36 protein-coding genes and 3 pseudogenes (2 of these 39 cut by a window edge) are annotated in these 57671 nt (G+C 58.0%); 23 read left to right on the top strand and 16 right to left on the bottom strand.

The window, feature by feature from the left end:
* Positions 1–542, top strand: a pseudogene (locus NKG95_RS02590) (glucose 1-dehydrogenase); it begins 233 nt to the left of the window's first position.
* Between the two features lie 109 nt (positions 543–651).
* Here NKG95_RS02590 and NKG95_RS02595 read toward each other — a convergent pair.
* The 4 genes and pseudogenes from NKG95_RS02595 to NKG95_RS02610 all read right to left on the bottom strand — a co-directional run bounded on the left by NKG95_RS02595 (position 652) and on the right by NKG95_RS02610 (position 6179).
* Positions 652–3182 (bottom strand): annotated as a pseudogene (locus tag NKG95_RS02595) (NAD-dependent epimerase/dehydratase family protein).
* A gap of 193 nt (positions 3183–3375) precedes the next feature.
* Complete coding sequence (locus tag NKG95_RS02600; protein ID WP_353039862.1) at positions 3376–4263, bottom strand: arginase family protein; 888 nt, start codon at positions 4261–4263, stop codon at positions 3376–3378.
* A 355-nt stretch (positions 4264–4618) separates the two neighbouring features.
* On the bottom strand, positions 4619–5119 hold the full coding sequence (locus NKG95_RS02605; RefSeq protein WP_023678569.1) for a DUF6496 domain-containing protein: 501 nt from the start codon (positions 5117–5119) through the stop codon (positions 4619–4621).
* 325 nt (positions 5120–5444) lie between these two features.
* Positions 5445–6179: a phosphoribosyltransferase gene (locus NKG95_RS02610; protein ID WP_353039863.1), complete on the bottom strand. Its 735-nt coding sequence runs from the start codon at positions 6177–6179 to the stop codon at positions 5445–5447.
* Positions 6180–6463: 284 nt separating this feature from the next.
* On the opposite strand from NKG95_RS02610, the gene NKG95_RS02615 reads away from it, so the two are divergent.
* Entirely contained in the window at positions 6464–6892 is a 429-nt protein-coding gene (locus tag NKG95_RS02615) for a CBS domain-containing protein (RefSeq protein ID WP_353039864.1), read from the top strand.
* An 86-nt stretch (positions 6893–6978) separates the two neighbouring features.
* On the opposite strand, the gene NKG95_RS02620 is transcribed toward NKG95_RS02615, so the two are convergent.
* Positions 6979–7458, bottom strand: coding sequence for an Hsp20/alpha crystallin family protein (locus tag NKG95_RS02620; protein WP_352847248.1), 480 nt, complete (start codon positions 7456–7458; stop codon positions 6979–6981).
* 266 nt (positions 7459–7724) lie between these two features.
* On the opposite strand from NKG95_RS02620, the gene NKG95_RS02625 reads away from it, so the two are divergent.
* Together NKG95_RS02625 and NKG95_RS02630 are read left to right on the top strand one after the other, a co-directional pair.
* Complete coding sequence (locus NKG95_RS02625; protein ID WP_353039866.1) at positions 7725–8162, top strand: DUF2267 domain-containing protein; 438 nt, start codon at positions 7725–7727, stop codon at positions 8160–8162.
* 48 nt (positions 8163–8210) lie between these two features.
* Entirely contained in the window at positions 8211–8681 is a 471-nt protein-coding gene (locus tag NKG95_RS02630) for a YbhB/YbcL family Raf kinase inhibitor-like protein (RefSeq protein WP_352847253.1), read from the top strand.
* Between the two features lie 39 nt (positions 8682–8720).
* Here the strand turns inward: NKG95_RS02630 and NKG95_RS02635 are convergent, their stop codons facing one another.
* Both NKG95_RS02635 and NKG95_RS02640 read right to left on the bottom strand, forming a co-directional pair.
* Positions 8721–10196, bottom strand: a complete 1476-nt coding sequence (locus NKG95_RS02635; RefSeq protein ID WP_353039867.1) for an FAD-dependent oxidoreductase — start codon at positions 10194–10196, stop codon at positions 8721–8723.
* Position 10197: 1 nt separating this feature from the next.
* Positions 10198–11247 (bottom strand): hypothetical protein, encoded by a 1050-nt coding sequence (locus NKG95_RS02640; protein WP_352860055.1) that lies wholly within the window; start codon positions 11245–11247, stop codon positions 10198–10200.
* A gap of 362 nt (positions 11248–11609) precedes the next feature.
* Between NKG95_RS02640 and NKG95_RS02645 the strand changes: the two genes are divergently transcribed.
* A complete protein-coding gene (locus tag NKG95_RS02645) occupies positions 11610–12473 on the top strand; it encodes an alpha/beta fold hydrolase (protein ID WP_352917702.1) in 864 nt (287 codons plus the stop codon).
* Between the two features lie 650 nt (positions 12474–13123).
* Here NKG95_RS02645 and NKG95_RS02650 read toward each other — a convergent pair.
* The 5 genes and pseudogenes from NKG95_RS02650 to NKG95_RS02670 all read right to left on the bottom strand — a co-directional run bounded on the left by NKG95_RS02650 (position 13124) and on the right by NKG95_RS02670 (position 20183).
* Positions 13124–13507: a glycosyltransferase family 9 protein gene (locus NKG95_RS02650; RefSeq protein WP_353039912.1), complete on the bottom strand. Its 384-nt coding sequence runs from the start codon at positions 13505–13507 to the stop codon at positions 13124–13126.
* Complete coding sequence (locus NKG95_RS02655) at positions 13467–14126, bottom strand: glycosyltransferase family 9 protein (RefSeq protein ID WP_353039913.1); 660 nt, start codon at positions 14124–14126, stop codon at positions 13467–13469. Before NKG95_RS02655 ends, NKG95_RS02650 begins: the two co-directional genes overlap by 41 nt.
* A 415-nt stretch (positions 14127–14541) precedes the next feature.
* A pseudogene (locus NKG95_RS02660) lies at positions 14542–17581 on the bottom strand (efflux RND transporter permease subunit); the annotation flags it as partial.
* Positions 17578–18651, bottom strand: a complete 1074-nt coding sequence (locus NKG95_RS02665; protein ID WP_353039868.1) for an efflux RND transporter periplasmic adaptor subunit — start codon at positions 18649–18651, stop codon at positions 17578–17580. The pseudogene NKG95_RS02660 and the gene NKG95_RS02665, both read right to left, overlap by 4 nt.
* Complete coding sequence (locus tag NKG95_RS02670; protein WP_353039869.1) at positions 18651–20183, bottom strand: efflux transporter outer membrane subunit; 1533 nt, start codon at positions 20181–20183, stop codon at positions 18651–18653. The genes NKG95_RS02665 and NKG95_RS02670 overlap by 1 nt, the downstream gene beginning before the upstream one ends.
* 320 nt (positions 20184–20503) lie before the next feature.
* Between NKG95_RS02670 and NKG95_RS02675 the strand changes: the two genes are divergently transcribed.
* From NKG95_RS02675 to lpxD, 11 genes are all read left to right on the top strand, one after another.
* On the top strand, positions 20504–21259 hold the full coding sequence (locus NKG95_RS02675) for a response regulator (RefSeq protein ID WP_353039870.1): 756 nt from the start codon (positions 20504–20506) through the stop codon (positions 21257–21259).
* Positions 21260–21300: 41 nt separating this feature from the next.
* Positions 21301–22671, top strand: a complete 1371-nt coding sequence (locus NKG95_RS02680) for a sensor histidine kinase (protein WP_353039871.1) — start codon at positions 21301–21303, stop codon at positions 22669–22671.
* 884 nt (positions 22672–23555) lie between these two features.
* Entirely contained in the window at positions 23556–24671 is a 1116-nt protein-coding gene (locus NKG95_RS02685; protein ID WP_352788865.1) for a porin, read from the top strand.
* A 354-nt stretch (positions 24672–25025) separates the two neighbouring features.
* Entirely contained in the window at positions 25026–25817 is a 792-nt protein-coding gene (locus NKG95_RS02690) for an antitoxin Xre/MbcA/ParS-like domain-containing protein (protein WP_352515605.1), read from the top strand.
* Between the two features lie 366 nt (positions 25818–26183).
* Positions 26184–27143, top strand: coding sequence for an aspartyl/asparaginyl beta-hydroxylase domain-containing protein (locus tag NKG95_RS02695; protein ID WP_353039872.1), 960 nt, complete (start codon positions 26184–26186; stop codon positions 27141–27143).
* 225 nt (positions 27144–27368) lie between these two features.
* Positions 27369–28235 carry a MipA/OmpV family protein gene (locus tag NKG95_RS02700; RefSeq protein ID WP_353039873.1) on the top strand — a complete coding sequence of 289 codons (867 nt, stop codon included), beginning with the start codon at positions 27369–27371 and terminating at the stop codon, positions 28233–28235.
* A gap of 231 nt (positions 28236–28466) precedes the next feature.
* A complete protein-coding gene (locus NKG95_RS02705) occupies positions 28467–28958 on the top strand; it encodes a class I SAM-dependent methyltransferase (protein ID WP_352494241.1) in 492 nt (163 codons plus the stop codon).
* A 177-nt stretch (positions 28959–29135) separates the two neighbouring features.
* Complete coding sequence (locus tag NKG95_RS02710) at positions 29136–30761, top strand: GMC family oxidoreductase (protein WP_353039874.1); 1626 nt, start codon at positions 29136–29138, stop codon at positions 30759–30761.
* Positions 30762–31220: 459 nt separating this feature from the next.
* Positions 31221–32393: a patatin-like phospholipase family protein gene (locus NKG95_RS02715; protein WP_352965759.1), complete on the top strand. Its 1173-nt coding sequence runs from the start codon at positions 31221–31223 to the stop codon at positions 32391–32393.
* Between the two features lie 156 nt (positions 32394–32549).
* Positions 32550–33317, top strand: a complete 768-nt coding sequence (locus NKG95_RS02720) for a DUF3313 domain-containing protein (protein WP_353039875.1) — start codon at positions 32550–32552, stop codon at positions 33315–33317.
* 134 nt (positions 33318–33451) lie between these two features.
* Positions 33452–34531, top strand: a complete 1080-nt coding sequence (gene lpxD / locus NKG95_RS02725) for a UDP-3-O-(3-hydroxymyristoyl)glucosamine N-acyltransferase (RefSeq protein WP_352855493.1) — start codon at positions 33452–33454, stop codon at positions 34529–34531.
* A gap of 754 nt (positions 34532–35285) precedes the next feature.
* On the opposite strand, the gene NKG95_RS02730 is transcribed toward lpxD, so the two are convergent.
* Together NKG95_RS02730 and NKG95_RS02735 are read right to left on the bottom strand one after the other, a co-directional pair.
* Positions 35286–36101 carry an ImmA/IrrE family metallo-endopeptidase gene (locus NKG95_RS02730; protein ID WP_353039876.1) on the bottom strand — a complete coding sequence of 272 codons (816 nt, stop codon included), beginning with the start codon at positions 36099–36101 and terminating at the stop codon, positions 35286–35288.
* Complete coding sequence (locus NKG95_RS02735) at positions 36082–36423, bottom strand: helix-turn-helix domain-containing protein (protein ID WP_353039877.1); 342 nt, start codon at positions 36421–36423, stop codon at positions 36082–36084. The genes NKG95_RS02730 and NKG95_RS02735 overlap by 20 nt, the downstream gene beginning before the upstream one ends.
* A 154-nt stretch (positions 36424–36577) precedes the next feature.
* Here NKG95_RS02735 and NKG95_RS02740 point away from each other — a divergent pair, with 154 nt between their 5' ends.
* Both NKG95_RS02740 and NKG95_RS02745 read left to right on the top strand, forming a co-directional pair.
* Complete coding sequence (locus NKG95_RS02740) at positions 36578–37885, top strand: site-specific DNA-methyltransferase (RefSeq protein WP_353039878.1); 1308 nt, start codon at positions 36578–36580, stop codon at positions 37883–37885.
* The gene (locus NKG95_RS02745) at positions 37882–38604 is read left to right on the top strand and encodes a DUF5681 domain-containing protein (RefSeq protein ID WP_353039879.1); all 723 of its coding nucleotides are present in this window, start codon (positions 37882–37884) and stop codon (positions 38602–38604) included. Before NKG95_RS02740 ends, NKG95_RS02745 begins: the two co-directional genes overlap by 4 nt.
* A 373-nt stretch (positions 38605–38977) precedes the next feature.
* Here the strand turns inward: NKG95_RS02745 and NKG95_RS02750 are convergent, their stop codons facing one another.
* The gene (locus NKG95_RS02750; protein ID WP_353039880.1) at positions 38978–39514 is read right to left on the bottom strand and encodes a hypothetical protein; all 537 of its coding nucleotides are present in this window, start codon (positions 39512–39514) and stop codon (positions 38978–38980) included.
* Between the two features lie 464 nt (positions 39515–39978).
* On the opposite strand from NKG95_RS02750, the gene NKG95_RS02755 reads away from it, so the two are divergent.
* The 3 genes from NKG95_RS02755 to NKG95_RS02765 all read left to right on the top strand — a co-directional run bounded on the left by NKG95_RS02755 (position 39979) and on the right by NKG95_RS02765 (position 55630).
* A complete protein-coding gene (locus tag NKG95_RS02755; RefSeq protein ID WP_353039881.1) occupies positions 39979–53151 on the top strand; it encodes an RHS repeat-associated core domain-containing protein in 13173 nt (4390 codons plus the stop codon).
* A gap of 33 nt (positions 53152–53184) precedes the next feature.
* Complete coding sequence (locus NKG95_RS02760) at positions 53185–55071, top strand: ABC transporter substrate-binding protein (protein ID WP_353039882.1); 1887 nt, start codon at positions 53185–53187, stop codon at positions 55069–55071.
* A gap of 64 nt (positions 55072–55135) precedes the next feature.
* A complete protein-coding gene (locus NKG95_RS02765; protein ID WP_353039883.1) occupies positions 55136–55630 on the top strand; it encodes a hypothetical protein in 495 nt (164 codons plus the stop codon).
* A 42-nt stretch (positions 55631–55672) separates the two neighbouring features.
* On the opposite strand, the gene NKG95_RS02770 is transcribed toward NKG95_RS02765, so the two are convergent.
* On the bottom strand, positions 55673–56947 hold the full coding sequence (locus tag NKG95_RS02770) for a substrate-binding domain-containing protein (RefSeq protein WP_353039884.1): 1275 nt from the start codon (positions 56945–56947) through the stop codon (positions 55673–55675).
* 151 nt (positions 56948–57098) lie between these two features.
* Between NKG95_RS02770 and NKG95_RS02775 the strand changes: the two genes are divergently transcribed.
* The gene (locus tag NKG95_RS02775; protein WP_353039885.1) at positions 57099–57527 is read left to right on the top strand and encodes a phospholipase effector Tle1 domain-containing protein; all 429 of its coding nucleotides are present in this window, start codon (positions 57099–57101) and stop codon (positions 57525–57527) included.
* 64 nt (positions 57528–57591) lie between these two features.
* Positions 57592–57671, top strand: the start of a protein-coding gene (locus NKG95_RS02780; protein ID WP_353039886.1) for a hypothetical protein. 220 nt of this gene lie beyond the right edge of the window; the window shows 80 of its 300 coding nt (coding positions 1–80); it begins with the start codon at positions 57592–57594; its stop codon lies beyond the right edge, outside the window.

Below are 57671 nucleotides of genomic sequence, written 5' to 3' on the forward strand. Positions count from 1 at the left end.
TGAAATCGGCAGGCTGGAAGCAGAGCGCGGCCCGATCGATATTCTCGTCAACAATGCCGGCATGCAGCACCGCGCGCCATTCGCCGATTTCCCGCTCGACATGTTCGACAGATTGATGCGGACAAACCTTTACAGTGCATTCTATGTCACCCGGCCGGTGGTCCGCTCGATGATGGCCCGCAAGACCGGATCCATAATCAACATATGTTCGGTGCAAAGCGAACTGGGGCGTTCCTCGATCGTGCCATACACGGCATCGAAGGGTGCGATGAAAATGCTGACCAAGGGGCTTGCCACCGAGCTTGGCCCACACGGCATCAGAGTCAATGGTATCGGCCCAGGCTACTTCCGGACAGAACTGAACGAGGCGCTGGTGCAAGACGCCGAATTCTCGCGCTGGCTGGTCGGGCGCACACCGCTGGCAAGGTGGGGCGAAGTCGACGAACTGGGCGGCGCCGCGATCTTCCTGGCTTCCGACGCATCGAGCTTCATGACGGGCCCAGATCATCTATGTCGACGGCGGCATGACCGGCTCGGTGTGAGCGCGGGCGTCGCGGTCGCCGTTGGGGCACGATCAGGGCGCCGCGCCGCCATCCTTTGGCTAGCTTCGGCGATCCCTCATCTCGACACGTCCAGCGCTGCTGAACATCCTTAGACGATGGCCCGGTCCCAACCGCCATAATGCGCGGCGCTGCGCGTGCCGCGCGGCAGGCTGAGCCCGACCAGCAGCGCTCCGATCGCCAGATTGGCTAGGCTCGCCGCCGCACCGCCGGCGAGGATAAAGGGAGAGAGGGCGATCCAGGCTCCAAGCGCGATGTTCAGAAAGCGGACGGCGCGCGCCACTTCGGCCATCGCCGTAACGGCGACCATGATGACCAGGCAGCCGGTGACATGGTCGCTGAAGTAGAGCGGCGGGCTTGTGCCGAAGGCGAGCGGCGTGATCATCAGCAGGGCGCCGGCGAGGGTGCTGGCGACTAGGGTCCATGGGAAGTTCACACCGCCGGTGACGAAGTCCCGCGCCACTTCCGACAGCGGCCGGTCGAGATCCGGCGCCGGCGTCTGGTCCTCCGAAAGTGCCGGGCCTCCGCACCAGAATGTGCGCCAGAACGGCTCTCCCGCCTGTTTCGCACGCCAAAGATACTGGCAGCTCGCCAGCACCTCGTCGACCGAATAGGGGATGAGCACGACGGTGACGGCAGCCTGGACGATGCAGAGCGTGCACAGCGCTCCGATGAGCGGCGGCTGGATGATGATGAAGCTGACGCTGACCACGCCGAGCGGGACGACCAGCAAGCCGAACAAAAGCACCATCCACGGTATCGTGCGCCAGCGGCGGCGGTCGCCGATCGCGCCGGCGAGGATGTCCAGCGCATAGGCAAAGGCGCCCAGCCCGGCATCGGCGATCGGAAAGCCCTTGGAGACCCAGGAGGTGACTACCGCCTCGCTGCCATTGCCGGCCGGCGTTTCGCCCGGGCCGAAGAACGGTTCCCAAAGGCCATCGATATGGCCAAGCTGATAGGCAGCGAGATAACGCGAGACGAACAGGCCGACAAAGGCGAGGCCGATTATGGGAATGCGCTGGGTGAAGAGCGAGGGCGAATAGCTCCAGCCGAGCGGCCGGTCGTCATCGGCGGCAAGGGCACGCCGGCTGATACCCGGCGTTGGCGGGACCATCACCGCGAACGCGACGATCAGCATGCCGGCCAGCGTGTCGGTCGCGTAGGCTCCGGCGCTGGTGGTCCAGAACAGGAGCGGCGCGAACATCACCCAAACCCCGATCGAGGCGGTGATCCATTGCAGTCCGTGCCAGCGCCGGCGCATGCCTACAAGCGCCAGCGACAGGATGGCGAGGCCGGATACGATCTCACTGATGCCGAGCCTGCCGTCGCGCGTCTCCGGCGAGGCGATCTCATGTCCGAGCGCCGGCGGAATCGGTGCTGAAGCGGGATCGAACAGGCCGAGCGTGAAGGGCGCCGCCACGAGCCACAGTCCGATGGCAACATTGGTCAGTGGCGCCCAGAGCGTTGCGGCCCGGTGGCGTTCGGTTTCCACCTCGACCTCGTCGTCCGAGCGCTCGAGCGGACGCCGCAGCCTTGCGGCGGCCTGGTCGAGCTCGGGCGCGGAAGCGGCGACCGCCGGCGGTTCAAGCTTGTTCTTCTTGTACCAGTCGGTGGGATCCGCCTTCAGCCGCCGGATCATTTCCGGCAAGGTAGCGGTCAGGCTGTGCCGCGGCTTCCAGCCAAGCAGCCGCCTGGCGCGGGAGATGTCGATCTCGTAGTGATCGTCGGCGTTCTCGATCATCCATGGCTTGATGTCGGTCTCCTGGTCGAAAACCTTCTCCTGCATCCAGGCGCCGAGCTTCGTCACCTCCTTGGGCAGGGACAGGTCCGCCAGATCTCGCCATGCAGGAGCCGCCCAATCTGCTTCTGCATCTCGTCGTAGGACGGCGTCTGCTCTTCGCCGATCAGCAGTACGGTCTCGTCGGGAAGCTCGCTGCGCCGGTCGACGGTGCGCACTACGGCGTCGACGAGGTCGTCCAGGTGCAGGTAAGGCTGTCCGGTGGTGATGTCGCCGGTGAAAAGATAGGCGGTCGGCATGCGCTCGAAAATGCGGGCGATCTGCTGGGCGATGAAGGCGGCGTGGCAATCCTCGTCATAGACACCCGCCAGTCGCAGGATCGCAACCTTGATGTCGCCGTGCTCCTTCAGGATCAGTGTCTCGGTCTCGGCCTTCGATCTCGGATAGGCCCAGGCCGGATCGATCGGCGATCGCTCGTTGATCTTGGCGCCCTTCGCCGGGCTCGGCGCATGCACCAGCAACGTGCTCGAAAACACGAACTGCTCCGTCTCGAGCCCCCTCAGCGCGTTCAGCAGCCGGCGCGTTCCCTCGACGGTCACCGCGCCGTATTTCGGATTATCCTCGCCGGTCGTGTCGTAATAGGCCGCGAGATGGATCACCGAGGCAATGCGGCCGCCACTCCGTTCGCGCACCTCGGCCAGCGCCTTCGCCGCGCTCGTATCCGAGGTAAGGTCGATCTCGATCGTCTCGACGCCGGGCAAGGACCGCCTGGCAACATCAAGGCCGATGATGTCGTGGCGCTCCGTCAGGCCGCGAGCGATGGCCTGGCCCAGAAACCCGCTGCTGCCTGTGATCAGGACGGTGGGACGGGTTTTGCCGGTCATGGCGAATCTCCTTGGCGGTAGCGAGATGAAAGGGGCCAAATGCTTTCAGTCGCACACTCGGAACCATGTTCGTTGAGAACGGTTCCCGATGAGGTGGCATCACGGAATGGATGCGCGCGGCGATCCGTCAGACCGACTGCATTCGCTCCGGCGGATTGCATTCGTGCACAAGTGCAGGACGACTGCCATTGGCCTACCGGTCGCGAAGTGCAGCAGTCAGAATGTCGATCAGCAGCTTGCCGCAGCGACGATCTGGATCGCGGTCGGGATCATAGATCGTCACCTCCATCCCAATCACGCGTGAATCATTGCACCATGTGCGAAGAGCTTCGACGGCTTCGTCGGGCAAGACACCGCCGGGTTCCGGCGTATCGACAGCCGACATGATCTCGCTGTCCAGCACGTCGACATCGAAGTGAACGAATACACCCTCGACGTCCTGCCCTGCGACCGCGTCAAGCGCTACGCGTGCAGCATCGGCGACGCCGCGCCGCCGCACTTCAGCCAAATCCATCCGGTGAACATCGGTGTCGAAGACGGCCTTGGACGTGTAAGTCGCGGGGTCCTGCACATCGCGATAGCCAAACGCGACTACATCGGCCTCACGGACCAAAGGAGTGTGCTCGCCGAAATCGGTCAGGAGCTTCGGTCCATGGCCGGTCACGAAGGCCAAATCCATGCCCGCGGCTCCCTTTGAGGGCGAGGTATCCGGCAATTTGAAATCCGTGTGCCCATCGAAGAAGATAAGGCCGTAGCGGCCACGACGCCGCAGCGCTAGCGCGGGGCCAAGCAACACGCTGCAATCGCCGCCGAGTATGAGCAGGAACCCTCCCGAGTTCAGCTCCTCGCCGACGGCTTCGGCAAGCGTCTCGGAATACTGGCGCAGCGCCTGGGCATTGCGCACGCCCGTCGCAGGGTCCACCTCAGGCCGATAGGGCGGAGCCCGAACCGTGCGCAACGGACCGGCGCCCAAACGGTTGGCGAGACCAAGCGATTGAAGTACCTCCGGCGCCTTCCATGCGCCGGGCTCCGGCTCACCCTCCTGCGGCATCAGCCCAAGATTAGAGGGCGCGCCGAGCAAAGCGATATGTCTCGCCTGAGGGGTGGTTCGTGGCATTGTCGTGCTGGCTACTGAGGACATGATCAGAGTTCTCCGCGTTGTGGGCAATAGGCATCTGCTCAAGAAACAGGCTGCGCTTTCCTCCCGGTCTCCCGTCGGCTTTGCCGCCGAGTACCTCCGGGGCCTTGCCGCCGAATACCTCTGGGTCGGTGTTACGCGTAAGGGAACATTTCGAGCGAAGACGTCGATGTTGTCCCGCAGATGCAGTCACTGATTCGCCTTGGGCAGCGGCACCGTCCCATGCTGCAGGAGCGGAGCTCGATACCGGTCGTTTGGGCCATATCGGGTTTCCTAGAGCCGAACTGCCATCTTTGAACTATGCGTGGTGTGCCCGCGTTCTGGCGGCCTTTTGCGCCGCCGCCTTCCTTCCGCTGGCGCCTTTCGTCTCGGCGGCTTTCTTTGCGGCTGCGGAACGCTCCTCAGCCGTCCGGCGCGAGGCCGCACGCTTTGCCTGCTGCGCCAGCGCCTCGTGCGACGCTGTGCTCTTCGGCTCGTGCTCGAGCACCTTGGAGACGGCTTTCGAGACCCGCGGGCGGCGTTTCGGCGTGCGTTCGCCCTGGCCGGCCTCATAGGCGTATTCGGCGCTTTTGCGCGTGCTCTCCTTCACCTTGCCCTTTTTGGGCGGGGGCAGGTCTACGCCTGCGCGTCTCGCCTCGGAAAGCCCGATGGCGATAGCCTGCTGGGTCGAGCGCGCGCCGTGCTCGCCGCGGCGGATTTTATCGATCTCCTCGTGCACGAACTCGCCGGCCTGCGTGCTCGGCGATTTGCCCTCGCGCTTGTCCTTTCGGGCCTTCTCGATGGTTTTCTTGTCCGGCATTGTCTTTCTCCCAACTAGGGGTTGCGACAGCCATTTGGGTTGCAGCTGCGCGCTGTTTTACGAGGACCTTAACGCGTTGAGGACGCAAATGATCCCGGGACTGGTGATCCAACCTCCAGCTGTCAGGACGTGGACGCCGATCTGTCCGAAATCAGATGGCGCAAGAACCATCGGCTCGCGAGATCCGCGACTTCGTCCAGCGCTGCCATGGGCGAAGAGCACAAGGCCGCGGGCATCCGGGGCAACGAAAGATTGCCCTCGAGCGTGATAGGCCCCGCGGGAACATGCACGACGTGCTCGCTATCCCGGTCCATATCCACCTCCGCTATGTCGATCTGATGCCAGGCGCCGGACCCGCACTCGCATGCCCAGCCAATTCCTCTTCGGAAGCGGCAGGCTTGTCGGAAGCGGCAGGCTTGGGCACGGACCTGGCGAGGAGCGCGCGGACCTCTTCATCGCTCGTCTGTGAGAAATCCACGTACCACCGCCCGACACCGAGCAGCGGCTCTGGTGTCGTCGCGCAAACGACCTCGTCTGCGTCCGCCCGCATCGCGGCGCAAGTGTCGGGGCTACCGACGGGAACGGCCGCGACGATATGGGCGGCGTGGTTTTTTCGCAGCGCCTTGATCCCGGCCCGCATGGTCGATCCGGTCGCAAGCCCGTCATCCACGAGGATAATGGTTCGTCCGTTCAACTGCGGTGGGGGCCGCCCGTCCCTATAGAGGTGCTCGCGGCGCAGAAGCTCTTTTTCCTCCGTTGCGGCGACTGTGTCGATGACATGTGGCGGGATCGCGAGACTGCTGACGATTTCGTCGTTGAGGACGCGTACGCCGAAGGGCGCGATCGCTCCCATGGCCAGCTCCTCGTGACCGGGGACGCCGAGCTTGCGCACGACGAAGACGTCGAGCGGTGCCTTGAGCGCCTGCGCGACCTCGTAGCCGACCGGCACGCCGCCTCTGGGCAGCGCCAACACGGTCACGTCGTCGCGCCCGGCAAAGCGAACGAGCTCTCCGGCGAGTCGCCGCCCGGCCTCGCGGCGATCTGAAAAGATGATAGCCATGATCTTCAATCCGCGTGCATCTGTTTTTCCGGTGGATGTTTTTCACCAGCCTGCGGCGACATCCCGTGGGATGGCTGCGACGCCGGTTACCGTTTTGGAACTCGCTCGCTGCCTGGACGTTCCAAGAATAGTTTCGATCGCGAGGTGCCGGCACGTGCATTGGCGCGGGATCGAGAGGATAGCGATCGCACAAGCCTCGTCCGGCCAGCTGGCAATCTCGCGATGCGCGGCAACAGCGCGTTTGGCGACTTGTTGCCTCAGCAATCAGAGAGAGGAAATATGCCATGCAAGTTCAGGAGATCATGAGCCGTCGGACCGAACTGGTCGGCCCGAACACGACAATCAGGGATGCCGCCCGGAAAATGCGGGCCGACAATCTCGGTGCCCTTCCGGTCGGCGAGAATGACAGGCTGGTCGGCATGGTGACGGACCGCGACATCGTGATGCGCGGCGTCGCCGAGGAGCGCTCAGCCGGCAACACGACCGTTCGCGAGGTCATGTCCAAGCATGTCTATTGGTGCTTCGACGATGCCGATATCACCGATGCGGCGAAGATCATGGCCAAGCATCAGGTGCGTCGTCTTCCGGTGATCAACCACGACAAGCGCCTCGTCGGCGTCATTGCCTTGGCCGACCTCGGGCGGACCGGTGAGGAAGCCGCCAAAATCGCTCTCGAAGGCGTTTCCGAGGCGACGGACGATCCCCGGCGCTAGACGCCCTGAGCGGTTGCCGCCGTGCTCGCCGCTCTCCTTCCACAGGGGCTGAACGCCGCCTGCTCAGGCAGCCTTCAGTTTGGCAACTATCGCGCTTTCACTTCTATGCGGCGTGTTTTGTCCTTTGCAGCGGGATTCTTCGGAAGCTCGACAGCCAAAACGCCGTTCCTGAAAGTGGCCTGCACCTTGTCGGCATCGATCTCCGTTTCCAGGGGGATGGTCCGCTGAAACCGGCCATAACTGCGTTCGCTGTAAGTGCGGCCGCCGTCGCCTTCCTTGTGCTCCGAACGCTTCTCGCCCGTAATGGAGAGGGTGTTGTCGCGCAGCTCGAGCTCAACATCCTTCTGCTCGAGCCCCGGCAATTCGGCGGTGACCTTATAGGCTTGGTCTGTTTCATATACGTCGACGCTCGGCCAAAGACCGCCGGCCGTAGTCGCTTCGGCCATTGGTGCAAAGAAGTCGTCGAACAGGCGATCAATCTGCCGGTGAAATGACGTGAGCGGGTCTCGCGCGGACGGGTAGAGGCTGCGCGATGGCGTCCTGGGCGCCAAATCGTGATGTGCCATGGCTTTTCTCCTGTTTTTCGTGTCTGCATCACTCGTCGCCATGTGATAGGCGACGGCAAACAAAACTCGTCCACCCATGAGGATGTTCCGAGCGTCGGCCAAGAAAGGCGGTCGAAAAAACAGCGGCAAAAAGCCGGCCCGAATCCCCTCATGACGGAACCTCCGACAATGAATGCGCACCAGGACATGCGCATTGGGGAACAACGGGCAGGTACGGCTGTTTGGTCATATCAGCCTAGTCGGATTTGAATGGAAGGAGGATTTCGATGAACGCCACCGGACTCGACGTATTCGACAAGACGCTGCAGATCACGACCATCTGGCTCGACGAGATCATGGACGAGATTGGACCGGATCGGCAGGTCGCCTGGCACGTTCTCGGCGCGGTGCTGCACGCCCTGCGCGACCGTATGCAGCCGGATCTTGCAGCCCACCTCGGCTCGCAGCTGCCGATTCTGGTGCGCGGCGCCTTCTATGACCAATATCAGCCTTCCAAAGCTCCCGAGAAGATGCGGTCGCTCGACGAGTTTCTGGCCAAGATCAAGGCGGAGCTGGAATTTACCCGTCCGGTCGATTCCAAGGATGCATTCAGGGTCGTGTCCAAGGTGCTCGCCCATCACGTCGGAGAAGGACAGATGCACAAGGTCTGGGAATCCCTGCCAGGAGAGATAAGACGCGTCGCCGAAGCTCAGCAAGCGGCGTGAACGGCGCCGCGCGGGTTTCTCGGTCGCAACCTTCTTGGGGAAATAACAATGCCACTCACCCTTATCAGCCCGGCGTTCCGGGCAGGCGGAAGAATTCCCGAAAAATATGCGCGTGACGGCCAGAACGTCTCGCCGCCGCTGAAATGGTCCGGTGTCCCGGATGGTACCAAGAGCCTTGTTCTTGTCGTGCGGGATCCCGATGCGCCAAGCGGGATTTTCGGGCACTGGGCGGTGTTCAATATCGCGCCGGATGCCGGCGGACTCGCCGAGGCCGAAGACGGCAAGCCCGGTCCATCGGCCCTCAGGCAAGGCACCAACGATTTCGGCAATGCCTATTACGATGGTCCGCAGCCGCCTGCAGGGCATGGCGTCCACCATTACCACTTTCTGCTGGCCGCGCTCGATGTGCCGAGCCTCAGCGTTCCGGGACAGGCGGGCGTGCATCAGGTCTGGAAGCAAGCCCAGAAACACGCATTGGAGGAGACGGAGTTGGTCGGAACCTACGAACGGCCGGCGTGACGCGGGCCGCGCCGATCGCCGCCTTCACAGTGGCCGCCTTCACAATGTAATCTGGGCAAGCGGTTTTCGGGCAGGGCCGTGGATGACCGAACCGTCGGCGGCGAAGATCGAGCCGTGGCAGGGACAATCCCAGGTGTGGTCCGCATTGTTCCAGGTTACGGTGCAGCCCTTGTGGGTGCACGTCGCCGAAACCGCCTGGAGTGCGCCTTCGGTGTCTCTCCAGGCCGCAATCTTTTCGTCTCCCCTGACGATCACGCCACCCATGCCGGGCGCAATGTCGTGGGTGCTCGAGACGATCGATTGACTGCGGCCATTCTTGCGGAAGTCCTCGGGATAGGGCCGCGCCGGATCGTAGAGTTTTTGCCATGGGCTTGGGCGGGCGCAGATCAGGTCGGCTATCATCGTGCCCACGGCCGTCCCGTTGGTGATGCCCCAGGCGTTAAAGCCCGTGGCAATGTGGAAGCCGGCGGCCTTGGTGGGATCGGGTTCGCCGGCGTATGGGATCCTGTCGGCCGTATCATAATCCTCATTGCACCAGCGCCACGCGACGTCGCCGACCGGAAGGTTCTTTCTTGTCCATTTTTCCAGTTCGACAAACCGCTTCGCCACGTCGCCATCCCAGCCGGTGTTGAATTTGGGGCCAAGCGTGACCAGCAGTGGACCTTCGGCATCACGGCCTGTGCGAATGGAATGCGTCGGCTCGTCGATGCCGATGAACATGCCGTCGACAGGGAGGGGATCATCGATCCGAAAGGCCATCACGGTGTGGCAGCGCGGTTGCGTCCGGTTCGCCATGCCGACGGGGCTCTTCACCGTCATGTTGGTGGAGACGACGACGTGCCCGGCATCAACGGCGCCGCCATCGGTGACGACGCGCCAGCGGCTTGCTTCGTCGATCGAGGTGGCGCGGCTGTTTTCAAAGATCCGACCGCCACGGGCCGTCACCGCTTCCGCCAGACCAACCAGATACATCGCCGGATTGAACTGCGCCTGGTCGAGGAACCGTAATGCCGCGGCCGTTTCGAAAGGCAGCGGTGCGCGTTCGAGAACCTCGGCCTCTAGCCCGACCTGGCGCGCGGCCTCCGCCTCGGCCGCGACCTCCGCGCGCCGGCGATCGTCGCAGGTGTAGGTATAGGCTTCCTTGCTCTCGAGATCGCAGGCGATGGCGTAGTTGTTAACCCAATCGCGGATTTGTCGGGCGCCGGCGGAATTCGCATCGGCGTAGACCTGGGCCAACTCCCGGCCGACAGTGTCGATGAGATGACGATAGATCAGCGTATGCTGCGTGGTGATCTTGGCCGTCGAGCGGCCGGTCACCTGGCCGCCCGTGCGCAGGCCTTCGAGGACGACCACCGATCGGCCCGCCTCGCAAAGCCGAAGCGCCGTCGTCAGCCCGACAATTCCAGCCCCCACGACAACGGCGTCCGCATGGATCGAACCTTCGAGCTGGGGATAGTTCGTGGATCTGGCTGCCGCCACCCAACAGCTTCCCGGTTTTCCCAAGAGAATGGCCATTTCAACCGCGTTCCTTGCGTCTCGGTGCACTTCCATCGACAACCGCGCCGGCAGAGGAACGTTCCCGAGCTTGGTCGCTTTCAATCATTGTCTCGCCACCCCGGGTCAGAAAAGCACCAGGAAGATGTGAGGTGCAGGCCATCACCCACGTGATCGCCTCGCGGTCGTATTCGTCGCCGGAGCGCCAGTCCTCGAAGAAGGCGTTCAGCCTATCGACACGCCCCGGCCAGATACCGGCGGCCTGCAGGCCGAGCGAAACGCCGTAATTGGTGAAGGCGAACTTGGTGTCGCCCAGCCATGGGGCACGGCTGAAATAGCCGGGCGGGTCGACCCACATCGTTTCCAGGGTTCGCAGGGAACGCCTCGTCTGGGCCTCGGCCCACGGCTCGTCGGGAAAGAAATGGGCGAGCCACAGCATCATGCCGAGGCCGAGGTCCTGCTCGATGTCGAGGGTGCGCCAATCGCGCTGCATCAGATCACGCATTTGCGCGATCTCGGGCGCCAGTGCGTCCTCATCGAGCGTCCGGTAAGAGACGTAGCCGTCATAGGCATCCATGCTGCCGAGACCGTAGCCAGGATATGGGCTGCTTAGATCCTCCTGCATCTTCCAGATCACACCGCGGCCGGGGACCACAAATGCCGGGTGAATGTCACGCGCCAGCGCAATGCCGCGCTTGCGGTATTCCGGCTTCAGATCGCCGAGGCGCGCCAAGGCGAACAGCCACATCGCGAGATAGTGGAAGTACTGGCCGTCGCGATCGGCCGCTTCGCCGATCCTCAGTCCGCGCCGGCGGCCGAGCACACGCTCGACATCGGCGACCAGCCGCTCGGCCGCGTCCAGCCAGCGCTGTTCGCCAGTTTCTGTGTAAAGCGAGACGTAGAGCACGACCCCGAATGCATCGGTCCACAGATATCGCAAGCCGTTGGGCCAGATGCCTTCGGCGCGCATCCAGTCGAGTTTTCGCAGGACGTAGTCGACGTCACGCAGCATCGTGCCAAAGCCCGAACTGGCCGAGCCGGCCGATGTTCGGTGTCGCGCGATTGTGAGCATGCAGAATTTCGAGCATGTCTCTCCTCCGTTGCGGTCGATCTGGCCAGATACCGCGAAACGATCTGATCGGCGGCAGGTTCCTTGGCGCTTTCAACGGCGCGACCGGGAACCCTCCGCCTGGTCATAAGTTTGCGAATTGGCCTTGGACGGTGCGGGGACCACGTGGCCCGAACTCATGCCCGGACTGGCCGAGCGGAGCAGTACAGAAAGCGACAATCGCGCGAACAAGACAAAGTGCACTGTCACCGTATTTGTGTTTTGGAAGTCAGTTGCCGCGTCTATTTTTCCACGGAACCTTCCAGCGAGAGCATCGTAAACAACGGGATGCGGGAGGTTGCAGCCTTTCGATCGAGGAGGCAAAATTGCGACACCGCCAAGTCAAAGTTAACGGAGACGCTATTTTCTTTCGCGAGGACGGCCCGGCCGACGCTCCGGTGCTTCTGCTGCCGCACGGCTATCCCTGCTCGTCCTATCAGTTTCGAAGGCTGATGCCTGGACTGGCAGATCGCTGGCACACGTTCGCGCCGGATTTTCCTGGCTTCGGTTACAGCGCCACGCCCGACATGGCTGCATTCGGCTACGATTTCGATGCCTATGCCGGGTTTCTGGCGGCTTTCGCTGACGCGCTCGGCCTATCCCGCTATGCGCTGTGGCTGCACGACTATGGCTCGCAGATCGGATTGCGCCACGCCATCGCCTATCCGGAGCGCGTTGCCGCGCTTATCATCCAGAACGGCGACATCTACGAAGACGTGCTCGGCCCGAAATACGCAGCCATCAAGATGTATTGGAACGACAAGACGTCCGAGAAGCATCGCCCGCTGGAAGATGCGGTCAGCGAGGAGGGCTTCCGGCACGAGTTCATCGGTGAAGTTGGCGAGACCGTGGCCGAGCGCGTGCCACCGGATCTGTGGAAACTCCATTGGCCTCTGATGGACACGCCAGCCCGTCGGCGGCTTGCGGTCGGCCTGATGGAGAAGCTGGAGGGGAACCTCAACTGGTTCCCGAAATACCAAGCTTATCTGCGCAAACGGCAACCGCCGACACTGATCGTCTGGGGTCCCGAGGACGGCTATATGCCGGCCGCATCGGCCCGCGCCTACAAACGCGACTTGCCGCAAGCTGAGTTCCACCTCCTCGATGGCGCCGGCCACTGGCTACTGGAAACCCATTTCGATGAGGCGCTTGCGTTGGTGCGCGACTTCCTTGCACGCGTCCACGGCTGATGACCGATGCATCCCTCGGGTAACCTATTGAAAGCATGGTGAACCGACCGGTCTGTGGCGAACCAGTCTTCGTTTGATATTTCCTGCTAACAGGCAAAAAGCAGGGTATTTGTGCGAAATGCGCGCTTTGGGCGGGCAGAACATCAATATCTTGTAGCGATGTCAGCTACTTAGTGGGAGATTTCCTGCGCGAGGCGTCAGGGAATATCGACCAGATTTGCGTGAATATTCGCGGCCGCCGGTGAATTAACAGGGAAATCCGTTGTCGTTATGTGGGATGCGATTGCCGTTAGCTGGGATCGAATGTTCGTTATCCGGGAACGCGCTGCCGTCTTGCGGAAAATGAACGCGCAATAACGGTTCGAATCGCGCTTGCGAGGGAATGCAATGCTCTCACCCGGAAAGACATTGTCATAGCGCGGGAGGCGATTGTCGACTCGCAAGAGGCTATCTCAAGGCGATGAGCAGTAACCGACGGCGGGGGTGAATAGGGTATTTTGCTGACTTGGCCGTTCATGAGACGCAGAGTGTAGTTTACGATATCTCGGTTCTGGATCGAGGCCCGGCTTTGATCTGATGGACCTAGGCCGCTCGCCGTCGATCCGGCCAGTTGTTAGGTCCGCCGCTTCAACGAACTAGCTGAGCTGAGCTTAACGATTCGGTATTGATTTGAGCGTTTCGAACTCGATCAGGTCGAGGGTAGCTGTGGTGACCTCCTCTACTCGCACGCGATGCACACAGTAGACGCCACCGGGATTGTTCGGCTTGCACAAGTTGGGAGCAGCGCATTGGCAGGGCAGCCGAGGCGCCACGATCCGATGCGGAACTCCGAGCGGCCCCCATATGTCCGGCGGTGTCAAGCCGTAAAGGCCGACGACAGGAGTCCCTACTGATGCCGCCAGATGCATGGGACCACTTGATGCCGCCAGATGCATGGGACCACTCTCATTTCCTAGAAAGATAACGGCGTCGCCAAGCAATGCCGTCAGTGTTTCAAGCGAGACCTTCCCAACCACGCTCGCCACAGGTGACACAGCCAATGCGAGTATTGTCTGCTCGGCTGTTGTCTCGTCCCGGCCACCAATCAGCAAAGAACCGAAGGCCGGTGGCGGCATAGACTTCATCGATTGCCGCTGCAAACCGCTCCGGTTGCCAGCATCGCCCCTCAAATCGTGCCCCTGCATGGACGACGATATAGGCGTTTTTGACCAAACTCCTTTGCGCCAGGATTTGTGCGCTTTCACTTTGAGCGGCGCATGTGGGCACAAGCCTTGGTGTGGAGTCAGCGAGGTCAATGTTGAGAGCCTTTAGAGGAGAAAGATATCGGTACAGATAGTGGATGCCGCCGTGACCACAGGTGGCGGCGTAAACGTTTGCCGGTTGAACCTCCCAGAATCTCAGTGGCCTCTCGGGAGGATCGAAGCCAACCCGCAGCGGCGCGTCGAGCAATCGGTGCAGAATCCTGGATGTCTTGGAATCACTCAGATCAATAGTGAGATCGTACCTTCGTTGGCGGAGATCAGAGACCAAGCTCAGATACGCTCTTAGCCGCTGGAAGAGGCTCTTTCCCTTGCCGCGGCGGTCGAACCCGATTGCTTCGTCCGCGATGTTTTGGCTGACTATGAACCGCCGAAGACCGGGGGCGCAAAGCATGGTCACGGTGGCATCCGGGTAGGCGAGACGTAGATTGCGCACCAAAGCTGACGTCAAAACAACGTCGCCAATATACTTTGTCTGAATGATGAGAATGGACTTGACGGACAGCTGGCCAGTCGTGGCAGGCGCTCGCGATCTGCACCCGCCATGGCCGAATAGACGGACAGCGCGGCTAGCCAATGCGGCCAAAGTGCTAGCACTCATCGGCCTCAATTCCGACGCGCGGGTCGTTCGGCAGGAGGATGAGAAAGTCCGTCCGCTGGCGTGGCAGGCCAGTTCGATCCCGCGCCTGTTTCACGAAGGCCGGATCGTAGTCGAGGTGCGTCCCAGGACCGCTCCCGCCGAAGCGGTGCCTCGAACTGCACTGCGTCTTCAGGTGTGGAAGCCGGCGAGGTCTCATGCTCTCCTAGGGCGGCAAGCCGTTTGAGAAGCCTGAGAAAGTCATCGACGAAGGTGAAGATGACGGGGATCGCGACGAGGCTAAAGACGGTGGAAGTCATCAGGCCGCCGATGACAACAATTGCCATGGGTTGACGGAAACTGGAGTCGCCGCCGCTGAGACTGAGGGCTACCGGAAGCATGCCGCCGCCCATCGCGATCGTCGTCATCACGATCGGGCGAGCGCGCTTATGGCAGGCGTCGACAAGAGCGTCGAAGCGCGAGAGGCCGGCGCGGCGTGAGATGATCGCGTATTCGACCAGAAGGATCGAATTCTTCGTCACCACACCCATCAGCATGAGCAACCCGATCACCACTGGCATGGAAAAGCTCGTGCCGGTCAGCACCAACGGCAGCAGGGCACCGCCGAGAGAAAGTGGCAGCGCCATAAGGATCGTCACCGGTTGAAGGAAGTCGTGGAAGAGGAGGACCAGCACGGCATAGATGCAGAATATTCCGATCCCCATAGCGATGGCGAAACTGCCAAAGAGCTCGGAGCTGCGCTCTAATTCTCCTTGCTCGACGAGCCGGACGCCTTCCGGGAGGTTGCGAAGGGCAGGCAATGCCTGTGCCTCGCGATAGACGTCGCCGAGGATGCGCCCGTTCAACTCGAGCGATAGCGTGACATTTCGCGATCGGTCGATGCGGCTGATTTCCGACGGGCTGCCGCCGATGCTGATCTCGGCGACCGAGCCAACATCGACGCTGCCCCTGGCGCCGGCAACGCGAAGATTGGCAATGTCATCAAACGTCGTCCGGTTGCTGGGGTCAAATCGGACACGGATAGGAAGCTGGCGCTGTGGCAGGTTGAGCTTCGCGAGCGAAGAGGAATAGTCGCCGTTTGTTGCCACGCGAACCGCCTCGGAAATCGCTTCTGCCGTCACGCCGAGAGCGGCCGCGCTGTCGAGGTTCGTGACGATCTGGATTTCCGGCGCCTGCAGGGAGGCACTGGAGGTGACCGCGCCGACTCTCCTGAGGGTGCGCAGTTGCTCTTCGAGCGCGCCGGCTGCCTGGCCGAGCGCATCGGAATCGTCGCTCGCCAACGTGATCTCCAATGTCGTGCCGTTGCCGCCCGTCCCCACAGCGATCCTGGTGCCGGGAAGGACGGAAAGTGCCTGCCGGATATCATTCTCGATCTCGGTCTGCGTGCGGGTGCGATCGCCGATCTTCTTGAGATCGACCACGAGGGAAGCGGCCCCCGTATCGGCGGTCGTCGAGGAATCGATCAAGTCATTCGAAGAGACGCTTCCCACGGAGGAGAACACATGCGTCACGTCCGGCAGTCGGGAAACGATCTCGGCGGCTCGCCGCGTGATCGCCTCCGTCTGCCCAATGGTGCTGCCAGGTTGCAGCGTCAAGGTGACTTGCGTCTGCGCATCATCCGAAGCGGGCAGAAAGCCGGAACTGAGGAACGGGATCGTCGACATGGAAAGGCCGAGAAACAGCATGACGCCAAGGACCGTTAGTTTGCGGCGCTGCAGGCAGATTCTGACGACGGCCATGTAGGCGCGCATGATCCAGCCGTCCTTTGCCTCGACGGGATGCGCTTTCATCATGTAGGCGGCCATCATCGGCGTCAGCAGGCGCGCGACGACCAGTGAGGCGAGGACCGCCACGGCTGCCGTCACCCCGAACTGACGGAAGATCAGGCCGGGAATACCGCTCATGAAGGCAGTCGGCAGGAAGACGGCGACGAGCGTGAAGGTCGTGGCGATGACGGCAAGGCCAATCTCGTCGGCGGCCTCAAGCGCGGCCTCCTTCGGGTGTTTGCCCATTTGCAGATGGCGCGCGATGTTCTCGATTTCGACAATCGCATCATCGATCAGGATGCCGACCACGAGAGAGAGCGCGAGCAGCGTCACCGTGTTGAGGCTGAAATCCGCCAGATACATCACAAGAAAGGTCGGAATGACCGATAGTGGCAGCGCAACCGCCGAAAGGACAGTCGCCCTCCAGTCGCGCAGGAAGAGCCAGACCACGACGATCGCGAGGATGGCGCCCTCGTAGAGCATGTGCATGGAGCCGTCATAGTTTTCAATGATCGGCCCGATCGTGCTGTAGGCCTCGACGATCTCAACATCGGGCTTGGCGGCGGCGAAGTTCTGCATGCCAGTCCGGATGGCTGCCGCGACGCCCGTATCCGAAAAGCCGTTCGAGCGTTTGACCTGCACTGCGATCACCGGCTCGCCATCGAGATAGGCGATGGACCCCCGGTCAGCGAAGCTGTCCGTAACGGTGCTGATCTCGTCGAGACGCACCAGGGCGCCACTTGGGAGCGGGATTGCGAGCGCCCTTAATGCCTCAATCGAAGAAACCGCGCCGAGCGTGCGGATCACCTGCTTGCTGCCGCCGATTTCCGCCCGGCCGCCAGAAGCGTCCGACTGCATGGATTTGAGCCGCGCGGAAACGGTTGCGGCGCTGAGGCCGAGCGAACTCATGAGTTGGGGATTGAGATTGATCTGCACCTCACGATTGATGCCGCCAATGCGGCTGACCTGGCCGACGCCGGGCACGGCAAGTAAGGCCTTTGTCATGTCGTTGTCGACGAACCAGGAGAGTTCCGTCTCATTGAGGCGGACGGAGCGCACGGCATAAGTAAGGATCGGTGAGCCTTGCACCGTCGTTTTCGTCACGCTTGGTGTCTGCATCTGGGCAGGCAGGTCGCCGCTCATACTGTCGACGGCATTGCGCACCTCGTTCAGCGCTGCCTCGCCGTCCTTCTCCAGCTGAAATGAGACATTGATGCTGACCGCGCCGTCCGTAATCGTGGTAGTGACATGCTCTAGGAGGCTCAGAGAGGCGAGCTTGTCCTCGATCTTGCGCGCGACTTCGGTTTCGAGTTGGGCCGGTGCGGCACCTTCGAACGCGGCGTTGATCTGGACAGTCGGCAGCACCATGTCGGGGAAATTCTGTACCGCTAAGCGATCGAAGGCGAGCAGGCCGCTAACGGTGAGCAGGATGAATAGCAGGATTGCGGGAACCGGATTGCGGATCGACCAGGCGGAAAAGTTCATCGTGCGTCCTCCTCTACCCGGACAAGAGCCCTGTCCGAAAGGAAGGCGCCGCCCGCCGTCACCACGTCGGCCCAGGGATCAAGGCCCGAGAGGATCTCCACTTCGCTGCCATTGCGGCGGCCGGTTTCAACTCGGACGCGTGACGCACGCCCGTCTGTACCCACGGTGAAGACGTAAACGATGCCATCACGCATCACGAGGCCCGTCTCGGGCACGGTGAGGGCCTGCGTGGTCGCAAGCTCAATCTGGCCGGTGACGTAGAGGCCGATGGGTGGGTGCGCGTCCGCCGGCAGCGCCACATAGGCGAGCACCCTTCCGGTATCGGTGCTGACCGTCGGCCCCACGAGCCGCACGGTCCCTTTGACGCGCCGCCGCTCCGGGCTGATGATCGTGGCGGTCAGGCCTTCTTTGATGCGAGGCAAATAACGTGCAGACACTTCCGCCTGCCACTCGACGCGCTGCTGGCGCACGAGACGGAATAGCTCCGTGCCGGAGGAGACGACAGCGCCGAGTTGGACCGAACGGGCGGTGATCAGCCCGTCGTCCGGGGCCATAATGGTCGTCTGAGCAAGCTTGATCCTCTGGCTTTCCAGCGAGGCTTCGGCGGATTCGACACTCGCGATCGCAGTCTGCTCGGCGATCAGGTATTCAGTGATCTTCTCCTCAGAAAGCGCACCGCTTCCCTGCACCTTGCGTGCTCGGTCCGCACTAGCCCTGGCTTTTGCGAGGTCCGCCTTGGCACTTGCCAGGACAGCCTCTTCCTTGCGCAGTTCCGCCCGCACCGTTTCGTCGGCCAGCCGAACCAGGGGCTGATCCTTTGAGACAACCGACCCGACATCGGCAAGGACATCGGTCACACGCAGGCCGCCGATTTCCGCGGCGATGACCGCCTCGTGCCAGGGCTTCAGCCAGCCGCTGGCGGGTATCGTTTCAGGCCACTGGCGTTCCGCGGGCTTTGCCACTGCGACGGTAAGCGCTGCCGCCTCGTTCTGTTGCGCGAGCGCGGGCTCTACGGCGAAAACAAGGATCCCGCTCAGGGTAGCGGCGAGGAGAAGAGGTGAAGATCGCATCAGAGCAGGTTTTCTTTCGATGTTTGCGGCAGGTCCTTGGATGAGGAGGCGCTCGCATCCCAGCCGCCGCCCAGCGCCTTGTAGAGGGCGATCCAATAGCGCACGGAGTCACGACGGATTTCGATGAGCGAGACCTCCGCCGACTGCGCCGAACGCCGGGCTTCCTCGCGGTCGAGCAGGCTTGCGCCACCGGCCTTCCAGTTCGAATCCACGGCTTTGAAGTAGGCGCGATAGTTGCGCGCCGCGACACTGGCGTCGCCGATCTGCCGTCGCGTACTGTCGATCCGCACGAGTGCGGTCTCGACTTCGGCGACCGCGTCCAGCACACCTGATTTGTAGGCGGCCACCGCCACCTTATATGCGGCTGCCGCGCTGCCCACTGCCGCCCGGCGCGAACCACCGTCAAAGAGCGGGATCGAGATGGCCGGGCCGAAGGACCAGGGCAGAGAGGTTCCGATCAGCGATGAACTGTCGATCGTGACCGAGCCGCTGAGGCTGAGACTCGGATAGAGATCGGCTTTTGCCGCGCCGATCTCGGCGAGCGATGCAGCGACCTCGAGCTCAAGGGCGTCGATGTCGGGGCGCTGCCGCAAGGCGTCGGCAGGCACGGCGGATAGCTTGAGGGTCCTCGGCGTGGGTAACCCGTGCTTGCCCATCGCCAGAATATCGCGGACGTGAGGCTCGTCACCGCCAGTAAGGCGGGCCAGAGATTTGACGAGAACCTCGCACTCGGCACGCTGCGCGGTCCGTATCGAGGCCGAGGTAGCAGCACTCGCGCGCCCTAGCGCAAGGTCGGCGCTCGACGTAAGGCCGGAGGTTGCGGCCATTTCCATTGCCCGGATCGTCTCGCGCTGCGAGGCGAGTTCGGTGGTGTAGACTTGCTCCAGCTGCCGGCAGGCACGGTACTGCATATAGTAGTCCGCCACCTCCGCCGCGAGTGAGACGCGCGCATCGTGCCAATCGGCGGTGCGCTCGTGGACCCGCAGCCGCGCAGCCTCGCTCCTCTGCCGAGTCTTGCCGAACAGATCGATTTCCCAAGAGGCGTCTAGGCTGCCGCTCGTGGTCGTGGCGCTATCGACTTGGTTCGCTTTATTACCGCCCGTTCCCGCGCGGGCGAGGGACCCCGATCCGACAACGGCGGGAAGAAGGCCGGCCCGCATGGACGCCAACGTGGCGCGCCCTCTCTCGATCTCTGCCGCAGCGGATTCGAGAGTAGGGCTTTCAGCCTGCGCCGACGCAACAAGGGCTGTCAGCGATGGATCGGAAAAGGTCGACCACCAGGACACGAGATCGCCTGCCCGGCCGCCGTGCGGAAAGGTCGCGTGCCAGACATTCGCGATCTTCAAGCCAGGTTCCTGAACGCCGGCGACGGTCGTGCAGCCTGAGACGATCAGGCACACCGCAATTCCGCTTGCACCGGCAATCCTGCGACAGGCCGCGTTCGTCGCTACCTTCGATCGGCAGGCAATGCGGTCCGGCGCGAAACTGCCAGCAAGAAAAGCCATCATGGTGACAGCCGCCCGTCGATGCATGTTTACCGCCTTGTTTCGGGCCAACCAGCTGGGGGAAGACCAAGATCTCCACTGGCAGCACCGCACATTTCGCGAATGTCCAATCGCGCCTGGGGCGGCATTAGTCCGGTTTTGTCATTGCCGTGGGTTTTGTATTGTTAAGAGTTGCTAAGACGCAGCGGCCGCCGGAAGTACCGGTGCGCGTCATTCATGGGGCCGTAGATGCAGCGGCTGTCGGGCCCGGAGGCGGCCTGTGGGGGTGCAGCAACAAAACTAAACACAATTGTTGCTGACAGCCATCATGTACTGCGTGTTATTCCGGAAGGGAAAGGGCAACGAAAATGGCCAAACCTATGGATAGCGTCGGATACAATGTCCTAACTCAAGCTTCAGCCCGAATCCTCGTCGTCGAGGATGACCGCGATATAGCGACCATGCTGATCGAGTTGATGAAGGATGCTGGTTATGCTGCCGAGACGGTCGGATCGGCGATGGAGATGGACCGCGTCTTAAAAAAGAGAGAGTTCAACCTTATTGTGCTGGACGGAATGCTGCCGGGAGAGGATGGTTTTAGCATTTGCAGAAGGATCAGGGCATCCGATACGACGCCCATCCTTATGCTCACCGCTCTGACGAAAGAGGTGGACAGGGTCGTTGGGCTTGAAATGGGTGCCGACGACTATGTCACAAAACCGTTCAGCTCCAGGGAGCTGTTGGCGAGAATAAAGGCGCTGTTGCGCCGTTCGTCTTATTCAAGCCAAGTCAGGCCAAGCCAAGACCCGATGACGTTCGCGGGCTGGCGCATCGACCCTGTCACACGCGAATTAACTGACGTTGACGGTGTGCATGTGCCGCTTACGACGGCGGAATTCGATGTGCTGCTTGTGTTCTGCGAGAATCCTCGCCAGGTGATGAACCGGCACGACATACTTGCGCGTACCCACGCTGGCGCTGCCGGACCTGTCGAGCGCAGCATTGATGTGCATGTGAGCCGTATCCGGCAAAAGATAGAGCCGAACTATAAGGAGCCCACTTTCATCAAGACAGTGCGGCTGGGAGGCTACATCTTCACTCCGGAGGTCTCGGTAGCCATATGATCGGTCGGTTCAGACGGGCGCCCATTCGGCTCCAGTTCGTCGTGCTCGCCGCGATCCCTATTCCGGCAGTGCTCCTTAGCGTTGTCGCGCTCTTGCCGGAGCCGTACATCTTCCAGGCCAAGCAAGTGGTGGCGGTCAGAAGCACGCAGATCGAATTGATCGTAGAGCAACTCAGAAACAGCGCGGACGATGCCGACGCCGAGAAGCTGCTGCGCGCGAGCGCTCCCACCGGTCTGGAGATGAGCGTTTTACCGTGGCCTGATCTTAACGTCGCAAGCAGCCACCAAGGGAATATGCAATTCATCGCCGATGATCTCCGCGACGTGCTGCCCTCTGACTTTGAGGCCACGGTTGTTCCGCAGGATGCTGAACACAATGCCCTGGCGGTGCGTGTCGATGCCAAGCGCGGCCTCCTGGTCCGGTTCTCTGACGCCGATACCTATCCAGCCGTTTTCGGCACGATTGTCGAACTCATTGCCAAGATTCTGATGTTGATCCTGCCGATGCTTCTGCTGGTCCTCTATATCGGCGGCGTGATTACGTCGCCTCTCGTCCGCTTCGCCGAGGCTGCAAAGAGCCTGCGCCTCGACGGCAACGAGGAGCAGCTGTTCACTGTCGCAGGCGCCAAGGAGCTTCGCACCCTCGCAACGGCACTTAACGACATGCGGCGCGGAATTCGCAAGATGGTTGATGACCGCACGCGGATGCTGACCGCAGTGAGCCACGACCTGAGAACACCACTGACGCGGCTAAGAATGCGCGTGGAGCGATCAAAGGAGATCCCGTCCAAACAAGCGATGCTTGACGATATCGCTACATTGACAGCGATGATCGAGGAAAGCCTCCAGTATCTGAGCAGCACGGCCCGCGACGAGCCGCTTCGAAAAGTTGATATTGCGGCCCTGATAAAGACAATCGTTGCCGGGTTCTCCGATGTTGGACACACAGTGATTTACGTCGGCCCCGAGAGATTCGGATATTCATGCAAGCAGAAAGGGCTGACGCGGGCAGTCACCAACATCGTGGAAAATGCCGTCAGATTCGGCAAGATCGTGCATGTCCAATTGTCCAATTTCCCGCCAAGCAAAGTGTCCATTGTTGTGCAAGACGATGGCCCCGGCCTTGCAGAAGGTCTCCACGAGAAGGCTCTAGAGCCTTTTTTCAAGGCAGATGAGGCCAGATCCTCGAATACCAACAGCGGTTTTGGTCTGGGTCTTTCGATCGCGGATGAGATCGCAAAGAGCCATGGTGGCTCGCTGTTGCTCGAGAACATATCGCCGCATGGGCTACGGGCAACTATATCGTTGCCGCCGGAGCAGGTTGTTCCGCTCAAAAACAGCAAGACTGACGAGATGCAACGACAGGCTTCAACGCGGCAGGCGCTCGCCAAGGGCAGGCAGTCGACCACGTAGCAGGACGCAGGATGCGTGACGTTTGACAGCCGCGTTCAAAGTCTTATCGCGGTGAGGGCGGCGTCTCCTGCGTCCGCAAGGGCTCGTCCTTGCCATGACACCGGCGCGACCGCGCCGCCGCATCCTGAAGCAGTTTCTTCATCTCTCTCAAAGAGACCCGGTCCGCACGCATCATCTGTCTTATGAGTGGGTCTTTCAGGATGTCTGCCCGCTTTAGATCGTCATGGGCCATAAACGGTCTCCGTCTTTATCGCATTCGAACGTAGCCGCGGCCGAGATCCTGGCGATGTCAAAAGCGGGACAAAACCAAGGCGGTCGGTGAAGTTTTGTTGCCGGCCACCGTGGCGGGTTCGCTCCGGTCAAAAGTTCCATCGGCAACCGAAATGGCCACGGCGATCGGTGAGCTTGCCTTATGCCGAGGCCGGCGCGCTCGGTCACTGCGCAACTGTCGGGCTGCTCCCTCGCCAGCCAAACCTGCCCAGCGCCTGTCTCGGCCCGACCCGATCGAAATTGCTTCATTGGGCATATTTCCGCGCGCTAACGGACGCGATTGCATAGGAGGCCTTCTCCCGAACGACCAAACATCGTGAACTGGCTGCGGGAGAAGAGTATTTCACGATGAAATGTAAAATCGTAACATACGTTGCAAATGTGCCATCAGTTCCACGCGGATCATAAGTACAATTCGTGCCAAAATAGGTGATATTTACGCAACATGAGTGCATATACTTAGTAATTGTCGTCACAAGATCGCAAAATACCATTGATCAATTCGACCCCATCGATAATCCCTTGCGGAGAGGCGGCGCGTCACGCTGCTTCGTGGACGGGGATCGAGGCTGAGATCTTGGCCAGCCCCTTTTAACTTCACTGGAGGTCAGAAAATGAACATCAAGAGCCTGCTTCTCGGCTCAACTGCGGCCCTGGTCGCAGTTTCCGGTGCTCGCGCCGCCGACGCCGTCGTCGTTGCCGAGCCGGAACCTGCTCAATACGTCAAGATTTGCGACGTCTACGGCGCTGGCTATTTCTACATCCCCGGCACCGAAATCTGCCTGCGCATCGGCGGCTACATCCGCTACGACGTCGGCGTCGGTGACCGGGAGGGCGCGCAGAACGTTCCGGATCATCTCAAAACCGGCAAAACAAACGACACCTACTACAAGCAGGCCCGCTTCACGCTGAGGACCTACACCGGTCAGGAAACCGAGATGGGCACCTTGAAGACCTACACCGAGACCCGGTTCAACTTCGGCAACAGCAGCGGCGATTATGCTGACCCGGATGGTGCTGGCCCGTTGGTTGGCGGCGCTGGCTGGCAGGCAGGTAACAAGGACGTATCGCTGAACTTCGCCTGGATGCAGCTCGGTGGTCTTCGCGTCGGTAAGGACGAATCAGCCTTCGATACGTTCATCGGCTACGCCGGCAACGTCATCGACGACACGATCGTCCCATACGGCTCGTTCGACACCAACGTCATCCAGTACTACTTCGACGCTGGCAACGGCTTTTCGGCCGTGGTCTCGCTCGAAGAGGGCGCTGGCGCCGACACGATCGACAGCTATGTCCCGCATGTCGTTGGCGGCGTGAAGTACACGCAGGGCTGGGGCGCGGTCACTGGCGTCATCGCCTATGACAGCAACTATGAAGAAGTGGCGGGCAAAGTTCGCTTGGACGTGAACGCCACCGACGAACTGTCGCTGTTTGTTATCGGCGGCTACGGTTCGGACTCGAATGCTGCTCACAACTTCTACAAGCTATGGGATGGCGAGTGGGCAGTCTGGGGTGGTGGCACCTACAAGTTCAACGAGAAGACTTCGTTCAACCTCCAGGCCTCGTATGACGAAGGCAAGACCCTCGGTGTCGCTGCCAACGTTGCCTACGACCTCGTCCCCGGCCTCACCGCCACGGCAGAAGTCGATTACTACAACAAGGGTGCCAGCGTGTATCACGCCAAGACCGATGGTGTCGGCGGTATCCTTCGCATGCAGCGCTCGTTCTAGATTTCGTCTGGTCTGGCTTGGTCCGCGGCGGGCGCCGCGGACCGTTTTCTTTCCGGCTTTTCGCATGACCGTCGGACGGCATTAGCTTTCCGGCGCTGCGCGGTAGTAGAGAAAAGGCAGATCGCGGTAGCGCTCGACCAGGGGCCTGGCCCTCTCGTTCAATCGCCGCAAAGCAACGGCATCTCAGGCGCTCTAGGTCAGAGAGGCAATGGTGGAAACGCTCGATCAAAATCGAAAAGAATGGAAATATCCGAAAATATTTCTAAATCTATTCAAACAAATTATTGCTTTAAAAAGCAATGGAGACCGTTATTTTAAAGAGGTTTCCACCTAAATCGCAATAGAGGTCCGATTATGAGCTCTCGTAAGCTGATCATCCTGACTAAAGCCTTGATGGGGTCCGATGATGATCAGCGCGCATATTTGTATCGCGACAAGGTGATGAAGGTTCCGGGTGTTATCAGCGCGGACAGTTTCCGTTGCGCGGATCATCCCGGAGGCCCAAGCCCGTATCGCTGGGGTTGCATGGTGACCTATGATCACGAGACTACGGACGTCAGGCAGGTAATAGAAGGTGCGGTGGCAAGCTCGGGAAACGAAAGCGAGCTCGGCGGCGCAACGCGCGAACCGGACTCTGTTACCTACTTCGAGCCCGTAACCGAATTCAGGCGCAAGACGGAGTTTCTTCGTGACAATGTATCCAGGGGCACAGGGCCGTCTGAACAAACAAATGCCGATTTGGCGCGAGTGAATGCGGGGCGAGAGTCTGAACCCTATTTGACGCGATGGCGACTCGCCGATGTTGCCACGATGCGTCTTGAAGACTGGGCAGGCGCGGTTGTCGGGCCAACATACCTCGAGGAAAATCTGCAGATTCCGAGATCGACGTTGCACCGCTGGCAGAAACGCAACCAGGTTATCGCATTGCGCAAGGGCCTCGGCCGGCACGTGTTCCCGCTGGCCCAGTTCGTTGACGGCAGACCCGTTGCCGGAATACCTGAAGTGTTCGCGCTGGCAAAGCAGCCAAGGCTTGCGTGGTCATGGCTCGTTCGCCCTTCACCTTACCTCGAGGGCAGTATTCCCATCGATTTGCTGAGACGAGACCTAGTCGACGAAGTCGTGATAGCTGCCAAACGTTCGTTTTAGCTGATCATTCGTCGAACGCGAAAGTTGAAGCTTGGAATCCCCCGCGCAGCGAGTGATGTCAGGCGAAAGTCGTAGGCCGAAGCGGCCATAGCAAGCACGCTCCCAGCATAGCAGATCATTTCGAGCAAGGTTTGGCTCCGGCCCTCATCGGCCGGATGGTCGTCCGGCGACCGTCCGTGATGAATCGTCTGGACCGAAAACAACTCTTAACAACACAAAATCCAATGCAACGACGAATCTGGACTAATGCCGCCATCCGAACGTGCGAGCGCGCCTCGGATGAACACATTCTGAAGTGTCTGACTTGGGTCGGCGCAACGGAAGCATCTCAACATCGCGGCAACTGGCGCATTCTGGGCAAATCTCATGCTAATTCTTGTCGTCATGGTCACGCTAGTGGCCGCGAGCACCGTGTACGTCTACCGCTTCCGGGGTGAAGTTCGCTACGAAAGCCTGTCTGAATACATCCGCAAGGGATGGCCAATTTTTTCGCCGTTGAATTGTGCCTTGTACATGACAACGCTGCCGCACGGATCAAGGGCTGTTCTCGACCCGGCCGATTTTCCTGAACTCGAGGTGCTGCGTCAAAACTGGCACACCATTCGCCAGGAAGGCCTTGAACTGCTGCGCCAGAACTACTTCGACGCCACCAAACGACCGGGCACGGCGGGAACCTATGACGTCGGCTTCCGCACGTTCTTCAAGTACGGCTGGAGCCGCTTCTACATTAAGTGGTACGGATATGAGCACCATTCAGCAAAACGCCTTTGCCCCAAGACGGTCCAGATCCTCCAGAGCGTGCCAAACGTCCATGGAGCGATGTTTGCCTATCTTCCCAAGGGCGCGCAACTGACACGGCATGCCGATCCGATCGCCGTGTCACTGCGCTACCACCTCGGTCTTGTCACCCCGAACTCCGACGCCTGCTTTATCAATGTCGATGGCCGCAAGTTGAGTTGGCGCGACGGCGAGGCCATCATGTTCGATGAGACCTACCTGCACTTCGTGCGCAACGATACCGACTGCGATCGGCTCATCCTCATGTGCGATGTCAAAAGGCCCTTGAACCCGGTGGGTGCAGTGTTCAATTTCTTCTACGAAGGCCTGACACGAGCCACGGTGGTGCCTAATACCCCGGAAGACCATCGTGGCTTCGCTAACAGGGTCTTTGCGGGGCTCGCGCCGTTCCTAGCAGGCACCAGGGCGCTGAAGTCGACGAACCGCCCCTTGTACCTCGTCATCAAATGGTCGGTGAATACCTCGCTGTTGCTGTTGGTGTTGGGGCTGATTGCCGGTGTAGCACAGTTGCTGAGCCAACTCGTCTAAAGCACAGTTTTTAGTTGGCTCCTGATGTGCGTGATCTGAGCGAAGGCCGCGCGATTGTTACCCCGCCATAGCAACCCAGACGGGTCGAGCCGCAACATGTCTTAACATCACTAAACCCAAAGCAATGTCGTAGTCCGAGATAGTGCGTGCGCTGGAGGTACGACTGTGTCGGGCTTCCCTTTTGCCGTCTTTGAATACCTCCACCATCCCCAGGAGACGATTCGCATGCCAGCCACAAAGTCTCGCTCAACCCGCTCGCGGGATGCTCTTGTCGCCACGAGCCTCTCAGCAGTGGCTTTTTTGCCGTTCCAAGCAGGCGCATCTGAACCGTTCGAGAATGAAGCGGCTGCAACAGTGCCCTCTGCGGATGCTGTCGACGAGAGACGGTACGGCCCCATACGCCAGAAGCTTGCCGACTGGAACGTGATGCTTGCCGCCGGAGCTATGTACGCGCCAAAATACGAAGGATCCGATGAGTTCGAACTCGTCCCGCTACCGATGATCTCCGCAACCATTGGTCGTCTTACCATTGATCCGGGCGGCCTGAGCATCGATGTGCTAGAATCCAACGGTTTCAAGGTCTCGGTGAAGGGCGGCTATGACATAGGCGGAGGGCGAAAGGAAAAGGACTCCAAGCACCTGAAAGGCCTCGGTGACATTGACGGCGGCGGCGTCGTCGGAGCGCAGATCTCATACGAAATGGGGCCGATGGAAATTTATACATCTGTCGACAGGACGTTCGGGGGCAGTGACGGCCCGATTGGTCAAATCGGCGCAAACGTTTCCCATCACTACAACGCATTTATTCTCTCTGCGGGCGCGTCGGCGACCTTCGCAGACAAAAATCACATGCAAAGCTACTTTGGGGTGACTGCTCTGCAGTCGGCAAGATCGGGGTTGCGGCAGTACGATGCAGGCGCAGGGCTTAAGCGCTTCGATATCGAAGCTTCGGTAACGTACATGGCATCGCAAAACTGGTTTGTGCGCGGGCAGGCAGGGGTTGGCTTCCTCACGGGCGACGCGAAGGACAGTCCGATTGTTCGGAAAACAGTGCAGCCTTCAGGGATGCTCATGGCGGGCTATAGGTTCTAGGACTTCCGTACTAACTCCCGCGCTACCCCTTCGACACTTTCCGGCCAGCACCGGCCCTTAACTCTGCTGCCTGATCGGCGTTTTCCGCCTTAGGCTTACGGGTAACAAATATTGCCTGTCGGTATGCGGAGCTCCGCAATGTTGGATCCTACTACTCTATTTCGAACCTGGATGTCGGATACCTTCCGGACGGCCTTGCTCGTGCCTTCCGGGAGAGCTCTGGCAGTGGCAATGACTCGCGAAATAAGTTCTGCGCAGTCTCCGGTGGTTGAGCTTAGGCCCGGAACCGGTGTCTTCACCCGACAGCTTATCATACGCGGCGTGCCTCAGCAGCGCATTGCGCTCGTCGAAAACGCTGCGTCCCTTGCCCGCGTGCTACGTCGGCAGTTCCCCGCTGCCGCGTTGCTGGATATCGACGCAACGGAGTTGCGGCGATGCAATCCCTTTGACGGGGAAAAAATAGGCACGGTGATCAGCAGCCTCCCGCTTTCTACTATGCCGGCTTGGCGTGTGTTCGCCATTCTGTACGGCGCTTTTCACATTCTTCGGCCGGGAGGAGCCGTCTATCAGTTCACTTACGGCTGGCGGTGCCCAGTACCTGACACCGTTCTCGACCGGATCGGGCTTGAGGCGACGTTTATGGAATGGGTCTTCGCAAACGCGCCGCCTGCGCAGGTTTACCGGATCGCCAGAAGATCGGACGCGATCGGGAGTGAACGATGAGCTTGTCGTCAGCCATCCACCGCCGACCCAGCCCACATCAAACTGCGGACGTCAGCGGCTGGCCGCTCTGAAGACAACCTGATCCTGCAGCAGCTCAGGCGCACCGTCGACGCGATGGTGGCCTTCCCCGTTGGGCAGGGTTGCCAGGCCGTTTAACCATGGATCGAGGGAACCCAGATGATCCAAGTCGTGCGGTCCCCCAGGAAAGGAGGATACGACTACGTGGTCATCGGCTCTGGTTCGGCCGGTAGTGTGGTGGCCAGCCGGTTGGCAGAGGATTCTGCCCGAACGGTCCTTCTCATTGAGGCGGGCGGGTCCGACCAGTCGATCGATGGAAGCATGCCTGCGGCCATAGGTCTTCCGTTGATAAGCGATCGGTATAACTGGAAATATTTCGGTATGCCCGAGATGAGGAGGGGCCAGGACGTCGGCGTCTATCAACCCTGCGGCAAGGTGTTGGGAGGCTCTTCGTCTATCGGTCGCATGAACTGGACGCGCGGCAACAGGAAAGACTACGACAGTTGGGCAAGCTATGGCGTTCAGGGTTGGAGTTACGATGAGGTTCTGCCGTTCTTCAAAATGTCTGAGACTTTCGAGGGTGGCGACAACCGGTTCAGGGGAGGCCAAGGCCCGATTCAGGTTGAGCGTTCCAAAGCCGACAATCCTCTGTTCCAGGCCTTTCTTGCCGCGGGCGTGGAGGCAGGTCACGGCGTGAATCACGACCACAACGCGGCTTATCTAAGCGGCGTCCATCGCATCCAACACAACATCGGCAACGGGCGCCGAATGAGTGCGTCCTTCGCCTATCTCCACAATCGGCCGGTCCGGCCAAATCTGGATGTCTTGCTCAACGCGCGCGTAGTTCGCGTCATTTTCCAGGGCCATCGTTGTGTTGCGGTCGAGGTAGTTAAAAACCGCACCCGCATCACGATCCCGGTCCATCAGGAGGCCATTTGCTGCGCAGGAGCATTAGTCTCGCCGCAATTGCTCATGCTGTCGGGTGTCGGACATGCGGACCATTTGCGACAGCTAGACATACCGGTCGTCTCTCACTTGCCGGCAGTTGGTCAGGGATTAAGCGATCACATCTGTTTCTGTGTTGAATATGAAGTCAAGGATTCCCGCGAGTCGGCCGCTCAAACCCTGCCCTTTGGTGGAGGACTTACGCCGGGTCTGGAATGGCTACTATCCCGGCGCGGCCCGGGGACCTCAGGTCTTTTCGAGGTAGGAGCCATGCTATCGTCCGACCAGACGGTGAGCCGGCCCGATGTGCAGATAGAATGTCTTGCGGCGCGATCGAGCTTCGGCGCCGGCGAAATCAGCATTGCCCCAGGGTTTCAGTGCTTTGTCAGCCTTCAGCGGCCTACAAGCACGGGTCTTGTTTGGCTGAGTAGCGCCGATCCTTTTGCTCCCCCGGCCTTTCGGTTCAACTACCTACGAACAGAGCATGACAGGAAGCTGGCGGTTGTCGCGCTCAGGCAGCTGCGCGACTTGATGAACCAGCCCAGCATGGTGACCAAGCTCAAGGGCGAGGTCGGGGAACAGGTCGCCTGTCGCACCGATAAGACGTTGCTGTCCTGGGCAAAACGGGTCGCGAAATCCAGCTATCATCCTTCCTGCACATTGCGTATGGGGAGGGGAGAGGGGAGTGTTGTGGACTCGTCCGGAAAAGTGCACGGGTTCGACAATCTGAGGGTGGTGGACGCATCGATCTTCCCCACGATCCCTACGGCGAATCTTAACGCGCCCACGATCATGTTGGCGGAGAAGATCTCTGCCGATCTGATCCGGGTGTTGGCGTAAGCGTCGTCGGGAACGGCCTGTGGGGAAAGGGCGCGCTTTCCAGTCAACCAAACGAACAAGAGCCAAACCGGCAGCGCCGAAACGTCCGCCATCAGCACCAGCTCAGTCGGTGCTAAGGTCGGCCGGGAAAGCATCCGCATAGCTTCCGCCGACCGCAAGATGCGGTACCAGCCCGGCATTGGCACATTGTGCGACGATCTTCGCCGAGCCCGTTCCTTCAAAAAGTCAAACCATTGACGGCCGCGGCCTTCGACTCGGCGGCGCGGCTTCTTAAGCGCAGAGCGTTTGCCGGCGAGGATTGCAGGGCGAAACAACTCTTAACAATACAAAACCCACGGCAACGACAAATCGGGATTAATGCCGCCAGACGCGATTGCGAACAGCGGTCGCGGGTATGCCGACCGCCGGTGGAGACCTTGATGGTTCCTTCCGGCGATGGCCCGGGACAAGGCGGTAGACATGCATCGACTGGTGGCCATCGTCCTGCTGGCCTTCCTTGCGGGCTGTTTGGCGCCGGACCGCATTGTTTACGGGCCAAAGGCTGCGACGGTAGCCAGCATCCAAGGGTTCAGCGACATTCGTATTTATGCAGATTCGGCCCGGAAACTGCGCGACGCGCAAACCTGGTTGCCCATCCCGAGACACAAGGAAATCAACTACCTCGTCCTGTCGAGCGGCGGTGGCGCAGGCGCATTCAGCGTCGGCGCGCTCAAGGCTTGGTCGGACAATGGACAGCGGCCGGAATTCGAGATGGTCAGCGGTGTCAGCACGGGCGCGCTAATTGCGCCCTACGCCTTCCTAGGCTCGGCCTACGACCAGCCCCTCGTGGATCTCTATACAAGCGGTGTCGCCAAGGAGTTGGTCGATGCGGATTTCCTACCGAAAGGCCTCTTCGGAGCAAGTCTCCTGAAACAGGAGCCGCTTCGCAAAATGGTCGAGCGCTATTTGACGCGAGACATACTGAAAAAAATCGCGGCTGAGCACCGCAAGGGGCGACGACTGCTTGTTTTGACCTCCAACCTCGATTCCCAAAGAGCGGTGATCTGGAACATGGGCGCCATCGCCAGCAGCGGGCGGCCCGGTTCGCTGAAACTCTTCCAGGACATACTCATCGCCTCGGCAAGTATCCCCGGCATTTATCCGGCCGTGCTCATCCGCGCCGAAGCTGGAGGGGAGGCGTTTGAAGAAATGCACTCCGATGGCGGTTCGGCGACCCAGATCCTGACGATCCCGGAGGGGTGGATAGCCAATTCGGACAAAAGCGTCCTGCCTAAGAACCTCAAGTTCAACATGTACATCATCATCAACAATGCGCTCATGCCAGAATTTACCACGACAACGAACAATACGTTTTCTGTCATGGCCAGGGCGAATTCCACCCTTGTCAAGTCACAGACCCGCAGTGCGCTGCTGGCCACTTACGTCTACGCCCAAAAGAACGGCATTCGATTTCGCGTGGCTTCGATCGACAAGCAGCTCCCCTACAGCATGACCGATCCGTTCAACACGGACTACATGCGCGCCGTCTACAACCTGGGATACACAAAAATGGCTCGTGGCAGCCTGTGGCAAGACAGGCCCGTGTTCACCGACAAGGTTGCTGCCGATCAGCCAGCGAAACAGATGCAGTAGCCACCCGCCTGCCTCCCTCCATTCCCCAAGCCCCAACAGGAGAACGAAGTGCCAAATTTCCATACAAACCAGGCTGCCGGTCGGCTGCAGCATAGATCGATCGGCGCCGCGCTTCTGCCGTCGCTGCTTGTATCGGCAGTTGCCGGCTGCACCTCGGTGCCACTCCAGCCGGACAACTCGCTGGCCTCCTATGACGGTCTCACCAAGGTCGACGGGCGAATAAGAAAGGCAGAGTACAAGGCTGTCCCCGAGGATCTCAACGTAAGCAAAACAGTGTACATTGAGCCTACGCTGGTTTCGCCAACCGCAGCGCAATCCTCCATAAAGCCCGCCGATCAGGCCTTGGTGGCAACCGTAGTCAGCCGCGCGCTTTGCGTTGGCGTCAGCGATCGTTTCGTGGTCACGGACGACAGAGAAAATGCCGATCTGGTCGTCCACGCGACGGTCACCCGCATTGTGCCAACGAACGCCACAGTCGCCGGCCTGTCGACCGCGGCGTCGATTGGCGCTTCGTTCGCGTCCTCCTCCGTCCCTATCCCGAGGATTCCGCTGGGACTGGGCGGGCTTGCCGTCGAGGCCGAGGCGACCACGAAGGATGGAAAACAGGCGGCTGCGATGGTGTGGTCGAAGGGCGCGAATTTCGTGACAACAGGCGCGCGGATGTCACAGATTGGCGACGCCTACTCTCTGGCGGAGAGTTTCGGAAGCGACTTTTCCAAGATGCTTGTCACGGGCAAAACACCATTCAAGTTTGGCTTCCCGAAGCTTCCGTCTTATCAGAAGCTGAAATCCGGGCTCGGCGGCAAACCCAAATATCAGGCTTGCGAAAGGTTCGGTCGGTCGCCAGGCCTGAAGGATTTCGCAGGCGGGCAACTCGGTTTGCCGCCGTCCTGGACGGACAAGCCAGCTCGCCCGCAGAGCTAGAGTAGAATTTGTATCGACCAACTCCATCGCCGGGCATCCGGATTTATGGACTGCGTCGTCCGCATGCGGACCCGCGGTAAGTCGGTCGGCCTGCACTCCCCTGCCCCCCGACAGGCCGACCGACACTTTGATGAATGCAAATCAAACCAAACCAGTCCTGCCATGAACCGAGCCTGACCGTGCCGCCGATCTTTCAGCCGAGCGGATTAGCTTTAGCCGAACTCGCCAAAGAGGCGGGAGTGCTGCTGCCCGCAGCTGCCAATCCAGACATGCTTCTGCAGAGCGGGGCGAGCCTTGAGACGGCACGGTCGTGGCATATCGCGTACATTGATCATGCACGCTACACGAACGCCTTGCGCACCACCAAGGCCGGCGCTTGCTTTGTCACGGAGCGCTTCGCCCATCTGGTGCCGCCTGGCACGGTTCCCATCACCGTCCGGGATCCCCGCCTTGTTTATGCCAAGGTGCTTGCCCGGCTACACCCCGAGGCATTGCGAGCCGCGCCGCTTTTGGGCAGCCCTGATGTCACCGAGGGATGTTTTGTGCATCCATTGGCGCAGATCGGCGCCGGCGTCGTGCTCGATCCTGGTGTTGTCATCGGAGATCGGGTGTTCATCGGAGCCGGCACCACAATAGGCGCCCATGTGGTGCTGGGTCCGGACGTGGTAATCGGCTGGGACTGCTCCATCGGCCCTAGCGTCTCAATAGCCCATTGCAGCTTAGGTGATCGGTCGATCGTGTATGCGGGCGCGCGTATAGGCCAGGATGGTTTCGGCTTTGCGATGAGCGGCTCAGGACATGTAAAAGTCCCGCAACTCGGTCGAGTCACGATCGGAAACGACGTCGAGATCGGAGCCAACAGCACGGTCGATCGCGGTAGCTCGGGCAATACTGTCATTGGAGACGGGACAAAGATCGATAATCTCGTCCAGATTGCGCACAACGTACGGATCGGGCGTCATTGCGTCATCACTGCCCAGGTCGGGATCGCGGGCTCGACCGTGCTGGAGGATTACGTTGCGGTGGGTGGCCATAGTGCGATCGCTGGCCATCTGCGCATCGGTCAGGGCGCTCAACTTGCGGCGGCTTCGCGGTTCATGAGAGACGTACCGGCAGGCGAACGCTGGGGCGGAATGCCCGCCAGACCTCTGCGAGAATGGTTCCGCGAGCAGGCGACCCTTAGGAAACTAGCGAAGTATCGCACTGGTGCTTGACTCTGTAGCTGTCCCATTCTCACCCGACTGTTCAAGGCTGTTTGAGCTCAGATAGAACCCAGTGTTCCGGGCGGTGCTGCCCGGGCGCGCGGTTCGATGTACGGTTCCATAAATGATGCTCTGCGACCTTGACGGTCGGCTTCGCGCCAAATGCGGATCCTCCCGGTCGCGATTCGGCTATGGTGTTCATGTCCTCTAATGCGCAAGGGCGGCACTGGCAGCTTTTTGAACCCGAAGCAGACCTTCAACAGGTCAGCTTTCGGGCCAACCGGCCAGAAATTCGTTGGCGGCTAGCTTGAACTCTGAGCGAATTCCTGGCCTTTCCTGAAACACGACGGAAACCACCTGCAGAGACAGGTCGTGAAAAGGCTGTAGAAACAGAGACCGGCTCGGCGACCAAGCCCGACTGTTCAGAGACCGCCCAGCCTAGCCTACGGATACGTCGAGCGAATTTCGAGCCACCCGGTGCGAGCCGTATTTGTTGTGACTGAGTGGTGAAGGGCGCAGTCTCAGGCGAACCTGTCTCTGGTCTCGTTTCCCTGAAATACAGGGAAAAAACAGGGATTTAGATTTTTTCTGGTCCTCCCAGGGGAATCCTTGCGCCGAATTGCGTCGCCAGAGCAATAGGTTGTGCTGAATTTCCCTGCTTTCAAAAACAGGGAATTTAAAAGAGGCCATCAGGCAAATGGCAATGCCGGATCAGGCAATATGGCCGGCGTGAACAGGACCGCGGAACGGCAGCGCAGGAATACGCCTAGTCTGCTCCGCTTTCTGTGGAAAGGTAAAGCAGGACAATCGCATGGCCGTCGGCCTGCTCAAGGCACTGAACCGACAGTTCGTCCGACCGTTTCAAGCCAGGCCATTCTTCCGCATCAGTCTCGACCATCTCGGATGTCGGGTTGTCGCGAGCAGCACGTGGCAAGGTCGGCAACGGCTGTCCCTTTTCCAATCTGATGTAGGGAAAATCGCCTCCGCGCTCGATGTATTGGAACTGCCCGTCCTTGGCGAAGACAGCGGCGACGCGTTGCCTGTGCAGGTTGATGTAGCGGCGTGCGGCGGCGGCCTTGCTGATGCGCAGTTTCGAATGCAATGATAGAACGTGCTCAAGGTCCGGATATCTATTGAGATAAGGCGCAACGAACCTTTTTGGCGCCAGTAGCTCGATCGCAAACAGATTGGCTTCACTCTCCTGCCTGACGTGAACCGGGTCGCCCTTTGGCTGCGCCATGTCCTGCCTGCTGCATTCGAATAACTTGCCCTGCGTCTGAACATGCCATTGGCACAGGAAATGACCCAGCTCGTGCCCGACTGAATAGCGCCTGCGCTCGTAGGACGAGCTGCTGTTGACGACGATAGCTCCAATGTCCCGAACAGTCTCTGTGACGAGCATGCCCTCAAGCCTGCCCAGGCGGGCTTCGCTGATGTCGTCGATGTCGAGCGCCAGCGCTATCTCGTGGATCGGGACTGGTGGCGCGATATCACCGAGCTGACGATGGATCTCGGCCACGATCCGTTCCGGGTTCGTGGCGACATCGTCGACCGCCATGCGGTCAAGAGCGATTTGCAGCACGTTCTTTTTTGCGACGCAGGAACGACTGGATCATGTCATCTACGGTCCTTCGTTCTTCGGGTTCGAGGTCAGCGGCCAGTCGGAACATTTTTGCCAGTTGTTGGTCGGCATCATCAGCGTCGATGTCTTCATCGACCAGAGAGGCGATCGAAACACCGAAATGATCGGCCAGTCCCTGGATGACGGAAAGCGAGGGGTTTTTCGTTCGACCTCTCTCCAGCTCCCAAATATGCGTTTTGGTGACACCGACCTTGTCGGCGACATCCTGCAGCGACTCGTCGCGGCTGCGCCGGAGCTCGGCGATGCGTTCTGCCAATGCCATGGACATCCTCCTGCGAAGTGGGATTGCTTAGACCCTGCCAGCGCGGTCGTCAACGTGATCTCACGCTAGGGTCAGGTGGGGTTGTGCATAGGCCGTTTTTATGATCTGACGATATTGGAAGGTTTTGGCCTCGAATCGCGAAAGGACCACGAGCATGTTGGATTTGAAGATTGAGCTCATCCCCGTTAGGTCCTTGCGGCTCTGGGCGAAGAACGCGCGCACGCATTCGAAGAAGCAGTTGAAGCAGATCGGCAAAAGCATCCGAACCTTCGGCTTCACCAATCCTGTCCTCATAGACGCCGAAAACACGATCCTTGCCGGACACGGGCGGGTTGAGGCTGCCAAGCTGATTGGGATGAGCGAGGTACCGTGCGTGCGGCTTGAGCACATGACGCCCGAGCAGAAGCGCGCCTATGTCCTGGCCGACAACAAGTTGGCGTTGAATGCCGGATGGGACGACGAGCTTCTGGCGGAAGAATTGCGTGGGCTGCTTGAGATCGACTTCGATGTCGAGGTGACTGGTTTTGCGATCGCCGAGATCGACAGTCTGGTCGAGGGCCTCATCCCAGAAGAGCCAGGCGACCCCGATGACGATATCGTCCCAGAGATCGAAGGGAGCATTGCTCGCTGTCGGCCAGGCGACGTATTTGCTCTGGGACAGCACCGGCTGATCTGCGGGTCTGCCCTGGATGCTTCGGTCGTCGACGCTTTGATGGATGGGCAGAAGGCCCAGATGGTTTTTGCCGATCCGCCCTACAACGTTGCGATCGACGGCCATGTCGGCGGCTCCGGCAAAACCAAGCATCGCGAGTTTGCGATGGCGTCAGGAGAAATGTCGGCCAGCGAATTCACATCGTTTCTCAAAACCTCGATGCAGAATCTCGCCGACCATACCGTCGATGGATCCATCCATTTCATCTGCATGGATTGGCGCCACATGGCAGAAATGCTCACAGCCGGCGAGGGGGTCTATTCAGAACTCAAGAACCTGATTGTCTGGGTGAAGGACAATGGCGGCATGGGGACTTTCTACCGCTCCAGGCATGAATTGATCTTCGCCTTCAAGCATGGAACGGCTCCCCACATAAACTCGTTCGAGCTCGGCCAGCATGGTCGCTATCGGACCAATGTCTGGCAGTACCGCGGCGTCAATACGCTGAAGGCCGGCAGGATGGATGAACTGGCGCTCCACCCAACGGTCAAGCCGGTGCAGATGATCGCTGACGCCATCAAGGACGTCTCGGGCCGCGGCGATATCGTTCTTGATCTTTTTGGTGGTTCCGGGTCGACGTTGATTGCCGCCCATAAGACGGGCCGTAACGGGTATCTTTGCGAGCTCGATCCGATCTATTGCGACCGCATCATTCGCCGGTGGGAGACCTACGCCAAGGACGAGGTCGAGCAGATCGCCTGCGGCATCGAAGCCCGGCCGCCGGCGAGATTCAGCGAGGCGGCCGAATGAGTGCAGAGCAGGATCCAAAGCGGCAGGCGCTGTCAGTTCGACCGTCGACCGGCGACTATGATGTCGGCTATGGCAAGCCGCCGGCCAAGACGCAATTCAAGTCTGGCCAGTCCGGCAATCCCAAGGGACGTCCGAAGGGCAGCTCGAACAAGCCAAAGCCACCCGCCCTCAATGAAGAGCGAATGAAAACGATCCTCCTCCAGGAGGCCTACCGGACCATCAAGGTCAACGAGGGCGCGGGCCAGGTCAGCGTGCCGATGGCGCAGGCAATCATCCGGTCTCTCGCGGTAAACGCCGTAAAAGGCAATCAGCGAGCACAACGCCTGTTCACCGAGCTTCTCACCACCACCGAACGGGAAAACAAGCGCCTGCATGACGAGTGGCTCGATACAGCACTCACCTACAAGGTTGAGTGGGACCGCGAGCTTGCCCGGCGCGAACGCCTTGGCATCACAGGTCCAGAACCTTTGCCTCATCCCGACCACGTCGTCGTCAACATGCGTACCGGTGAAGTGGCCATCAGAGGCCCGGCGACAAAAGAAGAAAAAGCCCACCACGACATGATTCTGCAGGCCAAGGTCGAGTTCCAGGCTGACCTCGATGAGCTTGAGCAGTTGCTGAAGGACGAACCGGACTACGCCTATCGGGCTCAGGTTGAGGCAGACATTGCTCACAACAAAAAGCTGCTTGAGATGATCAGGAAGGCCATTCCTGACTAAATGCCGAGGGTACAAGAGCCGCCCCGGCAAAGGCCATGCGTGCGCCAACACGATGCCGCAAATGCCTGCCTCCTGCAGCTACGTCGAAAGGCGCTCATATAGGCATCCTGGATGTCGGCGAGCCGAAAAGGAATGAGATTTATGAGTGCTGCAACCACCAATCTAATCGACCTTGGCAAAGCAGAACGGCATCTATCATTATTCATCTGAGGCATAAATCCGCGACCGATATTGAATTGAGCAGACTACTGGGCGCGTCAAAATCCTGACGCCAAGCCTACCAAAAGCGGCTCAGTCGGCCGCGCCACGGTGCCCATCTCCAATATTGACAAATATTATTAACCAGACACCATCTTTGACAATAGTATTTGTCCTAATTTTCTGCGACGGGAACGTCTGCGCAAACTTTGCTTATCGTTCCCTCGCTCCCACCTCCAGTCAATATCAGTTTTTCAATTCCATTGCCCTCAATAAGATAGTCGACGTAAGTATTTGTCCCTGCGAGAGTCATTTGAACCAAGTTATTTCCTGTACCATCCTGCGCTTGCAGATCCATAGCCCCGTCAAATGTCCCGATTCTAATGTTGATGCGTGCGGCTTTGACCGGCGGAGTGATCGACACACCCTCCCTTGCAAATTCCAGGCCCACCTCGGCTCCTGTTTGGTTCGCGAACCATGGAAATGCGAAAGAAACTGCGTGGAATTTTAAACCCGACAGCTCAAAGTCTTGTGCAAAGGGCGCGTTGTCCGGAAACAAATTGAAGTTCGCGCAAATGTGAATAATGTCAGGATTAGCATGTGAGAACGCGTTGTTGCTCGGTGCCATTCCCAACGTGAGCGCCATCGAGAAAATCGTAACAATGCGAGACATAAAACCCCCTTCGTTTGCCAGAGTATCGAAAAAATCCATTTTACCTCAGAGCCTGACACACAGTTCGGTGCTCGACAGCACGAAGATCCCGCCCATGTATCTACTGAATTACGGCTCAGACACTAGGGCTTCTGCGGTTCATCTGGCCTGTCGATGTATTTCTGCCGGCATCGGCGAATCGCATTATGCTCTAGCGCTTAATCGTTCCGAACAACCCGTCATCTCATCCTAACTCAGTCGCGAAGCTTATGCGTGAGTTCAACGGGATGGGGAATTGCTATAAGTCGCTTAGACATGCTTCGACGTGCCTACCTTACCCGTTTTCCTTCTCGATGGCTCCTGAATTTGTATGATAGTCCAAATGGGCGAATAGCTAGCAGAATGCGTCGCTTTCCTCGCTCGCCAAATACGACGTATTAGTTCGATATTAATTCCTCTCGACTCCTGATCCAAACACGTTATTCTTCACTTAAGCAGATGATTGATCGTGCCGGGTGGGGATCATGTTCAAGAGGGTGTTCGCCCGGTTCTGGGTCGCGTTCTTCGTGCTGCAGTCGACTATCTCATCATTCCCAACGGCAGCAAGCGCAGATTATCAGCAGACGCAAAATTTCGTCGCAAAGTCGCGAACTGCGATTGAACTCACGCTTGATGTCAAGAATCCAAAGGCCAACATTTTTGGTCTTGAAGTATTCCTACCGCTACAGTCAAAAGCACATCTCCCGCTAAAGGTAGAAGTGGAATGCTTAGGATCTGGAACTACCCCGCCGTTAGCGCTTGACGCTAGCGTGTATGATGCGGAGGCTAGGCTGGTCAACGTGACTGATCGATCTCGATTTGGTTGCGAGTCCTATCAGATCAATGTGGCCCTGGCGGACCAAGAGCCCGGCGCCTCAGTCAGGGCAGGTTCTGCTTCCTCATTCGTTGGCCCGATTGCTGTTAGCGTTGGAGATCAGTTGCCGTCTGGCTCCGACGGTCCCCCTCCTGCGGTCTTTGTATTCAATCCGGTGCACGGAAATTGGACGAGCGCGAAGTCATTCACACCTCCTCAGGCTGATTCAAAACATGCGTACGCAACCCTCAACGAAAATCATCAGCGCATAATCTCGGGGGTTATCGTCAGGCCTAACAGCATGACGGCCGACCCAGCTGGCAATAGTCCATCGACGATATCTGGGGCACTTGGTGGTTCGAAGCCCACGTCTGGCTATTTGACTATGGGAGACATAGTCCCCGACTCGAAAGGAAACCTCAACAAGCCCCTTCCTTTTCTTTTGCGCCAGTCGCGAGGTCCTGGCCCAAGCTTCTCAGTTGCGTACAATTCAAATGGCTCTGCGGGTGTTCTTGGCCGAGGCTGGGATCTCAAGATAAGTTCGATATCGGTTAGAGGACCAAGCCCGCTCTATCATCCCGATTTTGAAACCGAAGACTATGTTCTGGACGGCCAAGATCTCATCGCAATGGATGGGCAGGGGAATGACATACCGCCTCTATACAAAGGCGGCCCCATCATCCGTCGCATTAAGGGAGAAAGGGCTTTTCATTTACGGAACAACTCTTCGGGATGGACGATCCGACGTTTTGGCGACGGGCCAGGCGATTACTATTGGCTTATTTGGGATCATTCAAAATTGACCCAGCTATACGGCGGGCACCGAGAAGCGAACCCTAGAAAGAGCGACTTGGGATTCGAGCTGCCCTCGTTCAATAGTGATGGCAATGGACTCCTATGGGGCATAGCTGGCTTTGGAGGGAGTGTGGGAAACCTCAGTAGTGAGCGAAGAGTAATTGGGGAATGGGGATTGACGCAGGAGTACGACAATCAACCAGCCAGGAACGGGACGCTTTATGAATATATCTTAGGAAACAGCAACTCGCAGACGAATTGCGACTCGAGCTGGGGCGCCCAATGCAGCCAAGCGCTACGACCGGATAATATTTTCTATAACCTAGCCTTTGCGACGTCGCTCGATGATACAGCGGCAGTCGGGGTGACGCTTGTTCATTTTGGCTGGGCGCCACGGCAGGACAAGAAACGATTCAATAGTGATGGGAGGTTGGGGTTCCTTCGCGCTTATGAGTTTTGGCTGACGGACATCACAGTTCGATATCGGACGAGAAAAAGCGACTTGAATCTCGTTGCGTTGAAGGTCGATGAATCGGCAGATCAGTTCGACAAGGTTTTCAGCTCTCATACCTTCACTCTTGGGGGTGGCGATAAAAAGCCTTGTACGGGCTTCGATATCCTTCTGTCGGAGTATACTGCCAAGGGGAATTCGGCCTATGACCTCGATGGGCCATCTGTTCAGAGCGACCAAACCTTCGCCTTCAGATATCAAGGTCAGGATCACTGCAACACTGCCTGGAATGATGTGCAGGATGTCGCGCTTGCGCATCCAGACGGCCAATTGAAAAGAGCTCCCTCGACCAGTCTTGGCTTTCCAACGGGACTGCTTCAGAGCGTCGGGTTGGGCTCGCTGACAGATATGTCTTTGCTCGGTACAGGCCAATCATCTGAGACGGGCGCCTCTTTGTACGTTGGGGTGGGCCCGGTTGGAGATGTCACTCAGAAGCCTACCTCTGTAGGCATCAAGGCAGGAACATCTCAAGCACGTAGTGAGATAGGCTCGTCCCTCGTCGACGTAACCGGTGACGGCATTGCCGATATCGTCTACCGAGTTGGCAACAATCTTAAATATTGTGCTGGCAGGCGCAACGGGATTGAGGTCGAGTACCCGCCAGAGCGCTGCGGGGAAATCGAAGGCATTTCCGATTTGGGCGCCTCATCGACGTCTTCGGATAGCATTGGTTTCGAAGCCTATGCTGGCACAGCTTTTGCTGGCGTTGGCAGCACAAATTCCGAAAACCAAACATATGTATATTTCACGGATCGCGACGGTGATGGACTGAGTGATCTGGTCGCTTATGGGCGCATATACTACGGTCTCGGCGAAGACGCAGATAGGATGCATGTTAGCTTCTCTCCAAACAGATCTTTGACGCCGCCAATCCCGCGTCAGGTCGATGACAACTATGCTGTAGGAAAGAGCCAGACGCCCAAGCTAGCTAGTCCGGGCCGAGTAGGTGAAGTTCACTTGGTTCAGCGCGTTCCCGATGACGCTGAAAAGGCAATCGCAATCGCTGCAAGCCGGCTCGAACGTGTCACCGAGAATCTAAGGCAGCTGGATTATAGCCAATCCACGATATCATGGGAGGCACCTTTTGATGGACGTGTCGCCCTCTCGGGCGCTCTGATGTTGGACGGCGGAAATCAAGAGTTTAAGAAGCTAAAATCAGACGCGGATGATCTAAGGGCATACTACTACAACTGTAACAAGCGACCTTATGCGATAGATTGCTATACGCAAATAGCGGAACCTTATGGCCCGCACTTTGTCCGACCAGAGGCTACTATCGAATTTCTCGATACTCCGTCTGCTTATGCGCAGGTAACGCTCTCAAGGAAGCGAACGGACACTCAACCGGCGCAGGTTCTGCAGTGCACCCAGCCGATGCAGATTTCCGAAAGCCAGGCCACGAAACTCGAGGATCTGCCCATTGACCAATCATGTAGCGGCGATTTTCAACCTCAGAAGGTCATCAACGTTCGAGCCGGAGACGTCATTTACCTAACTTACAGCGTCGATCCCGACTCCACGGCTCGCGTCGTTCCAAGCGCAAAAATCAGCTATAAATGGGTCGATAATGACTATGCTTTCAACTTCACAGCGGGGGGGCAGCCGGATACAATTTCGCCGTTGCTGAATTGCGGCTGGTCAGACCAGGGTTCGTCCGGATTTGCAAAAGATTGTCTTCTACGCTCCCAGTCGCGCTATTCCTATGAATTGGAAACCGCAGCGCTAACGTCTTCACCTGACAGTGCGGTAGAGCTTCGCTCGGGTTCTCAACGTTTTTTTGGGGGTAAGTTCGAGATTCCCACTGCGGTTACAAGAGATTACGACGTCTCGTTTGATATTTTCATCTCCGACAATTTGGATGAGACGACCCTTCCTTCCCAATTTCCTCTGCTGTTCCGGCAGTCAGTCTCGGACTCGTGTCGAGCCGCTACGACGGAAACCTGCGTTGTGGACGTTGCTCCATCCTGCGCTTCAAGCGGGCTGCTCCAGAAGTGCGATGAGTTTTTTAGAGATGCGGCGCGCGGTGCCCGGGTCACGTCGAAGCTGGCGATTGAACACAAGAGTTTGAACGGGTACCTTGCGGAAAACATCAGCTCACGACTTAACAGGCTGCGTTGGCGTGTTCCCCCCTTCATAAGCTCTTATTTTTCCGAAGTAGAGAATTCTGGATTGGGCGTGAAAAGGCGGCCTGTCGAGAACAACGACCATTTTGCGCCGCAGCCTATGTTGGTCTATTTGCCTGTCAGCATGGGCGATGGTGACAAGGAATATGGTCGTATTGAGAAAGGCGTCTTCCCAAATCCGAATCCAGAATTGAACGAAATGTCGTCAAATCGCGACGAAATTGACTTCAAAGCAATTCTGAATGCGGAGGACGACAACGTCAACGTAGCCCGCGCAAGGCAAACAAGCCAATTGTGCGGATTTGCTCTAGAGATTATCGATTTCCTCGGGCAGCGCTATTCAGAAAACACGTCGCCTTATGTTGGAGACTACGGGGGTTTTTGGGACACCGAATATTCGAAGTTTAGGTCACATTGTGGCGAAGCCGGGGAGTTCCTCCGCGCTCTCCATTTTACGACGAATGAGTCGCCCGATCTTCTATATGACCGCCGATTGAATTTGCCACATCTGTTGCGAAATCTGACGGTTGGCGAACAGATTTCGAGCGCTGAAAATCTGCTTCAGCGCGTATTCGCGAATCTGCAGCTGCCACGCGAATTGTTGGCGGATGATGCTACCGTCACCCGCCGTGGCTACCGGCTTCCGGCCAAGGTTAACCCACTCGGGTGTGATGTTCTGTCGTTGGGCTCTACGCCTATCGAAGAGGCCATATTCGGCGATGAAGCGAGCTGCAAATTCCGTATGTTGGCAAATTTCTCTATGGCGGACCTCGACAAGCTTGTTGGGAATGCCGAAGCGAAAAAGATTGAAAAGTTATTGTCGCAGCTTACGCGAAACCCTCAGACCGCCTTTGAATTGGAACTCACTGCGACTTCGAACGGCAAGCCGGTACAGTTTCGGGAACTGTCTGGAGAGCAAGCCGCAAATCTGGCCTGCGAAAAAGTCCCGACAGACACCTGCCTCGGAAACTATGGTTCATTTGATCGACTGGAGGGCCATCTCTACCCCGATCTAAAGGGGGACATGTTCCAGCGTATCGTCACCAACAGAAGATCCGCCAGAGCGGTGGCATTTTCTGATGACGTTATGGACCTTCGTTATGACGGTGTGTGTATTGGGGCCTCTCGACGCTACTCCGATTCTGCTTCAATGGAAGCCAAGCAAGATTGCGCTCAGCGCGACATCAGTCTGCCGGATACCGAAAAGTATGTGGGCGTCGCTACGCCGAAAATCACATATCAGATACTGGAGGATAATAGGTTCCTAGGGCGAAACAGGGTTGTTGAATTTGATGCTCAACCGCTCGACGTTCTTGAGCTGCATCTGAAACTCGTCCCGGTAACCAGGACAATTCAACTGGCGGAGCCAGGCGGTCCAGTTAAAGTAAGCGGCAATTTTTCCGTCCTTAGCGTTGGTCAGAAGCTGTCCAACGAGACTGGTTTGCGTCAAGGCAACTATCTGATTCCACGCTCACCCTCTGATCTGATTGCTTCGGACAGCCCGCCGCCGAGTTGCCCGGCATCCAGGGTCAACCCGCTTCCCCCAATCAATCCAGGTGCAGGCGGCTCGCTTACCAACCATTGCCGCCCTTGGACTAAACTCGGATGGACCGAAATGTTGCTCGGCGCCCAGTATCGCACCTTGAGCGACGCCCATAAAACGACCGACAAGTACTCGTATTCTATCCTTAGGCGCCGCGACCTGCTCCGTCTTCACCCCGAAATCGAAGTTGCCGCGTCATCGTATGATCTCAATATCGAAAATGGTGGAGCGGTTCCGACTGCGGAAGATTTGTACAATGGCCGGCTCCAACAGGGCGTCGCGATCGCTGATGTGACCAAAAAAGGTCTCGATGCTTCCGGCAATCCCCATGCCCAGGTTGTTAGCCCGAACTATCCAACGATCATTCTGGCAGAGCTTGAGCGAACTCCGAATCTTCCAAAGATTGGGGGAGATTGGAGCCTCTTCGCAAGCAGGCATGCGAAAGACGGAAGACTTGTCGTACCAGCGGACTACCACCGATTGAGATTTGACGACCAGAGTCTGAGCTCTCCGTCGTCCAACGCTAGTGGACAAATGGATACGTCCCTAAGTGCGTGTGGAGGTGGAAACCCGCCGGGAAATCAGGATTTTGCTAGCTGCAAACGGAGCCTTTCTAATGCCGACAATGGGCTACTAGGTCTGCGAGGTGTGGACCTCATTCCACTCGTCCATCGTTTCGTGGGCCCTGTATCGGTGCTGACGGATCTTAATCAACAGGAACAGACCGTCGACAACAACGCCCTGTCGGCCAGTCCCTGTTCCGAAGAGCAGCCTCGTTTGACGGCCAGCTGCTGGAAGGGCCAGGACGACTCCATTTACGCGGAGAGGCAAATTGATATCCGTTCCTCCGCCGAACCGGCGCCGTTCTATTCGGTTTCCGCACTTGTTGGATTTGAGCAACCCCCGATCGCCCGATTTCGCGAAAGTTACGATACCTTGTGCAAGCTGCTTCTGGCCGGTGAAACGCTCTTTTCACGCAGCTCGTTTTTCTCGGTCTGCCCTGATCAAAGGATAGGTGACATCGCCTTCCAATCAAACGGAAGCCACCGAAACAGTCAGGACGTTCACCTTCCAGATTTTCCAAATCGGCCAGCGCCCCCCTCAACTGATCGAGCGATTGAGGTTTTTGGTCCGGTTCAGAGTAGCGAAAGTCAGACGATTTCGCTGATTGGCGGGGTAGATCCAGTAAATGCCGTGAAAAGCTGGACAACAAAGCAGACAAGCCAGTTGTTATTGGACGTTAACGGCGACGGATATCCAGACACAACCTCCAACGGTGTAGCGACTTTGACGTCGCCTGTTGGCCTTTCCCGGCGAGATTGGTGGCGATATTTTCGAGTCGATACGAATGCACCTGGGTTGCGCGGCGAGCTTTTAAACGGCGGCCTAGCGCAGTCGAGCGAATCTGAAAATTTTGGCGCAGGTGTCGGAATATCGCCTTCGACGTTCGCAAAGGCGGAGCCAAAAGGTACGAACCCGCATACTTCAGGGTCGCCCGACGGTTCGGTCGAGCCGAGTTTTGATTTGAGTTTTGAACAAGGTCAGGATGACAGTTTCAGAGATCTCCGAGACTTTAACGGCGACGGTCTCGTAGACGAGCTGCAAGCGAGCATGGTTTCAAACTCAGTTTCGGCGCTATTAAATATAGGTAGCCGGCTAGGGGCCAGGGTAGACTCTGGCACTCCAGAGGTTTCAACTATCGGCTTGCACAACAATTACTATAATACAAGTCACAGCTCGGGCTTTGGGGTTCGACTCGGGTACTCTTATGGATCCGGAAGTTTTGTCGCCGGAGCTGGTCTATCTCTTCGCGATAGCTCATCCGAAGGCGCATTGATGGACTTCAATGGTGATGGACGGACGGATATCGTTATACCGGTTGTGACGAACAAAAAGTCTGCCATTGCCGTGTTTCCCAATCTTGGAAATGGCTACGGACCAGCAAGAATCTATGCGATCAGCGGTTGGAACAACTCGGAAACAAGCGCATCCGAGACAACGCTCGTCGACGCTGCTGCTGCTTTCACTTTCGGCGTCAATTTGATGTACGTGAAGATTGTTTTTAACCCAAGCACCAAACACGCAAGCGATCAGACACGAGAGTTGGTCCAAATTCGTGATATGGATGGGGATGGCGTTCCAGATATCGCTACAGTGAGCGGTAGGTTTAAGTCCGCGAACTCGATCGGTGTACCTAGCCTTCAACCTGAAAAGCTAGAAACGCGGATACATCACAATCCAGATGCTCGCTACTACCTCCTCAGCAGAATCGATGAACCGTCCGGAGTGTCCGACTATTTGAGCTACGGTCTCTTCGGCAATACGGGACCGGAGCATGGGACGTCGATATGGGCGCTGACGAGTGTCGGCCGGTTTGATGGGTATGAGCCAACTTATTCCGCTGGCCAGCTCAGCCCTGACGGACAGGACATCGAGCTGAATGTCTATGGCTATAGCGGTGGCTACTACAATCGAGCCGAACGTCAATTTTATGGTTTCTCGGGACGTGTAGTCAGAAAACACGGATGCGATCTCGCAAACGACAGCACGGACGCGCGCAAGAAATGTCTTGCCATCCTCGCCACGAATGAACCGCCGACTGACGCCACATTGGCCGGCAGCGCGTTTCGCAGATTACATATCGATACACAGACTTTCTCCAACAGGGATTACCTTACCCAGGGGATTCTCCTGTCGAATATTGTCGTCGGCTTTGATTCAGGCCCTCAGGCGACGAGCCCTGCGCAATTTCCCGCGCAACTCGTCTCGCAAAGTCACCTTGGCTATTCGATTGATGACTTGGCAACGATGTTGCCGCAGACGGATCAGGCGCAAGAGGTCGAAAAATGTGATCCTCCTGATCTTGCTGGGAGCAATGCCACCTGGATTGCCAACAGGCGAGACATATCGGACGCGTTGCAGACGGAAAGTTCGCGGCTCTCCACCTATTGGGACGGAACTCGATACGGCAGTAATGGGTCGGTATTCGGCGGCGGCGCCTCGATCTGCGGGAGCGACGTCATCGGCTGCGCTGAAAAGCTGCAAAACAAAATATGCAATCAGGGCTTTGTCCGTGAACAAGAGGCGTTTTGGGCGCAGCAATCAGGATCGGTTCGGCAAAGGTTTGTATCACTTCAGGCAGGCAACGAACCGGTTAATGACAACGGCCTATCACTCAATGGTGCTCAACCTCATCTGATGTCGGCCATCGCGTTCGACCATGACCAATGGGGTCAGGCTCTCGCCTTCGACAGCATCGGTGAACTGGCGAGCAAATCCGGCACAGATGTGCCCGTGGACGCGTCTTCGGTGCATGCGAAAATCGGATACGCAAAGCGACAGGGCCCGAGTTCGAAGCTTGGGACGATTGATGAGGCGACGGTGGCTGGCTACCCGTTGCTGGGTCTTCCCGAGAGCATTGAAATCTATTCAGGCCCTTGGGCGGATGCGGCCAATGATAACAAAGACAATCAACCCATTCGCGCCAGGGAAGCTCTGTATGCGAACGATGGCACGGGGAACCTAACCGACATTTGTCAGTATCCAGGCGGCGATGGTTTCCGGTTCAAACGCGATGCCAAGATCTGCCAGTCCTACAAGGATGAAATGAAGCGTGCGTTGTCGGACGGCTATAGCACTTTAGAAGCCGCGCTTCGGACGGTCTACGCCAAAGTCGACGGCCTGCCAAAGGGTGTCGATCGGTTCAATGCCATCATCCATGACCAGGTGGCTGGCTATGATGCCTACGGAAACGTCACCCATGTCATTTCCTCTTTGTCTGAGAATAAGGAATGGGCGGAGCGACGTTTCGACTATTCTGGCGATCCGTTCCTGTTGTCTCCAACGACGACTGAACTGACTCGTTGCGTGGAAGACGTGCCGGGGGCTGGCACCGACAGTCCAAAGTTGTCCCAAACGCAGCAGCCGCGATGTGCTTATGGAGTACAGAGCCTGAACAAGGCCGTCGTCCGAAAGCCTGTTACCCATTTCTCAAGCAGCCGCATCGATCCTCAGTTCGGCGCAGTTGCAGAGACCAAGGACATCAACGGCAATTCCTTCCTCTATGATTACGATCGTTGGGGGCGTCTGCGCCTCATAGCGCGATCCTGGGGCAACGAACCCAGGGAGAACAGGACCTTTAAAAAACAGCTGGAACTTGCCCTCGGCAAGTCAATCCCCGCGCTTCGCTCGCCCGAGCTTCCGGTCGATGTCAGCAAATGGAGGATCTTGGCGGCTACTGATTTTGATAGGATCATCTTCGCCGGCCATGGGCACCAAAACACGCTGCTGCGAAGCAACGTGCGACGGTTCGAACCATCGAACGCCTACAATGGTCTTCTGCCAGAGCAGAACACGACCCGTGAAACCGCGGCGATGTCTGACGGGCTGGGGCATGTCGCGCAGACCATTCAGGAAGCAGATGTCTGTATCGGCGCCTTGCCAACAATTCTCGACGGGTCCAACCCGGGTCCAAGGGTCGATCTTGCGAAGCGCTGCACGAGTGTCGCTACAGGTTTTGTAACGCCAGGAACGGCAACGGATGTGCTCGGTCGCGAGTTGCAGACTTTTGAGCCGTATGCAATCGACGACGCGTCGGGCTCTCAAGGAAGCGGCCTGAGGTTCACTAACCTCCAGTATCGAGCCACCGAGCCGGGCCCAATATCGAGCACGACTTACGATGCGGCTGGCAGGCCGTTGAAAGTGGAGAACCGCCTGTCAGGTAATCAAGATAGTGGGAGTGACAACGAGCGGTTTATTGCCACCACCCAATATCGTTATCAAGTGCTGTCCGGTCGTGAGGTAGTGAATTCCGCGACGCCGGACCCATCTCTCCGCGGGGCACGCTTCGAGGCTCTCAGCCTGTCGCCAAGATGCACGGCAAGTTCGACCTGGTCGGACGCCCGTGGCCAAACCACAAACGTCTTTGAAGACCAAACAAAGTTCTATGGGGAAGTCCCCACCTTGCCGCGATCTCCAGGGCCCTATGAGCGGGACTATGCGCATTCCCTTGCCAAGTGCTTGCCCATCAAAACGATGCAGAAAGAATGGACGTATGACGCTCTGGCATCGGAAACCGCTGGTGGGCTTCAGCCGGCGCGTGTCTCCTATGACTACGACCCACTGCTTCAGCTAACCAGGGTAGACTCGCCACTCGATGGCAACGATCGCGCCCGCATCTATGCAAGCTATGATCTTCTTGGTCGGATGACGGAGATGCGGGAGCCGAACGCAGGCTGCGTCCGGTATAAATATGACGGGTTACAGAACCTGGTGTCGGAGGTCGCATCAAAGTACCGGGCGGATCCAGACCAATCCTGCGAATCGACTTCGAAGGTACGAAATGAAAGGAACTACCTTTATTCCGCCGACCGCCTGCTCGAGATGTCTTACCGTTCCCTCGAAGAGCAAGGCGGCGCCAAGGATCAAGGCGATAAGGTCCGATTCTTCTATGACCGGTACCCTTATTCCAAAACCCATGGCGAGCTAATCGAAGCGCTGAAGTTCGTTCTGAATGAGCTGTCCAATCAGCGGTTCGTGGATCAAACGGGCCTTAATTGCGAGAACTGCATTGGCCAGATCGCCATAGTGACAGATCGCACCGGCGCCCGTAGCATCTCGTATGACGAGTTGGGACTGCCGTCCCGTGAGTTGCGCTCGATCGTCGGCCCTGTTCATGATGTCAAGCAAAGCGGCGGCGGAAGTGAAACCTACCTTCCAGAGGTTGGTTTCTACGAGCAGGACAACGCCTACACGTCATTCGGCGACCTGGTCCAGCAGAAGTTCACTGAACGCTCACCAATGAATCCATCGCTGGCGTGCCTGGGGGCAGGGCTCGAAACTTGCCTTGCCCATTTCACACTCGGCCGCAGATACGGGCCGGATGGTGCGGTCGCTCAATTGCTCTACAACGGCAGGCCGCTGATCAATGCCGCCCATGATGCCCTCGGCCGGCCAGCGGTACGCTGGACAGCCGATGGAACGGTCACCGGCTTACGGTATGACGACAAGGACTTGCGGCTGAACCAGTTGGCAACCATCACGGCCGGCAAGGAGATTCCTGTCGGGGCTCGAGACGGGCCCTTCGTGCCGGTCCAGATCAACGGCTATCAGTATGATGGCGGCGGCAATGTGCTTGGGTACGGCAACACGGCGGTGCCGCGCGAAAACTACAAGAGCTGGTTTGATTTTGCCTACGATCCAGCAAACCGGTTGGCACGCTTCAACGGCAAGGTCTCGAAAGAGCAGCGTTATCTCGAAAGTTCGGGCACCTACACGTACGATGCAGGTAACCGGTTCAAAACACGCGAACTGACGATAACGGGGGTTCCCGGCTATACATTCAAGAGAGACTGGACCTACCACTACGACGCACCCGGCAATGGGCCACTCCACGCTCCGAGTTCCATCGATTTTGCGATCAACGACAATTCGCTGCGAACCAGCCTGTTCGCTTATGACGACATCGGACAGATGACGCGCGTCGGCACGAGTGCCAATGGCAAGGAGACAGCATTCGGTGTCCTGTCCAACCGTGCAATGTCTTGGGATGGCCAAGGTAGACTCATTGGCGTTCGAGGCGTGCAAGACGGTGCCGTCCAAGAAAATGCCGAAGGACTGCGTGAAGATTACGTGTACGACTATGGCGGCAACCGGGTTCTAAAAATCCGCCCACCTCTCTTGCCTGAGCAGAAGGCCGCTACAGACGGGGGGACAAACCCCGAAGACGAGGAAGCAGTAACTATCTACATGACGCCGTTTTACGCTCGCGACCTCAATGGGCACGGCGCGGTGCAGATTGCCGAAGGCAATCTGCCAACGGCCAGCCTGTCGCCCCCTACCAACGAAAGCGAAGACCCACTCGTCACGTATCTTTATTCCGACCTTGCAACAGTGGGGTCTGTCTCGGCCAGTGTCACGGCCTTTGGGGAGGTGGACAAGGCCGATTCGACGATCATAGGCCGCCGCGAATACAGCCCCTATGGCTTGGAACTGACTGTTGACAACCTGGCCGACACCGGACGAGCCGGAGTAGGCCCGCTGTCTGTGTTCCACGGAAAAGAGCTTGATCGTGTCTCTGGCTTCTCGTCATTCGGCGCGCGGTATTACAGCCGGGATCTCGGTATTTGGCAGAGTACCGATCCTGCGCTGTCAGAATATGTTCTTGGTGATGGCTCTGGAACGGCAATTTCCGGGTCTAACATCAACGTTTACGCATTCAACCTTCAGAATCCAAACTCGTACAGTGATCCGACTGGCAGGCGAACGGATATTGACAGCCAGAAGAAGGTTCAACTGGTCACAGACGATAATGATCGACGGATTTACATGAACGGGGTCGCCATTGGCATAACTGCCTGGCCCAATGCGCATGTGAATGCGGGCGGCGATCAGCCGTATCTAGGGAAGGTCCATTTTGGCAAAGACGTCACGAAAGACTTTTATGCAAAAGTCGCCGATGCTGCCAGTATGAGTGGACCTTCTGTCGCTTGGCAAAGTTTGCCAAAAGGTAATCTAGACATAAAGGCGCGCCTGTTCGGTAATAGAAATTCTTTTGATAGTGGGATTTTTCGAGGAAAATACTACACCGCGAGAGAGCTTGGTAATATGCTGGCTGGATATAACGCCGCAGCGCGTGGATTAACTCTCGAAAATACATTGAAACTTTTCGGGATGGTTCAGAGAACGCAGGATCTTGACCCGATGATTATAAGTGATTTTCAAGTAGGTTACCTGAGTTCGAAGCCACCTTACTATGGCGAGGCTCAACACTCCGGAGAAGCTCAGGCGTTCGGGTGGAAGCTATACCAAATCGATAAAAAGCGCGGGGAAACAAGCAGTAAAGTTGATCCGCAAAATATGGCAAAGCCTTAAATTTATGCCAAGCGATAAGAATCGATAACAAGGATGGTGGATCTGCGGGAGGTTGAGAAAGTGAAGAGTGACCTGTCGGACGCGGCCAGAGCGAACGCCATGCAAACGCATTGGGTACTGACGGTTTTTTCGATTCTTGCTGGCTTTTCGACTATTGGCTCAGGATATACTCAAACTTTACCTCGCGCTGGGACCGAGGTGGTGTTCAACATCTCCGAGCCAATCGCCGGTTCTCCAAATTTCAACTGGCTTACCCGAGGCCCTAAGCGAGAGGTTGGCGCGCATCAGGCAATGTGGGAGCCGCTGTTCCTCCTTGACGACAGGACTGGCGAACTGCGGCCGTGGCTGGGGCTCGAAATCCTCCCGAACGCAGCGCAGAGCGTCTGGACCCTCAAGCTGCGAAAGGACGTCTTTTGGTCTGACAGCAAGCCTTCCGATCCCAAACCTTTCAATGCCAATGACGTGGTTTTCACCGGTAACTTGGTAATCAACCACGACGAGTTGCCGGCGGCCGAAGCGGCCACCTTCCGGTCCGAGGTCGTCAGCGTGGAGAAGGTCGACGACCTCACCGTCACATTCACGTTGAGAAAGCCGAACCCACGCTTCGCCGTCGATAATTTTGGCGGCGCCATGTTCAGCACCTTCCTGATCCTGCCAATGCATGTCTGGAAAGACGTCAAGGAACCGATGGCATTCAAGTTCGAAAAGCCGATTGGCACGGGGCCGTACATCTTGAAATCCATCGACGACAGGGAGGTGGTTTGGAAGCGCAATGAGGATTGGTGGGGTTCCAGGCTTGATGCAAACAACAAGCCTGTTTTCTTGCCGCTACCAGAGCCCGATGAATTGATCTGGCGCTACAGTCCGGATGCAACGACTAGCTTCAGCCGTATCCAGAACAACGAGATCGATGCCGGAGCTGAGATTTCAGTGGACGAAATGGCTGCCTTGAAGATCGCCAATCCAAAAGTCATCGGTTGGGATCCAGCAAGCGGGAAGGGGTGGAACGATCCGTGCCCTCGGCAACTCGAGATCAACACGAACCATGAACACAATGCTCCGTGGGACGACGCGAAGCTTCGCCAGGCGCTATCTCTACTGATCGACCGACAGGGGATTGCTGACGTAGCCTACGAGGGAAGCACCGTTCCTTCGCAAACGATGTTTCTCGAGAATGGTGCAATGAGGCCATTCATCGATGCTGTCGCGGCGAAATTCGGTTTGTCAAAGTACGCCAAAGTCTCGGCCGGCCAGGCCCTCATCGAGGCTGAAGGATACACGAAGGGGGGCGACGGTATCTATGAGAAGGGATCGGCGAAGCTCAACCTCGCCATCGACGTGAATGAAGATCTCGATCAGGACACAAAGTCCGTCCAGGTCATGGTGGACCAGTTGAGGAACGCCGGCATCGCAGCACGCGCTGTGCCTGCGAGTACCGCCGAACTATGGGGGAATGTCGTTCCACAGGGAAACTATGCAGCTGTGTACAGTTGGCTCTCCTGTGGCTCTGTTGCCGAGCCCTGGACATCGATGAGCCGCTATACAAAAGACAAGGTGGCGCCATTTGGCAGCCGCAGCCCAGGTTTTGACAATACGGGCCGATGGGACACAGCGGCGACAGTCGACTACAGCAAGGTTGTCGAGGAGATCGGCATGATGCCGCTACAGATCGAGCAGCCAACCAGCGGCGGCAAATCAACTTTCGTGCCCAATCCTGATATTCCTAAGCGGGTGGTCGACGCCTACAAATATCTCCACGACGAGATGCCCTTCATCCCGATAGTCCAATCCGTGAAGATCATTCCATTCAATACGACATATTGGACTGGCTGGCCTACCGCTGCGGACAGTTATGCCGCACCCATGCATTCCTGGAGCCAAACACAGATGATCATTCATCATCTAAGAAAGACGAATTGACGCCTTAGCCGCAGCTGGCTCAAGCGAGAAAGAGTGACTGCCGAACGCATGATGGAGTGGCTTGATGAAACGAACCGCGTACGCTTTCGCCAGAATGTCGCTCCATCTCGTCGCGTTGACGATTGGTTTGTTCGCGACCCAAAGCATCGCCGAGCCGCTATGCGTGGATTATTCAACCTACGCCACTGACGGGCCGACACCCCATGACCTGATGATCAATGGATTTAGCACGCGAGATATCGATGAAACGTGGAAATCTCAAATTCGCCACGGGTATGGCATCTCCCTTACTGAATATGGCGTGTTGGTGATTTTTCCATTTCCAGCAAAAGAAATTGATATACGCGCTGCGGCGCATTGCGGCAGCGAACTTGAGATTAGGACATTTTCCTATGGTCAGATTGGGAGCGTACTATCTCTCTCTGAGAGGAATACGGGGCAAAATCTGTTGCAAGATTATAAGATGACTGTTCCGAACAACGGGGCGATCACACGACTTATGACCTATGGCGGGTGTAACGAGGCGCAGGTTGCATCAATCTGCGCTACTCCGCGATGATTGTCTGTAATTGAGGAGGCCTTATGTTCCGCCGGCGTATGTCTACGCCGATCGAAACTGCTCGACGTATTGGCTTCGTATTTCCCGATACCAATCTTGTTCCGGCGGCCAGTGCCAGACGTTGTTTATCGAATCTCCAGGGTAAGCTTCCAGAAAGTTCTTTCGGAATTTCTCTGAGGTATGGTTCTCGGCCCCCAGGACGACCGGATTGTACCCGGATCCGTCAGCGATCTGCGCTGCTACTTCAGGGGTCATCAGGTAGTTGATGAATTCATACGCCTGATCGATATTTTGGGCAGTTTTTGTCAGCGACAAACCGTCGAGCCAAACCAGCGCCCCTTCCTTCGGAGAAACAAACCCAACCGGTTCTCCTGCATCCTTCAGGGTCACTGACGGGCCTTCCCAAGTCTGCCCGATCCATACGTCATTAGCCATCAATCCCGCTTTGGTTTCTTCGGACGAATTCCAAAATTGGCGTATCCAGCCTTTGTGAGCGATGGCAAACTCTAGGATTGGATCCCAGACTGCCCGAAAACCGGTTTCATCGACGTACCCGTCAAGCATGCGATTCGAAGGCATTTTGCCAGACTGATCCCACCAAAGGCCTATACCCAAAAGAAGCGAATGTACGCGGCCCTGAGTATGTCCTCGGACCTCTTCATCCCAGAGTGTTCCGTAGCTTAGACCTTGTTGCCTTCCGCGAAGGAGATCCGTTCGGAACGATATCGCTTCTGAGCGCCAGCAGTGCGGCAAGTGGTGCAGGCTGCCATCCCATGTCCAGAAATCTTCAGAACCGCGGAGCATGGAAGGGACGATCGCCGAAATGTTCTTTAGTTTGCTCAGATCGTAAGGTGCAAGGACGTCCATATCCTTGAATTGAATCGAACGGTTGCGTGCCGGTTGGCACAAGTCGTATGCAGCCGATTCGGCAGCTTGCAGTTTGTAAAATTGCTCTTCGTCTTGAGAAAAGAGCGACGGATTGACCTTGATGCCGGTCAATTTCTCGAAGTTAGGAATTACCGGATCGGGAAATTCATCGGCCCACATGAGAAGGTTCAATTCGCCGGACGATGAAAGGGCGTTTTTGACGTAAAGAGGGCTACCTAAGCCGGCCGCTCCGACTGCTCCAACCGATTTCAGAAATGAGCGGCGAGAGAATTTTGGAGAACGCGCTAGAGTTGATGTAGCTCGGTTCATTGTCATCGTCTTCTTTAGAGAGAGTTCATTGGGCGCCGCGAGGGTTTTATGGGCTGGGCTATCGTGGAACATATTGGCAATTATAGATCGATTTGTCGCGTGAAGAAATATTGCGCTCATCCGCAGATGCTCGACTATCCCGGCGCAACAAGCCCGACGGCACCAGTTCGTTCAGTTCAGACACCTGCCGCCAGTGTTTATTCAAGTGCCGTATTGATCTGCTAATATAGCAGTGGTGAGTCGGTACTGGGCCCGGCAGAAGGGTCTTAGAATGAAGCGCATCGCGATCTTCCTTGACGGCACTTGGAACACGCTAAACAACAACACGAACGTATGGCGACTGAAATCCCTTTGCGACCCGCGAGCGCCCGGGCAGGTCGTCTACTACAGCCAAGGCGTTGGCACCCGGTTCGGAGAAAAGGTGCGTGGCGGCGTTGCCGGTTATGGCCTCGATAATGAAATTATCGACGCTTACACTTGGCTTACTCAGATTTTCGAGCAGGGCGACGAGATTTTCATTTTTGGCTTCAGTCGAGGCGCATATGCGGCACGTAGTCTATCTGGACTGATTTCGAAGTGTGGCGTTCTGACCCCGGGCGCGCCGCTATCCATTGAGCAACTCTACGCCAGGTATCGTCGAAGAACCGACAGCACAATCAGGAAATTGTTGGGGGAAGATCCCTCTGCATACGTCGCTTGAGGAACGTTGGATTGTTCGGTACTGCCTTCCAACCTACATCAAATTTGTCGGTGTTTGGGACACAGTGGGGTCGTTAGGAGTTCCGCTGACAAGCCTGCACAGAAATGTGGCCCGATATCTTTTCCTTGATACGCACCTCTATCT

This window comes from Mesorhizobium sp. M1423, from assembly GCF_040317575.1.
In the GTDB taxonomy this organism is placed as follows: domain Bacteria; phylum Pseudomonadota; class Alphaproteobacteria; order Rhizobiales; family Rhizobiaceae; genus Mesorhizobium.

Coding starts and splice junctions, on each gene's coding strand:
- NKG95_RS02770 (WP_353039884.1), bottom strand. CDS start 56,947: ATGAGCGCAATATTTCTTCACGCGACAAATCGATCTATAATTGCCAAT.
- NKG95_RS02685 (WP_352788865.1), top strand. CDS start 23,556: ATGAACATCAAGAGCCTGCTTCTCGGCTCAACTGCGGCCCTGGTCGCA.
- NKG95_RS02745 (WP_353039879.1), top strand. CDS start 37,882: ATGAGTGCAGAGCAGGATCCAAAGCGGCAGGCGCTGTCAGTTCGACCG.
- NKG95_RS02710 (WP_353039874.1), top strand. CDS start 29,136: ATGATCCAAGTCGTGCGGTCCCCCAGGAAAGGAGGATACGACTACGTG.
- NKG95_RS02700 (WP_353039873.1), top strand. CDS start 27,369: ATGCCAGCCACAAAGTCTCGCTCAACCCGCTCGCGGGATGCTCTTGTC.
- NKG95_RS02765 (WP_353039883.1), top strand. CDS start 55,136: ATGAAACGAACCGCGTACGCTTTCGCCAGAATGTCGCTCCATCTCGTC.
- NKG95_RS02665 (WP_353039868.1), bottom strand. CDS start 18,651: ATGCGATCTTCACCTCTTCTCCTCGCCGCTACCCTGAGCGGGATCCTT.
- NKG95_RS02715 (WP_352965759.1), top strand. CDS start 31,221: ATGCATCGACTGGTGGCCATCGTCCTGCTGGCCTTCCTTGCGGGCTGT.
- NKG95_RS02615 (WP_353039864.1), top strand. CDS start 6,464: ATGCAAGTTCAGGAGATCATGAGCCGTCGGACCGAACTGGTCGGCCCG.
- NKG95_RS02740 (WP_353039878.1), top strand. CDS start 36,578: ATGTTGGATTTGAAGATTGAGCTCATCCCCGTTAGGTCCTTGCGGCTC.
- NKG95_RS02675 (WP_353039870.1), top strand. CDS start 20,504: ATGGCCAAACCTATGGATAGCGTCGGATACAATGTCCTAACTCAAGCT.
- NKG95_RS02655 (WP_353039913.1), bottom strand. CDS start 14,126: ATGCTTTGCGCCCCCGGTCTTCGGCGGTTCATAGTCAGCCAAAACATC.
- NKG95_RS02635 (WP_353039867.1), bottom strand. CDS start 10,196: ATGGCCATTCTCTTGGGAAAACCGGGAAGCTGTTGGGTGGCGGCAGCC.
- NKG95_RS02625 (WP_353039866.1), top strand. CDS start 7,725: ATGAACGCCACCGGACTCGACGTATTCGACAAGACGCTGCAGATCACG.
- NKG95_RS02605 (WP_023678569.1), bottom strand. CDS start 5,119: ATGCCGGACAAGAAAACCATCGAGAAGGCCCGAAAGGACAAGCGCGAG.
- NKG95_RS02695 (WP_353039872.1), top strand. CDS start 26,184: ATGCTAATTCTTGTCGTCATGGTCACGCTAGTGGCCGCGAGCACCGTG.
- NKG95_RS02690 (WP_352515605.1), top strand. CDS start 25,026: ATGAGCTCTCGTAAGCTGATCATCCTGACTAAAGCCTTGATGGGGTCC.
- NKG95_RS02760 (WP_353039882.1), top strand. CDS start 53,185: ATGGTGGATCTGCGGGAGGTTGAGAAAGTGAAGAGTGACCTGTCGGAC.
- NKG95_RS02705 (WP_352494241.1), top strand. CDS start 28,467: ATGACTCGCGAAATAAGTTCTGCGCAGTCTCCGGTGGTTGAGCTTAGG.
- NKG95_RS02630 (WP_352847253.1), top strand. CDS start 8,211: ATGCCACTCACCCTTATCAGCCCGGCGTTCCGGGCAGGCGGAAGAATT.
- NKG95_RS02755 (WP_353039881.1), top strand. CDS start 39,979: ATGTTCAAGAGGGTGTTCGCCCGGTTCTGGGTCGCGTTCTTCGTGCTG.
- NKG95_RS02775 (WP_353039885.1), top strand. CDS start 57,099: ATGAAGCGCATCGCGATCTTCCTTGACGGCACTTGGAACACGCTAAAC.
- lpxD (WP_352855493.1), top strand. CDS start 33,452: ATGCAAATCAAACCAAACCAGTCCTGCCATGAACCGAGCCTGACCGTG.
- NKG95_RS02735 (WP_353039877.1), bottom strand. CDS start 36,423: ATGGCATTGGCAGAACGCATCGCCGAGCTCCGGCGCAGCCGCGACGAG.
- NKG95_RS02750 (WP_353039880.1), bottom strand. CDS start 39,514: ATGGATTTTTTCGATACTCTGGCAAACGAAGGGGGTTTTATGTCTCGC.
- NKG95_RS02640 (WP_352860055.1), bottom strand. CDS start 11,247: ATGCTCACAATCGCGCGACACCGAACATCGGCCGGCTCGGCCAGTTCG.
- NKG95_RS02620 (WP_352847248.1), bottom strand. CDS start 7,458: ATGGCACATCACGATTTGGCGCCCAGGACGCCATCGCGCAGCCTCTAC.
- NKG95_RS02670 (WP_353039869.1), bottom strand. CDS start 20,183: ATGCATCGACGGGCGGCTGTCACCATGATGGCTTTTCTTGCTGGCAGT.
- NKG95_RS02610 (WP_353039863.1), bottom strand. CDS start 6,179: ATGGCTATCATCTTTTCAGATCGCCGCGAGGCCGGGCGGCGACTCGCC.